This window comes from Dermacoccus sp. BD5, assembly GCF_044878485.1.
GTDB lineage: Bacteria > Actinomycetota > Actinomycetes > Actinomycetales > Dermatophilaceae > Dermacoccus > Dermacoccus nishinomiyaensis.
In genome coordinates this window covers 114604-170167 of the sequence record NZ_JANJER010000002.1, presented here as the reverse complement: position 1 = coordinate 170167, position 55564 = coordinate 114604, and the positions used below count along the sequence as shown (strand labels likewise).

The following is a 55564-nucleotide window of genomic DNA, read 5'->3' as shown; positions in this document are numbered from 1 at the left end:
CTACCAGGCCAAGCTCGAAGCCAAGCTGCGCTGAGCATCATTGCCCGCAATCGCGTCACCTCTGACGCGATTCCGGGCGACGATCATCTACCGAAGGCGAGCCTCAGCGCGGCAGGCGCGATTCGGCCCAACTGCGCGGACGGGCGTGGCGGACGTGCGCGGGGCGTCCCCACATGGAACGCGCCGGGGCGGGTGATTCAGTGCCCGACGCCGCAGCCGCTCGCGCCAGGACGACAGCAGTGACGGCGGCGATCTCCTCGTCGGTCGGCGCGCCGCTGACGAACCGGATCGTCGGGCGCGGGCTCTCGGTTGCCTCGCTCACAGCGGGATGTTTCCGTGCTTCTTGGGCGGCAGGTCCTCGCGCTTGTGACGCAGCGCCCGCAGCGCCTTGACGACCTGGACGCGCGTCTCGTGCGGCGGGATGACCGCGTCGACGTAGCCGCGGTCGGCTGAGATGTACGGGTTGGCGAGCGTGTCCTCGTACTCGGCGATGAGCTGCGCGCGACGCTTCTCGACGTCCTCGGCGCTGCCGTTCTCGGCGACCGCCCTCAGCTCCTTGCGGTACACGATGTTGGCCGCGCCCTGCGCACCCATGACGGCGATCTGCGCCGTCGGCCACGCGAGGTTGACGTCGGCGCCGAGGTGCTTGGACCCCATGACGTCGTACGCACCGCCGTACGCCTTGCGCGTGATGACGGTGACGAGCGGCACCGTCGCCTCCGCGTAGGCGTAGAGCAGCTTCGCGCCACGGCGGATGATGCCGCCCCACTCCTGGTCGGTACCGGGCAGGAAGCCGGGCACGTCGACGAGCGTGAGGATCGGGATGTTGAACGAGTCACAGAAGCGGATGAAACGCGCCGCCTTCTCGCTCGCGTTGATGTCGAGCGTGCCGGCGAGCTGAGCCGGCTGGTTTGCGACGATGCCGACGCTGTGCCCCTCGACGCGCGCGAGCCCGCAGATGATGTTGGGTGCGAACAGCGGCTGCACCTCGAGGAAGTCGGGGCCGGAGCCCGCATCGTCAGGATCCGCGGGGTCGACGACGGCGGCGATGACGTCGTTCATGTCGTAGGCGAGGTTCGCCGAATCGGGCACGAGCGTGTCGAGCGCGCGGTCGGCGTCGGTGATCTCGAGGTCGGCGGTGACCTCGAACGAGGGCCCCGCGTCCATGTTGTTGCTCGGCAGGTAGCCGAGCATCGCCTTGACGTACTCGATCGCGTCGTCCTCGTCGCTCGCCATGTAGTGCGAGACGCCGGAGCGCGAGTTGTGCGTGTGCGCGCCGCCGAGCTCTTCGAAGCCGACGTCCTCACCCGTCACCGTCTTGATGACGTCAGGGCCGGTGATGAACATGTGCGACGTCTGATCGACCATGACGGTGAAGTCGGTGATCGCGGGGGAGTAGACGGCGCCACCGGCGCAGGGGCCCATGACGAGCGAGATCTGCGGGATGACACCGCTCGCGTGCACGTTGCGACGGAAGATCTCGGCGTAGAGACCGAGCGCGACGACGCCCTCCTGGATGCGCGCGCCGCCCGAGTCGTTGATGCCGATGACGGGTGCGCCGAGCTTCATCGCGAGATCCATGACCTTGCAGATCTTCTCGCCGAAGACCTCACCGAGGGAGCCGCCGAAGACCGTGAAGTCCTGACTGAACACGCAGACCGTGCGCCCGTCGACCGTGCCGTAGCCGGTGACGACGCCGTCACCGTAGGGGCGGTTCTTGTCCTGCCCGAACTGCGTCGAGCGGTGACGCGCGAGGGCGTCGAGTTCGACGAACGAGCCCTCGTCGAGCAGCCGTTCGACGCGCTCACGAGCCGTCAGCTTGCCCTTGGCGTGCTGCTTCTCCACCGCGCGGGCCGAACCGGCGTGCACCGCCTCCTCCGTGCGGTTCGCCAGATCCTTCAACCTTCCGGCCGTGGTGTGCAGATCGAGGGAGGTGTCCGGGGGCACGTCGTCGAGCGTCATGGGCGACAGCCTAACCTTGTCACGTGACCTCGAACACGAACTCGTCAGTAGCCTTTTCGCCAGGGATGGCGCGGGATCTGCGTGCCGACGGGTGGGCTCGCGTCGACCTGTTCGACGAGGTCGATTCGACGAATGTGGTCGCCCTCGACGCCGCCGAGCGCTGGCACCTCGTGGCCGCCCATCGCCAGCGCGCCGGGCGCGGACGCCTCGATCGGGCCTGGGTGACGCCCGCGGGCGCCGCCGTCACCGTCTCGATGACGCTGCCGCTGCCACGGGACGCGGCGACGTGGGGTTGGGTGCCGTTGTTCGTCGGTGACGCCGTGCGCGCCGCCCTCGCGCAGCTGGCCGACGAGCGCGGGGCGGACGTCGAGTTCGTCACGAAGTGGCCCAACGACGTCCTGGTGTGGGATGACGACGGCGTCGAGAGCGGCGCCGACGCCGACGCCGGCCCGGGCACCGGCGGGGCGAGCGGCGACTGGCGCAAGGTCGCCGGCGTCCTGTGTCAGGTGGCGTCGGGCAACCTCGTCGTCGCGGGCGTCGGGGTGAACGTGGCTCAGCAGCGCGGCGAGTTGCCCGTCGACACGGCGACGTCGACGTCACTCGTCGGGTTGGACGCCGCGCGTGACGAGGTGCTCGCGGCCGTCGCTGCGCACGTCGCCCGAGCCGCGCGTGACTGGTGCGAACCCGCGGCGCTCGCGGCCGCCCGCGAGAGCGTGCGTCGACACTGTCGCACGATCGGCAGCCTCGTCGACGTGCACACCCCCGACGGCAAGGTGGCGCGGCGGCGAGGCGTCGGCATCGACGACGGCGGGCGGCTCGTGACGACCGATTCCGGCGAGCGTCCAGGCTCAGCGCCTACGATGGCGTACTCGGTGGCGGACGTCGTGCATGCCCGCCTGGGCGGCCGCGCGGAGGCCGGCGAGCGACGCGGGCGGAACGCCGACGAGTGATCGGTACGAGGCAGAAGGCGAGACGTGATGGCTGACCCGGTGTCCCACCTCGATTCCGACGATTCGATGTTCATCGACGCGGTCGAGCGACGCCTCATGGGCGCGCCGCGCCGCTACAAGCGCCGTGACCTGTCGACGCACGCCGGGGTCGACGCCGACGACACCCGTCGCGTGTGGCGCGCTCTCGGTTTCGCCAACTCGCGTGAGGCGGACGTCGCGTTCTCCGACACCGACCTCGACGCCCTGCGCGCGGTGTCCGCGATGACGGCCGCGCACGATCTCGACGTCGACACCCTCCTCGGGCTGGCGCGTGCGCTGGGGCGCACGACCGACCGACTCGCGATGTGGCAGGTGCAACTCGTCGTCGACATGCTCGCGCAGCGTGACGGCGGCCCGCGCGGCGGCAAGCCCCTCGCCCGCGCCGCAGCGGACGAGATGGCGAGCCTCGTCGACGACCTCGAGCCATTGCTCCTCTACGTGTGGCGCCGCAACGTCGGCGTCGCCCTCGCGCGCCTGCTGGCAGACGCGCAGCCCGAGACGCACCTCGGTGTCGTGCGCACCGTCGGTTTCGCCGACCTCGTCTCCTTCACACGCCTCGCGCGTCAGCTCAGCGAGAGTGATCTCGCGGCGCTCGTCACGCGGTTCGAGGCGGTCGCCTCGGACATCGTCAGCGAGCACGGGGGCGCCGTCGTCAAGACGGTCGGTGACGAGATCCTCTTCTCGCACCAGGACCCGGAGGGCGCCTCGCGCATCGCGCGTGCGCTCAAGGAGATGTCGGAGGTCGACGACCTGCTGCCGCAGATGCGCGTGGGTCTGTCGACGGGTCGTGTGCTCGCGCGTCTCGGCGACATCTACGGCACGACGGTCAACCGCGCCGCACGCCTGACGAACGCCGCCGCGGCGAGTCAGATCCTCGTCGACGAGGCAACGGCCGACGCGCTGCGTCACGACCCGGAGTCGACGCTGCGCGCGCACGAACCGTTGGAACTCGCGGGTATCGGCCTCAGCGCGGCCTGGATCCTGCTCTGACGGACCTTTCTGAAGCACTCTGCTCAGGACGAATCCTGCTGGACGGATCGGGCGTCGGACGCCTGCGGGTGAACGCCAGGTGACGATTCGGCGACAAAGCCCTGCTGTATACATTTCTGTCAAGTCGGCTGGATGGGCAACTGACAATTCGTCGGTCCGCAAGGCACCGCAGGGTATGCCGGGCTGCCTATAGTCGTGCTCATGAACGACGTCCTGGTCGCCCGCGGGGGTTTCGGCGACGACACGGCTCTCATGCGCATGAGCCACGCAGCACACCTCTCGGTCCGCACCGTGGAGGGCACGCTCGAAACCGTGACGCCCGAATCCGTCGGAACGGCGACCGCGTGCATCGTCTTCGCGGCGAACTGCCGCCGCGTCGACGGCGACGCCGACCTGGGCGGCGGCGCCACGGCCGCGCCCGACGGGGTGCGCGAGAGCGCCGCCGCCGTGCGCACCTCTTCCCGCCGGCATCCGGGTGTGGCGTTCGTCGCTGTGCTCGACGACGCGGCGCTCGTCGGGGACGTCGAACGCGCGGCCGCGACCGTCGCGCTGCTCGACGCGGGGGCCGACGACGTCATCTCGTGCGCGATCACGCCGGCGGAGCTCGAAGCGCGGGTCAGCGCCGCGGTGCGCCGGGTCAACCGGGCGCAGGGCGGACCGCGGCTGGTGGCGAACGCCGCCGAGGGGAGCCCACCCCACGTGGACGCGGCGCGGCGCGAGCTCGTCGGCGCCGGCGGGCGGGCGGTGATGACCGCGAAGGAAGCCATCGTCATGGGGGTGCTCGTCGGGCGGGATGACGTCGTCAGTCGCGCAGAGTTCGAGGCGGCGCTGTGGACGGGCCAGTGGCGTGGCACACCCAAGGCGGTCGACATTCATAAGCGCATCATTCCAGGTTCGCGCGTCGCCGCTCAAATCCTCGATTTCCCGCTTGATTCCGCAGCCTAGCCTACGTGTGATCGGGACACAAGAACCCATGTGCGTACACTGAGGTTGCACGGTTCCGGCGCGTCACCTGGCACGCAGAACCGGCAGACCTTGCACACGAGAGACGGGGGCGCGACGTGCCGAACAAGGGGGGCACTCGACGCGGGTTCGGTGCTGTGCGAAAGCTCCCATCCGGGCGCTTCCAGGCGTCCTACATCGGCCCCGACCTACAGCGCCACAACGCGCCCACGACATTCGAGACGAAGGGCGACGCCGAGGGGTGGCTCGCGGGGGAGCGGCGCCTACGGGATCGCGACGACTGGACGCCGCCGAGCGTGCGCGCGAACCGACCGCGCAAGGGCGACCCCACCCTCGCCGAGTGGTGGCCCGAGTTCGTCGAACGCCGGCGCGTCGACGGCGAGCCGCTGCGGCCAACTACTCGCGCTTGGTATGACCAGCTCTACCGCCACTACCTCAAGCCGACGCTCGGCGATATCCCGCTCAAGGGCATCACCGCGGCGCGCGTCAAAGCGTGGTGGGACGACTTCCCGACCGACCGAGGCTCGAGCGTGCGCCCCAACGCTTACATGGCGCTGCGCGCCGCCATGTCGCAAGCCCTCGAGGAAGCCCTCATCATCGCGAACCCCTGCACGATCAAGGTGCAGCGCAAGAAGAAGCGCGAGCTTGAGGTCGCCACTCGTGAGCAGGTGGCGACGATCCACTCGCATATGCCAGAGGCGTTCGCGCCCATCGTCACTATCGCCGCATGGTGTGGCCTACGGTTCGGCGAGATTATCGAGCTACGCCGGGGCGACATCGACCTCACCCGCCGCACGATCCGCGTCGAGCGCGCCGTCTCTCGCGTGCACGGAGAGTTCATCGTCGGCCCACCCAAGTCGGACGCCGGCATCCGAACCGTGAGCATGCCGAGCGCCGTCGCCGACGAGCTCGAGCAGCACCTCGAACGGCACGTGCGGCCCGAGCCTGACGCGCTCGTGTTCGAGTATTGCGGCCACCACCTGCAGCAACCCCAGTTCTCGATCTGGTGGCGCTACGCCCGCGGCATGGCCGGCCGACCCGACCTGCGACTGCACGACCTGCGGCACACGTCGGCGGTCTGGTACGCCCAGCAGGGCGCGACGCTCGCCGACCTCATGGCGCGCCTGGGGCACTCGTCGCCGACGATGGCTCTCCACTACCAACACGCGGCCGCCGAGCGGGATCGTGACCTCACCGACCGTATGGCCGCACCATCCGTTCAGGAACCGTCACCCGAGCCCGTTACGCCTGCGGACACGTCTGAGCCTGACCGTGGGGGCGAACTACTGGCCGCCCTCACCGCACTGCAGAAACTCAGTCCCGAGCAGCGCGCCGCGCTGCAAACTCTGCTCAAGGAGACCCCGTGACCCGAACCCCCGGCAGCCTCGCCGCCTACTTGCTCGCCGACGTTGGAGGGGAGAGTGAGGGGCCGTCGTTTGAATGCCCCACCTGCCCCGGTTCAGTCGTCCTACGGTTGTTTGGTACCGCGCGCGGCACGTACCTCGTAGGAATGGGCACCAGCCTCACGCCTGCGGCGCCCCAGCCTTGCAGCCCGATGGCCTACGCACTCGACAGCCTGGAGCAGGGGCAGGTCTGGACGACGTGTGGCGGCTGTGGCCGGACGATTTGGGCATGGACGACCCCCGACCATCAGATCGGCGTCACGAGTTCCACGGCGACGGGATTGGACGGCCGTCTCGAGGTGCCTAAGGTCATGGCATTCGAGGATGGTGGTTTCACGTTCACGATGGCCGCCCGCCCTGAGACTGTCGCGAGCCTGCTCGTCGTCTGTCCCAATCACCCGGAGGAGCACCTCGCCATGTGGGAGCGTGACGCCGAGGGGGACACGTCCTGGACGCATGCGGACGGTGTGCGAGTGGAGAACATCGCCCCGCCGGTGGAGGGCCAAGCGTCCGGCCTGTTCACCCCGCCCGACGCCGCACCCGCTGCGGGCGACCCTGCGCACACGCGATACGTCTTCAGGTGCAACAAGCCGAGCTGCAACTACAACGGGCAGGTTGTGAGCGGCAAGCTTGCCCCCAAGGTGGAGGCGGCCCTCGACGGGATGGTGGCGGCCGGGCTTCCCCTCTTGCGTGTCACCAGTCCTGAGGCGCCGGGAGCCCTCAAGCCCGCCCGCTGAATATCCCCCGCGGTGCCGCAGGTTGACGCCGTGGCACCGCGTGGTGTTCAATGTCCACGTATGCACCTCTGATCGGAGGGCGCGATCTGCGCTCCCATCGGAGGTTTTTTCATGCTGGATACTCGCCCAGCCAAGCGCATGCAGCTTGCCAGCCTGGCGGACGCGGCCGAGCAGCTCGGCTGTTCCCCCAAGACGATACGCCGCTACATCGCGGCCGGCACCCTCACCGGCTACCGCGTCGGCCCGCGTAACCTGCGCGTTGACGCCGCCGAGGTCGAAGCCCTCGCCCGCCCCATCCCCGCCGCGAGCGGTGATGCCGCATGAGGCACACACCCGCACCCCAGCCCCACGGCGCGCCGCAAGATAAAGGGCGAGCACAAGAGCTCAGTGTCGAGACGCTGATCCGCCATGCGCACGCGTCCCTCGAGTCGTGCCGCGTGCCCGTGAGCACGACGAAGGTCACGCGCCTTTGCCGGCTGTACATGCGCACGGTCGCCCCGCACGGCGTCGCGTTCGTGCCGTGGCTCGTCGCGCAGATCGGTTCCATCGGCGCCCCCGCCCGCGAGACGCTGACCGCCGATCTGTACAGGCGCATTTCGTACCGCGACGAGACGGGCGAGACGGCCGCGAGCAACGTCGACAAGGCGCGTCAGGCGGTGAACGCGTGATGACCTCGCAGACACACGAAAAACGCCGCCCCGCTGTGAACGAGACGGCGATTCCGACACCCGCCAAGGTGAATGAGTACGGCGCCAGTCTACCTGCTCCCAGCGGCCCGCTGTTGGCCGTCGTCGTGACGCGCGAGCTCACGAACGGCGGCATCCGTCGCACGGTCGTGCGCAGCCTCGCGACGGCCGAGCGGCAGGTCGAGCGCGCCCTCGCGGCAGGCTGCGCGGCATCGCTCGACCTCGTGCGCCTCGAGCCCGTCGACGTCGTGACGCCGGCCGACCTCGCCACCCTCGAGGACGACGGCGCACGCGTCGAGCGTGAGATCGCTCGAGCGTCGCTGACGATGCTCGCCGACCCGCAGACCAGCGCCGCGAACCGTGAGCACGCGCTCGACACGTTGCGTGCCCACATCGGCGGGGGTGGCTGCGAATGACGATGTTCACCCTCAAGCAGATGCTCGACCTCGCCGAGGCTGAGGGCCGCGCCCGCTACGCGGAGGGATACCGCGCTGGCCTCGAGGCAGGCGAACAGCACCAGGCCGCCGAGTGGGCCGAGCTCACCGCCGACGCCCTCGAGGAACAGACGCACGCCGCGGCGCGTGCCGTCGTCGCCGGCCTTATCGGCGCGCCCGTCTCGCGCACGTTCGCGTCCATCGGTGTCGACCCGGTGACTGCCGACGCCGAGACGCTGCGTCAGGTCGCGTCGTTCTGGCGCGATCAGGAAACGCAGCGTGTCCGCGCGCACGTCGCGGGGGAGGTGATCGCATGAAGCGCCACGTCTACATCTACGACCTTCGCAGTTCGACGCGTTACGTGCTCGTGCGTGGCCGCGTCGGTGACACGCTGCGCGCGGCAGGGATCCCCGCACAGTGGGCACCCCTGCGTCGAGGCTGGCAGGTCAGGAAGGAACGCGCCGCCGACGTGAGCGCGATCCTCGAGGCCGCTGGGATGCTCGTGCATCACGTCGGGGGCGATCCTCGATGACGGCCGAGAGCATGCCCGCCGACGCGTACGACGAGAACGGTGTCCTCGTCTCCCAGGATGGGGAGAAGCACTCCGGACAGGTCCGCATCGCCTACCGCCTCGCTCGCGCGGCGCGCGGCCGCCTCATGCACGTGCACGGCGTCGGGTGGCTGCACTACGACGGCGCCCGGTGGTGTGAGGACGTGCGCGGCATCGCCCGGCGCGAGGTGCTCGAGGTGCTGCGCGACGCGCTGGCCGAGTCGCTCGGCGGTGATGCTGCGCTGCGTCGTGACGTCGCCAAGTGTGAGAGCGCGGCCGGCATCGCCGGGGTGCTCGACATCGCTGCGAGTCTTGTCGAGTTCGCTGCGACCGTCGAAGACCTCGACGCAGACCCCTACCTGGTCAACACGCCTGCCGGCACGCTCGATCTGCAGACGGGCACGGTGCGCGCGCACGACGCCGACGACCGCCTGACGAAGGTCACGCGGGGCAACTACGTCCCCGGCCATGAGCCGGGCGCGTGGGCGACGTTCCTCGAGCAGGTGCTCCCCGACGCGGACGAGCGCGCGTATCTGGCACGCCTCGTCGGTCAAGCCCTCTATGGGCGCGTGACCGAAAATGTTTTTCCGGTGTTGACCGGGACGGGTGCCAACGGCAAGTCGACCGCGACAACGGCGCTGGCGTTCGCGCTTGGGGATTACGTGACGGCGATCGACCCGGCGTTGCTCATGGTGCAGGATCGCGCCCGCAGCGGCTCGACCGAGCTCATGCAGTTGCTCGGCACGCGCCTCGTCATCGGGCAAGAGACCGACGAGGGCCGCAAGCTCGACGAGGCGACGATGAAGCGGCTCACGGGTGGCGACGTGTTGACCGCGCGCCGGCTGTACCGCGATCCGGTGTCGTGGGTTCCGACGCACACGCTCGTCTACGTCTCGAATCATCTGCCGGCGGTCAAGGGCAATGATCCGGCGACGTGGCGGCGCATGCGCGTCGTGCCGTTCAACATCGTCGTACCGCCCGATAAGCGCGACGGCCGACTCGGTGAACGCCTCGAGCTCGCCGCCGACGAGGTGGTCTCGTGGGCCGTCGATGGCTACCGCGACTACCTCGAAGGTGGGATGCGCGAACCGGCGTCGGTTCTTCGAGCAACGGACGCGTACAAGGCCGAATCGGATCACGTGCGCCAGTTCATCGACGACGCGTGCGAGGCAGGCCCGAACGCCGTCGCGACGTCGCGGCAGCTTTACGGCGCGTGGCAGGCGTGGGCGATGCGCAACGGCGCCGAGGCAAAGACCGAGAAGGCGTTCGGCGCCGAGCTCGACCGACTCGGCTACCCGGCCAGGCGCACGAAGAACGGCGCACTTCGCGACGGTCTGGCGCCGCTCGATCTGGCCGGTTTCTGACCAGCGGGTGACGGGTTGTGACGGGTTCCCCACACTTTTCCCACGCGTATAGGGATAGCAAAAGTTCGGGAAGTGCGTCACCACCCGTCACCCTCACCCAACATTCCCCGTCATTCCGGGGTTTTTGCAGATCGCAGACAAGCCCCGCAGACCTCACAGAAGGCAACATGACCACACAGAATCAAACACTCGAGGCGCTCACCCTCGAGCTCACCCACCGCGCCCAGCGCGGCGAACGCGAACCTCCCTGCGCGGGTGATCCGAGGTTCACGAGCGAGAGCGCAGACGAGCGGCGCGAGGTCGTCGGACTGTGCTCGCCGTGCCCCATCCATGCCGCGTGCGCAGCCGCGTCGCGGCGCATGACGTGGGGCGTATGGGCTGGCGTCGATAAGAGCACCCCATCCGTGACGAAGGGCGTGACGGCTCGACGAACAGATGGTGCCGCCGCGTGATGCGCGCCGCCTCGCTGTTGCTGCTCGAGCTCACGACGACGAGCGTGCGCGCCGTCGTCACCTACCCGAACGGCCACGACGTGCACGTGACGTTCACCGAATCTTGCGGGCCGAGCACTTGGTCGTGTTCGACGTGCGGACCGTCCTACGGCCCCACCTGCCCGCACACGAGCGCCACCGAATACGCGGTGCGCGCTCACGATCTGCTCAACCCCGATGGAAGGAACACCCCATGACCCCCGACGAGCTCAAGAACATCGCCGCCGCCGCCGGCCTGCCCGAGGCCCTGGCCGACCGCCTGCGCGGCGCCACCCCAGGAGAGGTCGCAGCCGACGCCGAGGCGCTGGCTGAGGCGCTGCCCGCCGCGTGCCGCCTCGACCCCGAGGTCGCCGCGAAGGCCGCCGAAGACGCCGAGTACGCACGCTTCTTCCCCAACCACTGACCGACCGAAAGAGAGAACGCACTATGACTGTTTCTGCTGCGGAGTACCGCGCACGCAAGACGAGCAAGATCGACCTGGCGCCCCGAACCATTCCGGGCGGGACCCTCACCGAGATCGACACCCTCGTGGTGCAGCTGCGCGACGCAGGGCTGCCCGTGGGCGCTGGCATCGAGAAGTCGCTCGCGATCCGCAACGCCACGATGGGCGTGGCATCCTCGCCCGAGGATTACTACCCGGCCGACGTGCTGAGTCTCACGCCGGCCAAGGCCGTCGAGGCGATGCGAGCCTATGCCGTGGACCTGGCGACCGAGGCCGTCGACGTGGAAACGGTCCGCCCCATTGAGACGGCGCGCCGCCACCTCGAAGGGCGGCTGCAAGAGGCCGCGCAGCGTGAGCTGACGGCGAACTCCGGTGAGACCATCGCGGCCATGCAGGAGAAGGTCGAGGCCGCTTGGCAGGTCGTGACCAAGGCCGCGAGTCTGGGCATCACGCCCGAGACGACGGCCGAGCAGATCGCGACCGAGGGCACCGACGAAGAGCTCGCCGCCTATCGCGCCCTTCTCGAGGCGGTGCCGACGCTCACCCGGATGGCGCGCCTTCGAGTGCAGCTCGCCACCGTTGGCGGTGTTGGTGTCACGTCCGTGCCCGCGCTCAACATCATGGGCAAGGTCACGCGCCCCGAGCAGGTGCAGGGCTGGCAGAACATCTACCGCGGCGAGAGCGAGGTCGTGAGCATCGAGGAAGATTGGCAGGCATACAGCGTCGGCACGGCGCCCGTCGCCCGCCTCGGTGCTGGCTGGCTCGACCTGGCCCTCGCCGGCTACTCGGTGAAGATCAACACCGCCGAGGAGGCCAAGGCCCTCGCCGACCTGATCTGAACCACCCGCACCATGGCCCGCGCCTCAACCTTCGAGGCGCGGGCCATGGTGCGCGCGTCGACCCCCCACCCCCCCCACGGGGGAGTTCCCCGATTCGGCGCAATCGTCACCGTCGGTGAGGCTAACGGGGGTCTGTACGGGTCCCCAGCTTTTTGACACGTGACCATATCCACGTTTTCGCCCGGAATGGCGCGGTTTCTGCCCGTGGTGGGCGATTCTGACCACCTCAACACTTAGGAGTGTCATGTCTCGCGGCCCTGGCCGGTGGCAGCGCGCCATTCTCGACAACCTCGCCGGCGCCGACTCGCTCGTGCTCGTGCATCGTGCCCGCTCGCATTCGGAGCGTGTGGCGATCCTGCGCGCGGCTCACGCCCTCGAGCAGCGGGGCATGATCCAGTTGGCGAGCGAAGTCGTGTGGGGCCGCCCGCACCTCGTCGCGTGGGCCGTCGGTGCGACGCCGCCCGAGTCGGTGCTCGTCGTCGGCAGGGACGGGAAAACGTACCGACGTCCGAGTAGCCTGCCAGCATGACGAAGTATGCGGGGCTGCCCGTGGACGTTGCCGAAATCTTCGAGTACCTCGCCGACAAGGTGAGCGGTTACGGCTACTTGAAGTGGAACGAGGTCGCCATGCTCAAGGCGGACATGATGAACGTTCGCCATCGTTGGCTCTCGGTGGACCGCGCTGCGTTCAAGCAAGCATGTCGCGATGCCGGAATGACCCCGAAGGAGGTTGCCGAGTGCGTCGACTACCTGGACCGCACCAAGGCTGGGCGCCGTCTCGTACCCGAAGCGACCTACCGCGACTTCCGATTCAAGCCCGAGCCCGAGGCGCCCCACCCGAAGAGCGTCGTTTCGCGTGACTGGCTGAACTAGTCCATTCCCTCGGATGCCACGATGAACGCTGAGAGCTTGTAACCGTGCACGGCTGCGATCTGCTGCAACTGTTCTAGAGTCGGTTCTCGCCGCCCGTCCTCGAACGCACGCAACTCGTCGGCGGGGATCTCGGCGAGCACCTCGAGCGTCTCGAAGGGCATGCGCGCCTCGACACGTTCGGCACGGAGTTGAGCAGCGACGGCGGCTGAGAGGTTCATGCACGCCACGGTAGGGCTCATCCAGGTCAAGACTCGGTCCGAAGCGGTGCGTTGGCTGGCTTTACGGTCCCCGGCGGCGCAGTGATTGCATCCATCACATCTAGGGCGAAGAAGCGACGGTTGTAGCTCCCGATTGGCCCCATCAGAATGCCCGCCTTCACGAGACGCAGCAGTGCCGTGTTGACTGCCTGGCTGGTTCGCCCCGTGGTCCTGCTGAGACTGGGTACCGTCACCACCGGAGTCCCTATCAGCATGTCAGCAATGTCGCGGGCTACTCCCGTGATTTTCTCGTCGCGGAGTTTTTCCACGTACCGCGCATTTATGCCCAGTAGGCGGTCCACACGCGCCGCCGTGTCTGTCGCGGACGCCTCGATGCCGGCGCAGAAAAAGCGTACCCACGCATCCCAATCTCCGGTCTCCGAGACTGCGGCCAGCGCATCCTGGTAAGCAATGCGGCGCGCTTCGAACCACGGCGACACGCTCAAGAGCGGCTCCGTGAGGAGGCCATCGCCGAGAAATTGCAGAACGATGAGCAGACGGCCCAGCCGGCCATTGCCGTCGTTGAAAGGGTGCAGCGTTTCGAATTGGTAGTGGGCCATGGCAGCCGCAACGAGGGGGTCGCGCGGTGAGGCAGGGGTCCTGATCCAATCGACAAGGTCGCGAGCTGCGCTCTCAAGGTCCGCCCCCGGGGGCATGGGCACGAAGCGTGCATCCTCCACTAGACCTGTCGGGCTGCCAATCGCCACGGGGATGCGCCGCACCCGGCCCTTGTCGGGGGTGTCAGATTCGGTCTGATCCACGAGTAGGTGGTGGGCCGTTTGAAGGAGCGCCACCGTCAGCGTCTCTTGGACGGCGTCGAACGCATAGTTCGCGGCGGCGATGTAGTTCATCACCTCCTTCATCTCCCTGGACAGGGCGTCCTCATCTGCATCGACGGCCAGCACGTCTTCAAGCGGTGCGAACGTCCCTTCTAGGGCAGAGGTGCTTTGAGCCTCTCGCCTAAGCGTGGGCTGACGCAGGATGTCCGGGTTGGGGACGAGCCTCGCCGCCTGATCGAGGCGGGCCAGCGCGCGGTTGGCCGAGTTAACCTCGCGCCAGGTTTGGGCGCTCAGTTCTGGTTCGTCTTCGAGCCGGTGCGCAACGTAGGCCATCACGTCGTAGTTGAGGCCGTTCCGGCCGTCGATCCCCGTCATGCGTACGAGGTCGCCGATGGGACTGTTCGCGAAGCGCTCCATCGGGCAAATGTAACTGAGATGCGCAGTTGGTTGAACTTCGTGAGGCGAATGTCAGTCCACTTGAGGTTGCTCGATGAATACCAAGTCAGGGCGCTTCTACTTGCATTCGGGGCCTGCCGGCGGAGTTGAGACAGAAGCCGAGACCCTGCCCAGCGACCCTGCCCGTTGACCGAAACACGCGTCTCGCCCACGCCGAGTAGGCCCACCCCGTTTCGGGAGTGTGCCTGATCGCGAACCCGCGTGACGCGTCTGCAGCTACGTCGGCGGGCGACTCAACCCGGTTGTTGAGTCTCGGTTTCCATCACCGGGGGCGTTCGTGTTGTGGTGCGGCTGATGCCCTGTCAGCGCCGCGTGTTGGTCAGGTGTTCCGGTTGAAACACCTGCTGGGGGTGGGCGTGTGGTACCTACCCTCACCGCACGGCCAACTCCTGCTGGTGCAGCAAAGGTTGACCGCCCGGTGAAGGCCCGTCGACGTGCCGACGTCGACGGGTGCGGGGTCATCGCCCGGATGCGCCCTCCCAGACGACGCCTCGCCACGGTTCCCCGCGGTGCGACGTCAGCCAGGTGGAGAACTCGCCGGTATCGGCTGCGAAGTCGTCGAGGATGTCCTCAACGTGCTTGACCAGGCGCAGCAGCTGGGGCGCGGGCATCGTGTCCTCGTACTCGAGGCGCGTTACGACGTCGGCGCCGTTGCGCCACTGCTTCAGGCGCGCCGCTACCTCGCCGCGCCGGATCGTGCCCGGATCGCGCGGTTCGATCTGCACCCCGGCGGCGCGTAGGCGTCCGAGTCGTGCCTCGAGGCGTCGCTCGTCCTCGCGTCGGCGCCGTTCGTCGCGTTCGAGCAGGACGAGCTGACGGTCGAGGTCGCGCTGATCCCACGGGATTTCGCTTAAGGGCTGCGAGTCGGCGGGCCGCTCGAGCAGCACGAGCCCATCGGTGCGCCTGTACTCGCATGCTCGTTTTTTGGCTGAGGCCGTCAGCGCGACCACGGGCCGCAGCGACGCACATGCGTATGTCGAGGTGCGTTCGACCTTCTCGATGGTGAACGTCAGTTGCCCGTGCTTGAGGCGCACCACGTCGCCGGGACGAATGTCAGGCAGCTGCTCGTCAGGAACGAATGTCTCGCGCGTCATGCCGCCCACCCCTCAAGGGTGTCGGTAGTAGTGACACCCTTTTCCGTGGCGCCGGGGGAAAGGTCGATTACGTCACCCGCGGTTACGTCATCCGCTGGCGGCATCGTCTCGAAGTGGTAAATCCACAGCAGCAGCGGCACGATGGCCATAGCGGCGAAGGGTGCGAGGTGGTCGCACAGCACGCACCACACGTCTAGAATCGTGTTCACGTCAGACTCCTCGTGTCTGTCGTCACGACCCCGGAGGTTGCCGCCTCGCGGGGTCATTCTCTTGTCTAAGACGGTGCGGGGTTGCACGATAGCCGCAAACGCGGCTGGCGTCTCAGCGAATGTCGTTGCGTTGCAGTCGGTTACGTTCGATTGCTCTGCATACGGTCGACATGCACATCGCCAAGCTGCGCCCCAAGCTGCGGGTCGCGACGGGCGGGCAGTGGCAGATCGAGACGGTGCGCGGCGCGGGCTTCGTCCTGACGCGGCGCGAGGGCGAGGCCCTCGAGTCGGTGGGGGTGGGCCTCGCCCACCCGGCGACGCCCGCCTGACGACCGCGCCACGCGCGTGACGAATCCGCCGGATAATCTTGGCGCGTGAACCAACCCCAGCCCCATGCGCGCAACGCCACCGAGCCGGACGCTGCGACGCCCGACACCCAGCCCGCCCGCGAGGCGCGCCGCGCGCCGGGCGGATTTCCCGTCGTCGGCATCATCGGCGGCGGCCAGCTCGCCCGCATGTGTGCCGCCCCCGCGGCCGAGCTCGCGCTGACGTTGTCCGTCTTCGCCGAGTCCGACGACGCCGCAGCGGCGCTCGTCGTGCCGCATGCGCCTGTCGGTGACTACCGCGACGCCGAGCAGGTGCGCGAGTGGGCACGCGGGTGCGACGTCGTGACGTTCGATCACGAGCACGTGCCCGCCGACGTGCTCGCTGCGCTCGAGGCCGACGGCGTTGCGCTGCACCCGCGCCCGAGTGCGCTGCGCTTCGCCCAGGACAAGCTCGCGATGCGTCAGCGCCTCAGCGACCTCGACGTGCCGTGCCCCGCCTGGGCTCCCGTTTCCACGAGCGACGAGTTGAGCGCGTTCGGCGAACAGCATGGCTGGCCGCTCGTGCTCAAGACCCCGACGGGCGGGTACGACGGCAAGGGCGTCATGCTCGTGCGCACCCCCGACGACGCGGACGCCTGGTTCGCGCAGGCTGACGGCGCGCCGCTGCTCGCGGAGGAGGCCGTCGCGTTCGAGCGGGAGATCGCCGTCATGATCGCGCGCAGCCCGAGCGGCCAGGTCGCCGTGTGGCCCGTCGTCGAGACCGTTCAGGTCGACGGCATCTGCACCGAGGTCCTCGCCCCCGCCCCGGACCTGAGCGACGACGCTGCCGAACGCATCACCTCCGCCGCCATCACGATCGCGCGCGAACTCGACGTCACGGGCGTCATGGCCGTCGAGCTGTTCGACGTCGGCGGCGGCGAGTTCGTCGTCAACGAGCTCGCGATGCGCCCGCACAACTCGGGACACTGGTCGATGGACGGCTCCGTCACCGGTCAGTTCGAGCAGCACCTACGCGCCGTCCTCGACCTGCCCCTCGGCGACACGCGCGCGCGGGCACCGTGGACGGTCATGGGCAACGTGCTCGGCGGCGAGTACGAGGAGTTGTACCCCACCTACAAGCACCTCATGGCACGTGATCCCGGCCTCAAGATCCACCTCTACGGCAAGGGTGTGCGCCCCGGCCGCAAGATCGGGCACGTCAACGTCTTCGGCGACGACCTCGTCGGCCTGCGCGCACGAGCCCGCCACGCCTGTGACTACCTCCAAGGAACGGTGACCGAATGAGCGACGCGACCACCCCCGACGTGACGACGAACGCTGCGGGTTCGGCGACCCCGGCCACGAGCTCGACGACCCCCACGAGCGCGACGCAGCCGGCGAAGGCGCCCGTCGTCGGGCTCGTCATGGGCAGCAACTCGGACTGGCCGACGATGTCCGCGGCCGCCGATGTCCTCGACGAGTTCGGCATCGGCTACGAGGCCGACGTCGTCTCGGCGCACCGCATGGCGCACGAGATGGTCGAGTACGGCACCCGCGCCGCGGAGCGCGGCCTGCGCGTCATCATCGCCGGCGCCGGGGGAGCGGCGCACCTGCCGGGCATGCTCGCGTCGGTCACGACGCTGCCCGTCATCGGGGTGCCCGTGCCGCTGAAACACCTCGACGGCATGGACTCGCTGCTGTCGATCGTCCAGATGCCCGCCGGCGTGCCGGTCGCGACGGTCTCGATCGGTGGTGCGCGCAACGCGGGCCTGCTCGCGGCGCGCATCCTCGGCGTCGGTGACTCGGACGAGGCGTGTCGCATCGCCGCCCAGATGATGCAGTTCCAGGCGAGCCTGCGCGACGAGGCCCACGCCAAGGGCGAGGCGCTGCGGCGCGAGGTCGCCGGACGTCAGGCCTGAGGGCCCCGATGTTGCCCGGGCCTGGCTGCGCCGGCGCCCCAAAAACCCGGGCAACATCGACGGAGAGGGGCTGCCGCCGCGACGTACTGGCGGGTAGCATGCCGGTATGGCTGCTAACCCTGACTTCGACCTCTACAAGATCTCCGAGGAGCACGAGGCGCTCCGCGAGGCCATCCGCCCCGTCTGCGAGAACAAGATCGCGCCGCACGCGGCCGACGTCGACGACAAGTCGCGCTTCCCGCAGGAGGCCCTCGACGCCCTGATAGAGGCCGGCATGCAGGCGCCGCACGTGGACGAGCAGTACGGCGGCATGGGCATCGACGCCCTCGGCACGTGCATCGTCATCGAGGAGGTGGCCCGCGTCTGCGCGAGCTCCTCGCTCATCCCAGCCGTCAACAAGCTCGGCTCCATGCCCGTCATCCTCGGCGGCGGCGAGGAGATCAAGGCGAAATACCTACCGAAGCTCGCCTCCGGTGAGGCGATGTTCTCCTACGGTCTGTCCGAGCGCGAGGCCGGTTCCGACACCGCGTCGATGAAAACGAAGGCCAAGCGCGACGGCGACCACTACGTCCTCAACGGCCAGAAGTCGTGGATCACGAACGCCGGCGAATCCGAGTTCTACACGGTCCTCGCCGTCACCGACCCCGACGGTGAGCGCGGGCGCAACATCTCCGCGTTCGTCGTCGAGAAGAGCGACGAGGGCTTCAGCTTCGGTGAGCCCGAGCGCAAGCTCGGCATCAAGGGTTCGCCGACGCGTGAGCTGCACTTCGACAACTGCCGCATCCCCGCCGACCGCATCGTCGGCGCCGAGGGCGAGGGCCTCAAGATCGCGCTGCGCACCCTTGACCACACGCGTGTGACGATCGGTGCGCAGGCCGTCGGCATCGCGCAGGGCGCGCTCGACTACGCCGTCGGCTACGTCAAGGAGCGTCAGCAGTTCGGCAAGGCCATCGCCGAGTTCCAGGCCATCCAGTTCATGCTCGCCGACATGGCGATGAAGGTCGAGACGGCCCGTCAGATGGTCTACGTCGCGGCCGCGAAGTCGGAGCGTCAGGACGCCGACCTGTCGTTCTTCGGCGCCGCCGCGAAGTGCTTCGCCTCCGACGTCGCGATGGAGGTGACGACCGACGCCGTCCAGCTGCTCGGCGGCGCCGGCTACGTCAAGGACTTCCCCGTCGAGCGCATGATGCGCGACGCGAAGATCACGCAGATCTACGAAGGCACCAACCAGATCCAGCGTCTCGTCATGGGCCGTGCGGTCCTCAAGGGCTACTGAACCCAGCCCTGACGACGAGTGCGGGCCGCAGCTGACCTCAGCTGCGGCCCGCACTCGTCCTCCGTTCCTCGCGCTGCGGCGACGCACCGGTATTCGTGCGGACGGGGCGACCCGGCGTCCTGCCGGCCGCGTCACGGAGACGAGTGGCGTCAGTTGGAGACGACGAACCGCTTGTTCGAATGCCGGGGGTTCTCGAGCTCGTCGATGATCGCGACGGCCAGATCCTGGCTCGAGACGCTCACGCCGATCATGTGGTCGTCGGACGTCTCATAGTGGCCCGTGCGCTCGCCGGGGGCGAGGACGGGAGCGGGGGAGACAATCGTCCAGGTCGGTTCGGGCGAACCGTCCCGGAACATCGCGAGGGCCGTGCTCGCGGCCTCCGCCTCGGGACGGAAGTCGGCGGGGAAATCCTCGCCCTCCAGCAGCGGACGGCCGTTCGCGTCGAGCGAGCTACCGGCGCCGCCGACCATGAACAGGCGGGCCTCGAGCGGGGTCGCCGCAAGACGCTCGTGCGCCGCGAGCCACGCCTCGGCGCTCGTCGAGCGTGCGGGCGGCACCGAGACGACGACGGCGTCGACGTCCTTCGCGAGGCGGACGACGGCGTCCGTTTCCTCGATCGAGGCGACGACGTCACCCGCACCGGGCCGCGTCGACACGCTGACGATCTCGTGGCCCCGCGAGCGACCCTCACTGACGATGGCCGAGCCGAGCATGCCCGTGGCGCCGAACACTGCGATCTTCATGGTGATCTCCTTCGTGGGGATGAATGACAGCACCAACCACCAGTCGGGATGGATTGTTCCCCGCCGGCCGACGACGCGCCTCGTCGTCCCACCGCTCTCAGGGCGACACCGACAGACGAGGGTGGCCCCACCCCGAGCGGGGTGAGGCCACCGTCACGAGGTTCAGTTCGCCGTCGTCTTCTTGACGAAGGAGGAGGTGTCGCCGTTCTCCTTGATGGCCTTGAACAGCTCGGCCGAACGCGTCGCGTCCCATTCGACGGCCTCGCCGGCGGGGGTGGGCAGCGCCGCGTTGCCGATGGGCACGACGACAGAGTTGCCGCCGTCTCCGGAGAACTTCTTGAGGTTCCACATCGTCCGCAGGCCCTGCATCATCGACATGCCCTTGTCGACCGTGAGCCCCTGCGCGCCCGATTCGCCGAGGCCCTTGAGCCTCCACGGCACGAGCAGGTTGGAGGGCGAGCTGATCTCCTTCATGAGCGCCGCGAGGAACTGACGCTGACGCTTGGCGCGCCCGAGGTCGCCCTCCGGGTCGGAATAACGGGCTCGCACGTACCCCAGGGCCGTCGGCCCGTCCATCTGCTGGCACCCCTTCTTGAGGTTGATGTGGGCCTTGGGGTCGTCCATGTCGCGGGCGACACAGATGTTGACACCGCCGACGGCGTCGACGACGGAGGCGAACCCGCCGAAACCGATCTCCATGTAGTTGTCGATGTGGATGCCGGTGTTCGTCTCGATCGTCTTGACGAGCAGCTGCGGGCCGCCGATCGAGAACGACGCGTTGATCTTGTTCTTCGCGTGCCCCGGAATGGAGACGTAGCTGTCGCGCGGGATCGACATGAGGGTCGGCTTGTCGCCGCCCGTGTGCAGGATCATGATCGAGTCGGTGCGCTGGCCCTCCGCGTCACCCGTGCCGAGCTTCTTCTTCTGCTCGGTCGTGAGGCCACTGCGCCCGTCTGATCCGACGATGAGCGTATTGTGGCCCGCGCCCGAATCGGCGAGGTGCTCCGAGGGGATCGCGTCGACCTTCTGCACCTTGCCCCACGCGGACATGCCGGCCCAGACGAGGCCGCCGACCCACAGCAGGAGCAGCACGAGCACCCCTGCGACGATCTTCTTGCCGCGCCCGAACCGGCCGCGTGGACGAGGCGGTTCCTCGCCCGAGTCGCCCGGCCCGCCGGGGCCACCCTGTGCGCCGGGGCCGCCCTGTCCGACGGGGCCGCCCTGTCCGACGGGGCCGCTGGCTCCGGCGGGTCCGTGAGGGCCGCCAGGACGGAGGTCGCGGTGGGGGCCGCGCTGGGCGTCGACGTCACGGACATCGGGCCTCACGCCGGCGGCGCGAGCGTGCCCGGACGCGGCGGCGCCCGCGGCCCCGGCCGCCGCACCACCTCCGATGACGCGACGTCGCACGCCCTGGCGGGGGGCATCCTCCTGCGGCATGGCGCGCGTGGAGTCGCGGCCCGGGGCATCTTCCTGCGGCATGGCACGGGTCGAGTCGCGGTCCGGGGCGTCGGGTGAGGTGCGGCGGCGCTCGTCGGCGGAGGCCGCCGAACCTGCGGCTGCAGCACCTGCGCCCGCCGAACCCGCGGCTGCAGCACCTGCGCCCGCCGAACCTGCGGCTGCAGCACCTGCGCCCGCCGAACCTGCGGCTGCAGCACCTGCGCCCGCCGAACCTGCGGCTGCAGCACCTGCGTCCGCCGCGGCAGCGCCTGCAGCACCTGCGCCCGCCGCGGCAGCGCCACCGGGACGCCTCGGAAGACGCCCCGCCGGGCGGCCGTCACCGGTGCGGGCGTCGCCGTCACGGCGCTCGCCGATGCGAGCCTCGGTCGGGCGGGCGTTCGAGGCGCGGGGATCGCTCCAACGGCCTGCGGGGCCCGCGTTGTCGCGCCGCGCGCTGCGCACGGGGATCGCCTGGGCTCCTGCGACGTCCTGGTTTCGGGGCGTGCCGCCGGGCGTCGGGCGTTCCTGCGGCGGAAGCTGCTCCTGTGGGTGGGGACGTCGGGCGACGGCGTCACGGGGTGCGGCCGGCCCACGGTCGGCATCGGGCGCGCGACGGGATGCGTCGGGCCGCCGCTGAGGTTGTTCGGCCCCGCGGCGGGGACCTTCGGCGTCGCGCGGTGTGTCAGCGCGCTTCGGCATCGCGCGTCGATTGCCCTTCGAACGGCGCGTGTCGACGACGAACGCGTCGTGCTCGCGAGGGCCGCCATGCCCGTCGGGGCGGGGGCGGGGCTGACGAGGGTCACGGGGATCATTCGGCTGCGGCACCCCTCGAGGTTAGACAACTGCGCTGTGATTTTCGGGGCAGCGCCACGCGGGGCGAGCAGGTCGGGGCCCCGCCGCCCGCGCCCTGGCCCCCGGTAGGCTGACGAACGCATCCGCGCCGCCGTGGGCCCAGGACGGGGCCGCCGACGGCGCACCGAGCTCGATCAGGAGACGTCGTTCCGTGTCAGATGAGCATTCGCCCGCCGCACAACCGGCCGGAGCCGACGACGGGGAACGTCGCGGCATCTCCGTCTTCATGCCGATCCTCGACGAGGAGAAGCACCTCGCCGAGTCGGTGCGCGCCATCCTCGCGCAGGAATACGACGGCCCGCTCGAGGTCGTCCTCGCCATCGGGCCGTGCCACGACCGAACGTGGGACGTCGCGCGCGAGCTCGCAGACGCCGACGATCGCATCACCCTCGTCGAGAACCCCACGGGCCGCACGCCGGACGGCCTCAACGCCGCGCTCGCTGCGACGCGCCACGACATCCTCGTACGCGTCGACGGCCACGGCATCCTCTCGCCGGGCTACCTGCGCACGGTCGAGCGGCTGCTCGCCGAGACGGGCGCCGCGAACGTCGGCGGCATCATGGACGCTGAGGGAACGACCGACTTCGAGCAGGCCGTCGAGTGCGCGATGAAGTCGAAGATCGGCGTCGGGGGCGTGAAGTTCAAGCAAGGCGGTGACGCCGGCGCGGTCGAGACGGTCTACCTCGGCAACTTCGCGCGCGAGTGGATCGAGCGCGTCGGGATGTACGACCCGCGCTACACGCGGGCACAGGACTGGGAGATGAACTACCGCATCCGCCGCGCGGGCGGCACCGTCTGGTTCACCCCCGAACTGCGCGTCACCTATCGTCCGCGGGCGAGCTTCAAGGCGCTCGCCAAGCAGTACTTCGAGTACGGCATGTGGCGTCGCGTCGTCGCGCGTCAGCACAAGGGGTCGATCAACCTGCGCTATCTCGCGCCGCCCGTCGCGGTCGTCGGTGTCGTCGGGGGTGCTGCGCTCGGCGCGTTCTGGCGCCCGGCGCTCGCAGCGCCGCTCGGGTACGCGGCCCTCGTCACCGCCGGAGGCGTGCACGCGGCGCGCGGGCGCGACGCGGCCGTCGTCGTCCGCATGCCGGCCGTGCTCGCGACGATGCACCTGGCCTGGGGCCTGGGCTTCCTCACCTCCCGCGTCGAGCTCGAACCCGCCGAACCGGGGCAGGCCCCGCGAGCCTGAGCGAACTCCCAGCGCGTGCTCGGTAGGCTGAGATGCCTGCGTCGTGGCACCGCCAGGTGCCGCTGCCCTCGAGCCGGTGGGCGAAGCAGCTGGTCAGCATGAAGGAAGACATGAACTCATCGAACCGCTTGGCGCGGATCTGGGACCATCGAGCGACGCTCGACACCCTCGTCCGACGTGACCTTCGCGTGCGTTATTCGCGCTCGGCGTTGGGTTACCTCTGGACCCTGATCGACCCCCTCGCCATGGCGCTGGTCTACTCGTTCGTCTTCGGCGTCATCTGGGCGAGCGACCCCTCACCGGGTGAGCCGATGGCTCAGCGGTTCAAGAACACCGACGGTGTGCCGATCGTGCTCTTCATCGTCGCCGGCATGCTCGCCTGGAACTGGTTCAACAACGTCATCAACGAGAGCGCGCGAGCGCTCTACGCGGAGCGGTTGCTCGTCCGCTCGACGAACCTTCCGCGCGAGTTGTGGGTGGCGCGCGTGGTCATCTCCAAGGGCATCGAGCACCTGCTGTCACTGCCGATCCTCATCGGATTCATGCTCTACTACTGGGCCAACGGGGAGGTGCAGCTCAGCTGGGAGCTGGTGTACTGGATCCCGGCGCTGCTCATCCAGTTCATCCTGCTCATGGGCATGGGCCTCGTCATCGCCCCGGTGGCAGCGCTCGTCGACGACTTCATCCGGATCGTCCGCATCATCCTGCGCGTGCTGTTCTACCTGACACCCATCATCTACTCGATCCATCTGCTCGCCGAGAAGGCCTCGCAGCACGGGTTCGGCTGGGCGACGACGCTCATGCAGATCAACCCGCTCACCGGCATCATCGACATGTACCGGGCGGGCTTCGTCAGCGAGCACGGACCCGACTGGCACAGCTGGATCTTCGCCTTCGTCCTCTCGCTCGGGTGGCTCGCCTTCGGCTCCTGGGTGTTCCGCAAGCTCGAGCCCGCGATCCTCAAGGAGATCTGAGATGCCCGTCGAATGGCAGACCCCCGAGGGCAAGCCGGTCATCGAGGTCGACGACCTGGGCGTCGAGTTCCTCAAGGGCCGCAAGCGCAACCTGTCGCTGCGCGAGATCATCTACAAGCGCAAGACCTCCTACGACAAGGAGACGTTCTGGGCGCTGCGCAACGTCTCGTTCGACGTCGGCCGTGGGGAGGCCGTCGGTCTCGTCGGGGCCAACGGTGGCGGCAAGTCGACGCTGCTCAAGATGATCGCCGGCACCTTGCTTCCCGACGAGGGCTCAGCGCGCATCCACGAGGGCGTCGCCCCAATGATCGAACTCACCGGTGGCTTCATCGGCGAGTTGTCGGCTCGCGAGAACATCTACCTCATGGCCGGCCTGCACGGCATGAAGAAGGAGACGGTCGACGAGCGATTCGACGACATCGTCAAGTTCGCCGGGCCGCAGGTGCAGCGGGGGCTCGACCTGCCGTTCCGCCACTTCAGCTCCGGCATGCAGGTGCGGCTAGGCTTCTCCGTCATCACGCAGCTCGACGAGCCCATCCTCCTCGTCGACGAGGTGCTCGCCGTCGGCGACCGTGCCTTCCGCGAGCAGTGCTACGAGCGGATGGAAGGGCTTCTCGCCGAGGGACGCACGCTGTTCCTCGTCAGCCACTCCGAAGGTGACCTCACGCGCTTCTGCACGCGCGGCATCTACCTGCAGGGCGGCACCCTCGTCGGCGACGGGCCGATGAAGGAGATCATCGACCGTTACAACAAGGATCTCGACGCCGGCGTCAGCTGACCCACCTGCGATTCCCGTCCCCATCGGCGATCTTCGTCCACATTCGCGAATCGCGTCCACCTTCGCGATTTCCGTGCACCTCGGCGAATTTCGTCCACCTTCGTGCACGCCTGGCGACGACGCCTCATCGAGGCTGCGCGGACTCCTGCTCCAGTAGGCGCGCCAGGTCAGCGGCCTCCATGTCGCCTCGCACGAGCACGACGCTGCCGCCGCCCGCCAGGACGCCGGCGAGAAGCTCCGGTGACGGCGAGGCCAGGAAGTGCCGGCCGGCGTCGGTGAGTGGCGTCGTGAGGTCGGCGTACGACGTCTGACGCTCGTCGCCGGCGCCCGTCACCACGGTCAGCGCGGCGGCCGTCGGCGCCGGGACATCGAACGGGGTGAACACGTCGCCGAAGGTGCTGAGCTCCTGCGCCTCATCGATCGCATCGGTTGGCAGGGGAGCGGACGATCGACGCGCAAGCATCGCGAGCGTGACGACGACGATGTCGATGTCGACCTCGTCCGCAGGGTTCGAGGTGACGAGCACGTCGGCCTCCCGCACGATGGGGGCAGACGGCAGGGCGCCATCGTCGTCGTCGGCGTCGACGAAGACGACCTGCGCCCCGAGCGACCACACGGCCAGGCACCAGTAGGCCGTGCGCCAGTGAGCAGCGGGCAGGTGCACGATGACGCTCGAGGACGCGTCGACGTCGAGCTCCTCGCTCAAGAGGTTGGCGGCCTTGCTCACCCAGTTCGTCAGCACCTTGGCGGACAACTCGATGCGTTCACCCTGCGTGGGGCCGGGTGTGCGTTCGTAGAACGTCACCCGTGGTGCCGTCTGATCCGTCGCGACGAGGTGTTCGAGCACCTGCCACGGGGTGCGGGTCGTCATCAGGACACCACCGCGTCGAGGCGTTCCTCGACGGCGTCGCGCTCGTCGGCCGTCAGCGGGGCGTTGAGGCAGTAGGCGAGGTCGTCGATCATCTGCTGGTTGCTGCGGGTGCCGATCGCGAGGGAGTCGACGAACTGGTGCGACAAGCTGTAGGCGACGCACAGGTCGGCGACGTTGGCGCGTCCCAGTTCGTGTGCAAGAAGCACGAGCTGACGGTTGAGTTCGCTCGGGTCGAACACGGTGCCGCCGGCGAACGTCGCGTGCGTCGTGACGACGACGTCGCGCCCTCCGAGCAGCTCTCCCGCCGCGCGCAGTTGCCGGTCGGCGACACCGAGCGGGAACTGCACGTAGCCGAGCCCGGTGAGGTCGAGGGCGCGTTCGAGTTCTTCGAGCGATTCGACGTTGACGCCGATGCGGCCGACCTCGCCGCTGTCCTGGTAGTCGCGCAGGCGGTGCCAGCCGGCGCCGTCGGCGTCGTGCGCCTCGTCGACGTTCGCCATGAGCACGGCGGACGCCCGACGCCGGCCGAGTTCGGCGAAGGAACGTTCGAGCTGGGCCTCGATGACGGCGGCCGCGAGTCGAGGGTCGTTGGTGCGCATCTCACGCAGGCGGGAGATGAAGTGCAGCCGCTGTGTCAGCTGCGGCTCGCCGCACTTGTGGAGGATCTCCTCGGCGTTGTGGTCGCCTCGACCGACCTCGACGTGGTTGACGCCGCGGTTGACGGCCGTCGCGAGCATCGCGCGGATCTCCGCGGCCGACGGCGCGTTGGGGCCGGCGAACGCCTGGCCGCCGAGGATCATGACGGACTGATCGAGTTCGCTGTCGTCGCGGCGCGGCACGCTGGGACCGGCGGTGAAGGCGGGCCCGCCGATCTCTGCGATGAGGTCCGTCCATGGGACGGCGACCGGGTCCGGCTTGTTGGCGAACAGGCGGCACACCCGGTCGTAGTCGGAGAGGACATCGACGGTGCAGCGGAAGCGCTCGGGGTCGCCGGGGTTCGCGGCCGGGACGAAGTCGAGGGTCTTGACGTTGCGGCGCAACCACGGGGTCACGTGCTCGCGGTCGTACGGGTCGCTCGTCGATGCGGCGGCGCGCCGCAGATCGCGTACGCGGAAGACCTCGCATCCGAGCCCCTCGGGCATGTGTGAGACGTCGTTGCGACCGTATTCGTAACCGCCCGCATCCATGGCCTCGACGAGTTCGTCGATGAGGCTCGAATCGCCGACGGGGTTGTCGCCGGTCAGGCGGACGACGCGGTCGTCGTCGTCCATGTCCTTCGTCGCCTCGACGAAGCGGCCGAGCACGTCGTCGAGTGAGCCACGCATCGCCGGGATGTCGACGCGGGCGAGGTGGTCGAAGATGCGGGTGTCGTACTGTTCCTCACTGGTGGCGACGACGACCTCGTGGCCATCACGCGAGGCCCGGCGCGCGACGAGCTCGATCAGCGGCATCCCGCCGATCGTCATGAGCGCCTTGCCGGGCAGCCGGCTCGAGTTCAGGCGGGATTGGATGACGACGCGGGTGCGGGTCACGGTGAGCCTCCGGAGCTGCTGGGACGGTGCTGTTCGAAACAGTGCCGATTCGACGAGGGTGCGTTCGCCAGCCTAGCGAGCCAGGCTGACAAGAGCCTCCGCCACGCGGGCGCGACCCCGACCGTCGAGCAACTCCTGAGCCCGTGCGGCCCGCTCGACGCGCACGTCGCGGTCGGTGAACGCCTCGCGCAGCGCGCTCACGGCCGCGGCGCGCGCGTCATCGTCGCGTCGCAGCATCTCGAGGTCGCCGAGCCCGAGCGCCAGATCTGCATCGGCCACCATGTCGTAACCCGGGCGCTGGTTGTCGATGACGCAGACGACGCCGAGCGGGACACCGAGGCACATGAGTTCCCACACGGACGACCCGCTCGCGGTCACGACGAGGTCGCAGGCCGCGGCGCGCGCGGCGAGGTCGCTCACCGGTCCGCTCGCTCGCAGTTCGACACCGGGGGGTGCATCCGCGGCGAGGGGGGCGACCCACGTCCGGTCAGGCGTGACGACGGTGATGTCGGCGGCCAGGCCGCTGCATGCCTGCAGTACGAGAGGTGTGACGACGGGCGCCGCGCCGCACGGGTCGGTGCCGCCGAACACCTCGAGCACGCGCAGAGGGCGCTGCTCCTCGTCGGCGACGTCATCGACGGCGACGTCACCGACGGGGCGGCGCAGCGCGAGCACGTCGTCACGAAAGAGGGTGTAGTCCGCCCCTGCGAGGGCGAGCTGTCCCGCGCCGACGGCACGAGGCGTCGCACCGGGATTCTGGTCGACGTAGAGGTCGGCGTCTTGATCAGCCGAGAACGGCCCGTCCACCATCGCCATGACGACGACGCCGGCTCGCCGCAGCCACACGCCCCAGCGCGGACCCAGGTCGTAGCGATCCAGTACGCACCACCGCGCGTCGAGATCGAGCACGAGCGTGACGAGGTCGTCGGGGTCGGTGGGGCAGGGGTGCACGAGAACGCCGGCCTCGGCGTAGGCCGACGCCACCCATGCCACATCGAGATCGCCCGCGAGGTGCACCTCGATGCCTCGTCCGCGCAACTCCTGGGCGAGCGCAAGCAATCGCATCGCGTGCCCGACGCCGATGGTCGGTGTGGCATCGGCGCGCAGCACGACGCGACGGGTGGGGGAGGAAGGCGTCGTCGCGGCGGGCTCGCCGGGCCACGCAGCGGGAGACGGGGAACGAGAAGCGTCCATGCGTCGATGCTCTCACCCCGCCTGCACGGTCGGGGGGCGCCTACGGGCCGGGTGCTAGCCTTGACCTGATATCGAGCAGAACGGTGAGGCGCCACGTCGCGTGGCGTTTGCTCCGGCGTCACCGACGTACGACATGATTTGGGAGCCCGCGTGAGCATTCTTGACGGTTCGTCCATCCTGGTCACCGGTGGTACCGGTTCCTTCGGCAAGGCCTTCATCACGAAGCTGCTCGCCGAGCACAACCCCAAGCGCGTCGTCATCTACTCGCGTGACGAGTTGAAGCAGTGGGAGTGCCGCGCGCTGTTCAAGGACGACCCGCGCCTGCGCTGGTTCATCGGTGACATCCGTGACCTCGACCGCCTCAAGCGCGCCATGCACGGCGTCGACTACGTCGTGCACGCCGCGGCGCTCAAGCAGGTCGACACGGCCGAGTACAACCCGTACGAGTTCGTCAAGACGAACGTCATCGGTTCGCAGAACGTCATCGAGGCGTGCATCGACGCGGGCGTCAAGAAGGTCGTCGCACTGTCGACCGACAAGGCCTCGAGCCCGATCAACCTCTATGGCGCGACGAAGCTGACGGCCGACAAGCTGTTCATCCTCGGCAACCACTACGCCGCCGCCTACCCGACGCGCTTCGCCGTCGTGCGCTACGGCAACGTCATGGGCTCGCGTGGTTCGATCATCCCGAAGTTCAAGGCGATGCACGAGGCCGGCGAGTCGCTGCCGATCACCGATCTGCGCTGCACCCGCTTCTTCATCACCCTCGACGACGCCGTGCAGATGGTGCTCGACACCTTCGACCTCATGCAGGGCGGCGAGTTGCTCGTGCCGCGCATCCCGTCGATGAAGGTCACCGACCTCGCGCAGGCCATCGCCCCCGGCGCGCAGATGCACGACGTCGGCCTGCGCCCCGGCGAGAAGCTGCACGAGGAGATGATCTCCCCGGAGGAGGGCCGCCGCGCGGTGATCGTCAAGGACGGCAAGTACTTCGTCCTGCAGCCCGACTTCGCGACGTGGGGCTACGAGGCACCGAAGGACGGCAAGCCCGTCGAGGACGGCTTCCACTACTCCTCGGGCGACAACGACCAGTGGTACACGATCGAGCAGCTGCAGCAGATGCTCGCCTCGGGCATCTGAGGGCGCGCGGATGCTGCCCTACGGCCGTCAGTCCATCAACGACGCCGACATCGCCGCCGTGCAGGAGGTGCTGTCGGGTGACTGGCTGACCACCGGCCCGTACGTCGAGACGTTCGAGAAGCAGATCGGCGAACTGGCCGCCGTCGCAGAACCGGCGGTCTCCGTCACCTCCGGCACGGCTGCGCTGCACGTCGCGTACGCCGCGGCCGAGGTCGGCCCGGGCGACGAGGTCATCACGACCCCGCTGACGTTCCTCGCAACGGCGACCGCGGCGGCGCTGCTGGGCGCTAAGATCGTCTTCGCCGACATCAGCGAGGACACGGGCAACCTCGACCCCGAGGCCGCCGCCGCCGAGGTCACCGCCTCGACGAAGGTGATCGCGGGCGTCGACTACGGCGGCCACCCCGTCGACGCCCCCGCGCTGTCGAAGGTCGCGAAGGATGCGGGCGCGTACCTGCTCGAGGACGCGGCGCACTCCGTCGGCGGCTCCCTGAACGGTGTGCCGGTCGGTTCCCTCGCGGACATCACGACGTTCTCCTTCTTCCCGACGAAGAACCTCACGACGGGTGAGGGCGGCGCCGTCGTCGCGAAGGACGCCGACGTCCTCGAGCGCGCGCGCCGGTTCAAGGGCATCGGCATGGTGCGCGAGGCCGACCAGCTGCGTCATCCCGACGAGGGCGCGTGGTGGTACGAGATGCCCGAACTGGGCCTCAACTACCGGCTCAACGACCTGCAGGCCGCGCTCGGCTCGAGCCAGCTGACGCGACTGGAGCAGTTCAAGACGCGCCGTCAGGAGCTGACGGACCGCTACAACGAGGGCCTCGCGGGCATCGAGCAGCTGACGTTGCCCGGCCACCGCGCGGGCGCGGAACCGGTCTGGCACCTCTATCCGCTGCGCATCACCGACGGCCGACGCCGCGAGCTGTTCGACCATCTGCGTGCGCAGGGCATCGGTGTGCAGGTCAACTACATCCCGGTCTACTGGCAGCCGTACTTCGCCGATCTCGGCTACAAGCGCGGCATGTGCCCGAAGGCCGAGGCCTACTACGAGCAGGAGATCAGTCTGCCGATGTTTCCCGACCTCGCCGACTCGGACGTCGATCGGGTCATCGAGATCATTCGGACGTTCTGCGGGGCGTGACTCACATCGTCGATTCGTGAAGAAGGCGTTCGCCCCGGCATCGGGGTGAGCGCCTTCTTCGTGGGCGTCGCCCTTCGCTCGCGTCGTCGCAGGCGGGGCTCCAGCTGTGCTGGCCGGGCCTGGTCAGACGTCGCCGAACGCCGCCGGGAGCTTGCGCAGCAGCGCGCGCCCGCGGCCGTCGCGCGCGAGCTGCACCCGGGCGCCGTCGGGCAAAGACACCTCGAGCGGGCCCGCCGAACCGGAGATGAGCAACGGGCGGCGCTCCCCGTCCTCGATTCCCAGCAGTGCGGCCTCGTGGATACCGTCGACGGGGTTGATGGGCGCGTCCCCGGCGAACATCTCAGCAGGGTCGAGGCGGACGGCGCCCGCCGTCACCACCACATCGAGCGGATCGATCGGTGCGCGACGATGCACCTGAAGGGCCGAGACGCCGGCCGGAAGGGCGAGGACGAAGGCGTCGCTGACGAGCCGAGCGCCGGCGAGCACGACCTCGTCGCCCGCGAGGACCGCCAGGCCTGCTCGCGGCTGCGTGACGGGCTGCACCCAGCCTGCTCGTGGAATCGATGCGCGCGTGGCGCGAGGTGGGGCGGTCGCGGTCCTCGTGGGGCCGGCGAGCACATCGGGGGAGCCTTCCACCTGGCCGCGCCAGCGCTGCAGACCGCCGGGCAGGCTCAAGCGCAGGTCGAGGGCGTAGTGGCCCAGATCGACGCGCGTGCCCAGCGCGGCGCTCAGGTGCAGTCGAACACCCCACGGCATCGACTCACGGGTCGTCACCTGCAGCGCCACGGCGCCCACATCGCTCGGCGAGTGTGTCATGCCGGGGGAGGCCGCCTGGCCGTGCGAGGGCCCTTCGACATGTGACGACCGCTCGTCACGCACTGACGTCGAAGGGATGAGCTGTGCACTGACGGTGGCATGGCGCGCGAGCGCCGGATTGAGGCGCGTGTCGATGACGACGTCGATCCGCGCAGCGTTCGTCGAGACGGCGTGCAGGCTGGAGCGCAGTCGGCGCTCCTTGAGTGGGTGCTGGGGTGTGCGCGAGGCGATGAGCGCGACCGCGACTTCGCTTGCGGCGCGCGGGTCGCGCAACCGGGCGACGTCCCGCACGAGCGTCTTTTTCGAGCCGCCATTGCGCCAGCGCGCCAGCGCGCGGGCGAACGGCAGGTCGCAACGGCGCAGGGCGGTGTGGATCAACTTCGAGACCTGCGTCTGATCGCTTGCTTCGCGTGGGTCGATCATCGCCGCGAGCTCGCACGCCATGCGCTCCAACCCCGGGCGATCGGCCTCGGGTGCGCTCACCATCGTGCCGGCGAGAGAGACGAGGTCGACACGGGCGAAGTAGCTCGCGACGCGACGCGTCACCTCGGCCGGGGCATCGTGGGCGTGCAGAACATCCATCACCAGGCGGGCTGACTCGAAGCGTTCGGCGGCGTTGCGCGCATCACCCGTCTGCTGGGTGATCGACGTGCCCGACTCGCGATCGCGCCACAGGTAGACGTGCTCGTCGACGATGTCGACACTGCGTGCTTCGAGGTAGGCGCGCAGGGTGACGGGGTAGTCCTCGTACCGGATCGGTGGAAAGGCGAAGTCACCGCGCTCCCAGAACGAACGCCGGTACACCTTGTTCCACACCATCCGGTCGCGGATCAGGTCGGGGCGTTCGGCGAGAGTGGTGCGGCGGGCCGGTGTCGCGAACGGCAGGGCGTGCGTCCACGACTGGTAGGTGCCGGCCGCGTCGGTGAACCGCAGCGCATTGCCGGCGGCGAAGTCGGAACCGGTGGCTTCGAGCGTGGTCACGAGCGTCCAGTACCCGCGTGCGGTCAGGAGGTCGTCGCTGTCGAGGAAGGTCAGGTACTCACCTGTCGCGTGTGCGGCCCCGGCGTTGCGTGCGGGCCCGAGGCCGGCGTTCTCCTGCGTGACGAGCAGGAAGCGCGCGTCCTCGTCGACGAAGCCTTGGGCGATGGCGCGAGAACCGTCCCGCGAGCCGTCGTCGACGAGGATGACCTCGACGTCGTGCAGGAGCTGGTCGCGCACGGAGACGAGGCACGCCTCGAGGTAGTCCTCAACTCCGTAGAAGGGGATGACGACGCTGAGCTTGGGCACGGGGCCTCCTGATGGCGTGGGCGGACGGGGCGAGTCTAGTCAGCGAGCGGGGGAGCGGCCGGTGCCCACGCACGTGGGCGGCGATCTGCGTTCGATGTTGCCTGCCCCGCTGTGGCACCATGGTGTGTCGCCGTCTAGCCTCGGGACTGCCCGGTGGCGACGCGCGGCAAGCCGCCACGAGACGAATCCGGAGGAGCCGCCACCGTGGACTCCAGCAACCACTGGTACGGGCACGCCCACCTGCTCGCCGAGTACTGCGGGCTCGACCGCGAGCACCCCCCACGGATCAACGGCGTGATCCAGCACGGCTGGACGTTCGTTCACGGATTCGGCTACGGCCACCGCCCCCCGCACGGCTTCGCCAAGTACGTGTGGGGTGACGTCAACCGCCGACGGGGCCAGGCCATCGGCTGGCGTGACTACGTGACGATCGGCGCGCCTTTCCTTTATCTCGACCGCATGCGCCCGCAGACCGGAACCGATATGGGCGCGCGCGAAGGCACCATCTGGTTTCCGTTCCACGGAACTGTGGATTACGAGGCCGTCGACGGAGACCATGATCGCCTCATTGCACAGATCAAGGACGTCGAGGGTGACGGTCCTGTGACGATGTGCCTGTACTACGTCGAGTACGAACAGGAGGAGGTTCGCCGGCGTTACGAGGACGCGGGTTTCCGCGTCATCACGCTCGGCAAGCGCGGCACGTTCTATCAGGGCGGTACCTCGAACTTTCTAGAACGACAGCTCGTCGAGCTGCGACGGCACGAGCGCGTCGCCTCGAACCGCTTGTCGACCGCGATCTTCTACGGCATTGCCGCCGGTCTCGACCCGGCTGTGTACGGCGATCCCATGGACATCCCGGGCATCAAGCAGGGCTTCGACGGCACGCACCTACTAGAGAAGACCTTTCCAGAACTGCACGGAGAGCACCTCGACCTCGACCTCGCTCGTCAGGTCGCGGACGAGGAACTTGGCCGTGACTTCCTCATGACACCCGAAGAACTCGGCCTCGTTCTGGGCTGGGGCGAAGAGATGGAACTGCTGCGATGACGATCGACCTGGAGAACACCGGCCTCATGCGCCTCGAGCGCGGCGCGATGCAGAACTGGTCGGACGTGGCACGGATGGGGGCACCTGCCTCCGCCGCGGTGCGTGAGGTCGTCGCCAACCTCGTCGACGCCGGAGACCGTGTCCTCGTCGTCGGCCCGACGGCCCTCGACCTCGTGACCGAGTTGGCCGACCTCGCCGGCGCGTTGACCGTGCTCACCCGATCGATCCCCGACGGCGCGACATACGCCGAAGCGCTCGTCGACCGCCCCACCGCACAGGTCGTGTGCGGCGACATCCTGAACGTCGAGCAGAAGCTCGGTGAGTACGACGTCGTTCTCGTTCTCGACGACCTGGCCAGGGTGCCCTCGCTCGAGGACGTGACACCCACGTGGACCGCGGTGTTCGAAGCGGTCGTCGCGTGCGTCGCACCCGGTGGCCGCCTCGCGCTCGCGGTGGAGAACGAGCTCGGCCTGCATCGCATCACGAGCCTGCGCTCGCGCTACACCCAGAACGATGATGCTGCGTGGGATGTCCTCGCGACGTTCGATGCCTCGCGCCCGCGTCATCGAGATGCCCTCGACGCGGCACTCGCCACCACGGAGCTACGCGAGGTGAGCGTCGCCGACTTGCTGCCCACCTGGGACGAGCACACCCTGCTCGCCTGGAACACCATGTCGATCGATGATGAGGGTCGAACCCTGCTCGATGCCCTCACTCTCGCGTCCCCAGCGCTGCGGCGCATCGGCGCGGACCCGACCCGGGTCACACGCGCCGCCGTGCTGGGCGGACGCCTCGCGCAGATGCCGTCGGGCTGGTTCGTCGTGGCAGGTCGCCCGGTCGCGGCGAGCGGGGAACTCGAGGTGCTCGCCTCGACCCTCGATGGTGGCGTCATCCGCTTCGAGTGCGCGGCCGGGACGATCCGCCAGGGTGATCGGCAGATCGCCATCGCGGCGCGGGCACGCCCGTTCGCAGAAGAGGCGCTCGACGCCTGCGCGAGCGGCGACGCCTCTCGACTTCGCACCCTCCTGGCACGATGGGTGGGGTGGGCCCGTGGGCAAGCGCGTGAGGGCCGTCTCGATGCGGAGGTCGGCGACCTGCGCTTCGACAACCTGCTCGTTGCCTTGGCTCGCGATGACGACCACGCGTTCACCACCGTTGCCCCGGCGCCGGCCTCGAGCCGGCTGGATGACGCACTGTGGGCGGCGGTCGTCGACTTCGTCGCTGTCATCCGAGCACGTGGCTCGCTCCACCTGTGGCCGGCAGCCACCGATGATCGGACGATGGCCGCGACGATCGGCGCGATGGCGGGCCTCGCAGCCCCGGATGACCTGGACGCATTGCTCGCCCAACGCGCCAGCATGCTCGACCTACCCGCGCACGACGTCTCCGGCTTGCTCGCCGTCATCGAGCGCCTGGAAGAGAAGAACAAAGCCCTCGCCTCGCGCGCGAACTGGTTCGAGAGCCGCCTCAACCTGCGTGAGCGTGAGCTGCGAAGCCGGGCGCAGCGACAGTCGGCCGAGCTGGCCCTCGCCCGCCAGCAGCAGGAGGCCTTGCGCAAGTCCGCCGAGGACCTGCGACGTTCGATGACGTATCGCCTCGGCAACGTCGCCATGGGTCCGCTCAAGCAGGCCAAGAGACGCTTTCTCGACTGAGATACGCGCGAGAGCGCACCGCTCACCCCTCAGAGGAGCGGCCGTGCGCTCTTGCACGTATCCGGTCTGTCGGCCCCACTCAGCCCGCGCGTCGCAGGGCACGAACTCGCGTGTCAGCAGCCTTGCCGACTTCGCGCACGAGGAGCTTGGGACGGGTGATCAGCGCAGCCTTGCGGAACTGAGACGCGAGTTTGAACGCGGCCGAGCCCTTGATGTCGGCGTTGGCCTTGGCCATGAGGTCGCGGTTCTTCGACGCACTCAACACCTGGCCGCGAAGTGAGCGAATCGCCCGGGCGCGCACGGCCATCTCGGTGTCGCGTAGGCGCAAGGTGGCTTGGAGCGCCGCAATCTCATCCTCCAGTGCGGCGATGCGTCGCGTCGCTGCCGCTGCAGCATGCCGAGCAGCCCACAGTCCGTCGTCGTCCGTCGTGGCGCGCGCGCGCCCCTCGACCAACTCACGCACGCGCTCCTCGCCGACGCCGCTCATGGACAGCCACAGGTGCACGAGTTCGTCGTCCGTCAGCGCGTCAGGCCAGGGCAGTTCGGGTTGATCGATGCGAGCGGCAGCGACGAAATGGGACCAGCAGCGACAGAGCAACTCGTCGCGGGGGAGCGGGTCAACCGCGTGGCCACCACTCGGCGCCCCCAGCGTGAGACTGACCGTGTCGCCCTCGACGACTACGTCGCGCCAAGTGAGATCACGGCGCGAGTCGAGCGAGGACGAGGTGGCCACCCACTGTGAGAGGCGTGTGGCAAGGTCACGGAAGGCACCGGTGTCGCTCGCAGCCGCAGCCGTGAGCAAGAGACGGTGCGCGGTTGGCGCGAGTGCCACGGTGCTGGGACGATCCGGGTCGTCACTCGAACCGCCGACAACCCACCGACGATCCGCCGCAGAGCCATCGAGCCATTGCACGTCTTGACCGGCGCCCCCGAGGTAGATGCTGCGGCCGCGGCCGCCGACGACAGCGACGAACGCGTCGGCTGCAGTGAACAGAGCGTTCGCTGCCGCCAGAGCCTCCGTGAACTGCTCGGCCGGCAGCACCGGGGCCCGATCCACGGCCGAGCAGGCCGAGGCTACGAGACCGGAGAGCGAATCGGCCGTCCGTGCGGCCTCGAGAGCGTACTCGTCTAGGACGCACCAGCGCTCGTTCGTACCGAAGAGGCTGTGGATGCTCGCCGCAGCGAACCCGACCTGGCGCAGCGCCTCGGTGAACGCTCGCGGCGACGCGGGCCGAGTTTCATCCTGGGCGCTGGCGTCCACGTCGTGCGACGCCAGTGCACGCGGCGTGGCCGTGAGCAGACGAGCTGTCGAATGGGGATTGTCGAGCGCCACGACCATCGTGGCGCCGGACCGCACCTGGCCGGCGAGGCGGGCCAGCCGTTCGACGAAGGTGCGCTCATCCGTCTCCGAGAATGCGGCCTCCCAACCGGGCCCGGCGAGAAGCGTCTCGGTGTCCGCAGGTAGGTCGGCGATCCGGTCCACGAATAACACCGTGCCCGGGGCGCTGTGGGCCCGCATGGCCGCGCGAGCGTCGTCTTCGAATCCCAGCACGACGACATCTACGCCGCTGGGCACAGCGTCAGCGAGGAGGGTGAACAGGGCCTCAGACATGAGTGCTCCAATCGAAGATCGCACGAAGTTCTTGGGCGGGCATGACGCATGACGGGCCGAGTTCGCGCTCGACCAGGGCATCGAGGCGCTCACGTGGTACATGCGCCTCGACGATGGCGCCGGCGCTGTGGGCGAAGAGCGCATACGTGCCCACGACATCGGTGCGCACGGAACGATGAACTCGTATGAGTTGGAGAATTCGCTGCAGGAAGAAAGGGGCGACGCTGCCCACCTCCTGGCGCGCCGGCCCGAGATCCACGACGCGCGCACCGACATCCTCGTAAGCCCGGCGCGTCGCCTCGGACGCAGCCTGTTCGTGGGTCAGTGCGATTGTTGTCTCAGGGGCCTGCGACCCCAGTGCTATGGCTGTTCTTCGGGCGGCAAGCTCGCCCTGCAGCCCGTGGTGCGGGAAATAGAGCAACCGGTTCGGCTCTGGTTCGGGCGGCAGCAGTGCCTTGCGAACCGGAGGCACCGGGATGGCCGAATTCGCCTCGAGCGCCAACAGGTACAGCCATGGTGCGCCGATGGGAGTGTGATTGCGATAGCCGGCACGGTGGCGCCGTTCCCTTGCGGCTGGGCCCCACACGAATGCAGGAACGCCACGAGGATGATCGGAAGTGCTGGACTCCTGACCGAGCCATGGCTGGACGTAGCCGGGGATCGTCGGCGGGAACAGCGGCTGAGGCAGACGTGCTGCCGCAGCCAGGACGACGGAATTTCCGAAGGATTGGTTGGTCGGGAACATCAGCGCACCTGCACTCGAGTACTACCGGCGATGGAGGTGACGAGCACGTTGCGCCCGGCCACGAGGCGTTCGATCGGCAAGGCACCGAGGGCCGAGGGCACGATCGGCGCCGGGGTGTCATACCCCTGCGTCTGGAAGAAGAGGCTGTAGTCCGCTGCGGGAGCGCCCGGCTGGGTCGGGCGATCGACGTCGGGCAGCAGGGAGCTCAGGGTGGTGCGCGACGACCAGCGGGAACCGTCGACGTCCACGGCCACGGGGATGTCGAGATGTTCGTCCGAATCCGGCAGATACAGGCGCCACATGAGACCTTCCTGGACCGGCAGACCCAGGTGGGTACCTTCGAGCAGCAGGTCGTCGCCGACCTGACGGGCGGAGTCCACGTGTGGCACGAGGGGGCCGAAGGTCAGGGTGGCGTTCCCGAAGCGGCTGCGCGTGAGTGCGACGCGGCGACCGTCCTGGGTGATCTCGACGTCTGCGTCGTAGCCGGGCCAGGTGAGGTCGACGTCGCCGAACTCCGTACGCATTGCGACGCGTCGCGTTGCCGTATGCAGGAACGGGTCGTCGCTCGAATCGCCGTCGAGCACGACGGCGGGGTCAAGGCGGGCCGTGAAGTGCTGGATGCCGTCGAGGCCGGATTCCAGCGTGGCGGGAAAGGTCAGAGCACCGTCGGGGCGGACGACGACGACGGCCGCGTTGCGGGCCGGTTCGGCGATGGTGCCACGCACGACGAACGCGCCGTCCGAGGCCTCCAGCACCTCGACGACCGTGGGGAAGGCAACCCGATGGATGCAGTACACGTTGCCCGAGGTGAGGCCCGGCTGGAGGAACTGGCTTGGGCCGAAGAAGGCTCCCTGCGGGTACTGGGCGGACCCTGCGCCCGCGCCCGTCAGCGGGCTCGTGCGGGTGACGCCAGCGCTCGTGCGGGTCACCTCGAAGCGGAGGGGCCAGACGAGGTCGTGGCGGCCACGCAACGACTCGAGATCGACGCCGAAGCGAAGGCCGACGCGGCTGCGGCCGCGGAAGGCGTCGATCGTGTCGAAGGTCTCGACCTCCAGCGGGATGCGGGTGATGCCGTTGACGAGGTTCACCGCGACGGCGTCGTCGTCGCCCGCCTGGAGATGGCCGATCTGAGCAGTCGCCTCGATGTCGAGGCGCTCGCTCGTCGCTCGCGCGGACGTGACCAAGGTCTGCAACTTCAAGGCGGTGAAGGGCAGTTCGTACAGGTTGTTCGGCGTCGCCCGATGGGTGCGGCCGGGGTAGTTGAGGTTCCACCGCCAGGGCTTGAGACGGGATCGGCTCACACTCGTGCCGCCGGCCAGCCCGCCGGCGTCACGGAAGATAGCGAGTTCGCGCAAGAGATCGGCGTCACCGGCCTTCAGCGCGTGATACTGCAGGGTATTGTACCGCGATTCACCCGAGTGCGGCGGTTCGAGGCGCTCGACGAAGCGCAACGAGAGCTCCAGCAGACGGGGAACATCGGACGCCTCGGCGACGGCGAACGCCTGCGCGACAGCCACCATGTCGATCTCCAACAGGTGTCGGTGCGCCATCGAACGCACCACGGGGGAGGCCTGGCGATCCAGGACGTCGAAGACCTGCTCGGCGCTGATGACGCGATCAAGCAGGTTCTCGTACTTGAACACCTGCTGCGTGATCGAGTCGCCGGACTCGCGCTCACGCCAGTAGTACGTAGGCGTCTTGAGCACGTCGACCGTGAGCGCATCGAGGTGGGCCCGCATCGTCACCGGCCAGTCCTCGTACTTGATCGGCGGGAAGGCGTACCTGTACTCCTCGTAGAAGTCGCGCCGGTATATCTTGTTCCACACCATGCGGTCGTACGCGAGGGTAGGCCGCTCCAGGATGTGGGTCGCGATGGCGTCCTTCGCGCACGGTCGTGCGTGGGCCCACGACTGGCGGACGCCCGACGTGCGCGAGAAGCGGCGCGCGTTGCCCACCGCAAAGCTCGAACCGGACGAGCGCAGCGACGCGACCATCTGCTCGTACGCGCGGTGCGGCACGATGTCGTCGGAGTCGACGAACGTGAGAAACTCGCCGACCGCGTGGGCCTGGCCCGTGTTGCGGGCCGGGCCGAGGCCTGCATTCGCCTGGCGCACGACCTGAAAACGCTCGTCGGAGGCCGCGACGGCCTCGGCGATCTCGATGCTGTCGTCGGGTGAGCCGTCGTCGACGAGCACGACCTGGATGTCTCGCAGCGTCTGGGCCTGCAACGACTGAAGGCATTCGAGCAGGTAGTCCTCGACCCCATAGAACGGGACGACAACCGACAGCAGGGGCGTATCACTCACGGCGATGCGTTTCCTTCGTTAGGCGCGTATCAGACCAGGTCCCAGGACATGGGGGTGCCCTTGGGAGCGTCCTGAGTGAAGGTGCGACCCGCGAGCGTGTCGAAGGTGTCGGTGGGCAGGCCGTTCGCGGGGCGGATGGAGCGCACGTTCTGCGCCGTCACGACGTCGCCGGCCTTGACGTCCTCGACGACGTAAAGGCTGCGGCGGAAGCGCAGGCCCTCCTTCTCCTGCGCGCGGGCGCCGATGCGCGGCTCGCCGAGGCACTGCCACGCGATCTTCGTCTGCGTGACGAGCTGGTTCAGCTCCTCCGGTTCGGAGGAGAACGCCGAGTCCACGCCGCCGTCCTCGCGGTTCAGCGTCACGTGCTTCTCGACGAGAACCGCGCCGAGCGCGACGGAGGCGACAGCCGCGCCGATGCCCATCGTGTGGTCGGAGTAGCCGATGAGCGTGCCGAGGGCGTCGCGCATCACGGGGATGCCGCGCAGGTTCGACTCGCTCGGGTCGGCCGGGTAGTTGGCCGTGCAGGCGAGCACGATGATCTGCTCGTTGCCCGTGCTGCGCGCCGCCTCGACGGCCGCGTTGATCTCACCGAGCGAGGCCATCCCCGTCGAGATGATGATCGGCTTGCCCTTGCTTGCCGCATACCGGATGAGCGGCAGGTCGACGATCTCGCTGCTCGCGATCTTGTACGCGGGCACGTCGAGGTTCTCGAGGTAGTCGACGGCCGTCGGGTCGAAGGGGGAGGAGAAGGCGTGGATGCCGAGCTCCTTCGCGAGCGCGAAGATCGGCTCGTGCCACTCCCACGGGGTGTGCGCCTCCGTGTAGAGGTCGTAGAGGTAGCGATCGCCCCACAGCTCGTGCCCGCCGGAGATCTTGAACTCGTCGGTGCGAACGTCGATCGTGATCGTGTCGGCCGTGTACGTCTGCAGCTTGATGGCGTGCGCGCCCTGTGCTGCGGCCATGCGGACGATGTCGAGCGCGGTCTCGAGGCTGCCGTTGTGGTTGCCCGACATCTCCGCGATGATGTACGGCTCGGCGCCTGGGCCGACCTCGACGTCACCGATGCGGATGTTCTGGTTCGGGTTCTGCGTCATGATGTCGGCTCCTGGCGGTCGGTGCGGGGGCGCTCGCGGCGCACGTGGATGACGGCGACGTTCTCGCCGCCGATCTCTCGGTTCTGCGTCTCCAGCTCGGTGAAGCCGTTGCGCTTGTTGAACCGGCGCACGCCCTCGTTGATCTCGAGCACCTCGGCGTCGAGAGAGTCCAGACCGAGTTCGGCGTCGGCGTACTTGACGGCCTCGCGCTGGATCTGGATCCACGCCGGCAGCAGCTCACCGCGCGCGGTGAGGCCGTCGTTGTCGAGGTAGTAACCCCACCACGACGTCTTCGCGTCGACGTCGAGGTCGAAGAAGGTGACGACGCCCGACGGCACGCCACCGCGTTCGTAGATGAGCACGTGACGCGACGGGTTGTCCTTCGTGTTCGCCCACCACGCGGCATGCTCGTCAGCGCTGATGACGTGCTGCGTCAGCGACACGGCTCGCACCTCGTCATGGTTGCGCCAGGTGCGCACGTTCTCCTGGTCGGCGTCGGTGGCGGGACGAAGCATCGTCGATCTCCCTCGAATACGGCTGGGCCGGGTGCCGAAACGCACGAAATGGCGCAGACAGCCGGAATGTCTAGACTACCCCGTAAGGAAACAGGCCACGGCAGGCATGCTGCGCCCCCAGCGGCGCGCAGAGTGAGCGCCGGGCCGTCACAGCATCGAGCAAAGGTGAAGTCATGAGCACGCTCAGCCGCGATCAGGTCCGCACGATGATGGGCGAGGTCCTCGCCGCCCAGGGCAAGGAACTGCCCGCCGACGACGGTGCGCGCCTCGACACCATCGGCTTCCGCTCGCTCGACTTCTCCGAACTGGCCCTGCAGGTCGAGGACGAGCTCGACACCGAACTCAACTTCGACGCGCCCGGCCTGCGCTCCATCGAGACCGTCGGAGACGTCCTCGACTTCATCGACGAGCTTCAGAAGGCCGAATGACGGGGGTGCTCGACTCGCGTCCTGCGGGCGCGGGCAACCGCGTCGTCGTCGGCGAATTCGACGGCACGTGGGCCGAGTTGGCGCAGGCGCCGTACGGCGCATCGTCTGACACACCGGCGCTGCCGCCCGCCGCGGCCTGCCTGGTCTCGGGGCACCGCGCGGCGGCTCAGGCCGCCTGGAACGCAGCGCTCGACCCAGGCCGTGAGACGCTCATCGCGACCGCTTCGCGCATCGGGGACGAGCAGGCGGCGCAGCTGCGTGACGCGGGGCTGACTCTCGTGCGCGACAGCGCCGGCGGCGTCACGCTCGAGGCCGCGACGGCGCCGCGCGAGCCCGAGGCGGGCCGCATCTGGTTGCTGACGTCCGGTTCGACCGGGCGTCCGAAGCAGGTGGCACACACCCTGGAGTCGTTGACGACCGTCGGGGGGCAGCAGCCTGCGCGCACCTGGTTGTGCCCCTACACCCCGGGCGCCTACGCCTGGTGGCAGGTCGTCACCCTCTCGCTCACGATGCCCGGGCAGGACGTCGTCTTCGTCGAACCCTCGCAGCTCGACGAGTGGCCGCAGCAGGCGCTCGCGGCGGGCGTGACGGCGGCATCCGGCACGCCGACGTTCTGGCGTCAGGCGCTGTGGCGCAACGGTGACGTGCTCGCCCAGCTGAAGCTCGAACAGATCACGCTCGGCGGCGAACCCGTCGACCAGGGCATCCTCGACCGACTGCGTGAGGTCTTCCCCGACGCACGTATCTCATGGATCTACGCGAGCTCCGAGGCCGGTGCGGCGATCGCCGTCCACGACGGGCTCGCCGGATTCCCCGAGACCTGGCTGGAGCGCGAGGTCGCCGGGCGCCCGCGCCTGAGCGTCGAGGACGGTGAGTTGCTCATCGCTTCGCCGAAGGCCGCCGAGGGCATGGACGCCGTCATCCACACCGGCGACCACGTCGAGATCGCCGACGGACGCGTCGTCATCACCGGCCGCATCGCGAGCGACGAGATCAACGTCGGCGGGTCGAAGGCGTCCGCGGGCGCCGTGCGGGCAGTGCTGCTCGAGCACCCCGACGTCGCCTGGGCCGCCGTGCGCGGGCGCAAGGCGCCGCTCGTCGGCAACGTCGTCGCAGCGGACGTCGTCCTGCGCGACGGCCTCGCCAAGGGTGACCCCGGTGCGCCCGACCAGGCTGCGCTGCAGGCGTGGTGCGCCGAGCGACTGCCCGAATACGCGGTGCCACGCCGCGTCAAGTACCTGAGTGAGATCCCGATCAAGGAGAGCCTGAAGAGCGATGTCTGAGACCACGAACGAGCCGAACGTCATCCCCGCAGCCTCCTGCGTCCTCATCTCCGGAGGCTCGCGCGGCCTCGGCCTCGCGTTCGTCGAGGAGGTGCTCGCGAACGGCGCGAAGGTCGCGGCGTTCGCCCGCACCGTCACGCCCGAACTGCAGCAGCTCATGGACGCCAACCCGGAGCGCGTGTACGTCGGCTCGGTCGACATCACGGATTCGAAGGCCGTCACGTCGTTCATCAAGGACGCCGCGAAGGTGCTCGGCCCGATCGACGCGCTCGTCAACAACGCGGCGATCGGTCAGGACTCGCTGCACCTGCACACGACGCCGGAGCGCATCGAGGACATCATCTCGACCAACCTGACGGCGACGCTGCTCGTCACGCGCGCGTTCATGCGTCACGCCATGGCGAAGGTCGGCAAGGGCCGCATCGTCAACGTGACGAGCGTCTGCGCGCAGCGCGGTTACTCCGGCCTCGTCGCGTACTCGGCGACGAAGGGTGGCCTCGACGCCGCGACGCGCTCGCTCGCGCGGGAGATGCACGGGCGATTCCTCGTCAACTCGATCGCGCCCGGCTTCTTCGCCTCGGAGATGAGCTCCGTGCTCGGCACCGAGCAGCTGTCGACGATCACCCGCCGGACGCCGACGAACCGTCTCGTCGAGCCGGAGAACATCACGCCGACGCTGCGCATGCTGCTGTTCGAAGACACGAACATCAACGGCATGGTGCTGACGATCGACGGCGGCGGCTCGATCTGAGCGACCCCACGACGCGGCCACCGGCCTCGAACACCTCACCCGCATGTGTGGTGCTCGAGGCCGCCGTGCGTGACGGCGACGTCGTGCGCGCCGCCGACGTCAACGCGACGACGTTTCCCGACGCCGCGCGCAGCTACCTCGCCGACGGCACCGGGCTCGCCTGGCACGTGCCCGAGCGGCTCCGGGAGGGCGCGCGTTTCGTCATCGACGCCGAGATCGTCGCGCCGGTGCGGGCGTCCTTGGTACGGCGGTTCGGGGTGGACGACCCGGTCGAGTTCGCCGGGGCCTGGACGCGCGCCGAAGCGTTGGCCAAGCTCGCCGACGTCCCGATCATCACGTGGCTCTCGCGCCATGGGCTCGCCGTGCCGGCCGACGTGCTGGAGGATGCCGCGGTGGGTCGGGTGGCGTGGCGCACGGAGGTTCGAGGTGACGTCGTCATGACGCGCGCGGCGGCGTTGAGCGGCGCAAAACTCCGAGATTCCGGGGTTGTCGGCGGCGCACTCTAGCCTGGCAGCAGAGTCGAGGTGCGGTGAGCGCCACGGTTTCCCACGACGGAGGAAAGACATGACGATGACACAACCGGATGCGGAACCGGGCTCGTCCGAGGGCAGGGCGCTGCCGAGGGTCGGCGTCGTCCTCATGACGATGGGCAACCGCCCCGACGATCTGCGGGCGGCGCTTGACTCGCTCATCGCCCAGCGCGACGTCGAACTCGACGTCGTGCTGCTCGGCAACGGGTGGGATCCGGCCGAGAACCCGTGGCCGTTCCCCGATGTCGTGCGCCCCCTGTACTCGCCGGAGAACCTCGGCATCCCGGGCGGGCGTAACGTCGGGGCAGCCAAGGCGCGCGGCGACTACCTCTTCTTCTTCGACGACGACGCGACCCTGCCGAACGATCACGTCCTCGCCGACATGGTGCGTGAGATGGAACGCGACCCGAAGAACGCCGTCATCGGCCCGCTGGGACAGGATCCGACGGGAAAGCCGACGCCGCGGCGATGGATTCCGCGCCTGCGTGTCGAAGGCGGCGGCAAGCCCGGGCCCGCGACGTGGTTCCTCGAAGGCATCCACCTGTCCCGGCGTACCGCGTTCGAGGAAGTCGGCGGCTGGCCAGGGGAGTTCTTCTACGGCCACGAGGGCATCGACCTCGCCTGGCGCCTCATCGACGCCGGCTGGGTCATCCAGTACGTCCCGAGCATCACCGTCCATCACCCCGCGACGAGCCCCGCGCGTCACGCCGTGTACTACCGGATGAACGCGCGCAACCGCGTGTGGGTCGCCAAGCGAAACCTACCGGCGCCGCTGGTGCCCCTCTACCTCGGCAACTGGGCCGCCATCACGGTGCTGCGCGTCAAGGACAAGGAGGCACTCAAGACGTGGTTCGCCGGTTTCGTCGAGGGCGTGCGGACCGACGCGGGGGAGCGGCGCGTCATGTCGTGGTCGACCGTCGCCCGGCTGACGCGTCTCGGCCGGCCCCCGGTGCTGTGATGGGGGCCGCAACCTCGCTGCGTCGCAGACTCACTCGTTCGAGCGGCCGCCCAGCGTCGCTCGACGCGCAGGGCACGCGGGGCATCCACGTCGCCATCACCGGGGTGAAGAACCGCAGTCACCTCGTCTACATCGCCTCCTACGTGCGCACCCTCGTCGACGGGGTCACGCCGATCCGCGTCTCGTTCGTCGCCGCGCCCGCGTTCCTCGCCTCCGCCGCCGTCACCGTCGACGACGCGCGCGAGCTGCTGCCTCAGGGCGGGAGCGTCACCGTCGAAGACGGGATGCCCGGATGGCGATTCGACGACGCGGCCCGCTGCCTCTACGTCGCCGTGGGCGCGCCGGGGCTCAAGGCCGTCGCCCGGCTGCGACGAGCCAACCCGACGCGGCGCATCGATGTCGTCGTCACGGACGAGGGCATCGGCTCCTACGCTTCGCGTGACTCGCGGCGGGCGGCGCTGGAGCGTCACGGCACCCCGGCGGCGAAGGCCGCAGCGCGCACGCTCGTCACCGCGGCCATCGCGCGCGCCTGCACGACGCTGCGGTGGCCGACGTTCCGTTCGGTCGGATCATCGTGGGAGGTGTTGCCGGCCGTCGCCGCCGAGTTCGGACGCGAGCTGGGCGACGCGCGCCCCGGCAGCGACGCGAGCGCCGTCATCCTCACCCAGCCGGTCGTCGACCTCGGCTGGTGCTCGCCGGAGGCCTACCTCGCGTACGTGCGACGCCTCGCGGACGCCGCGGCCGCGGCCGGGCTGCGACCGCTCGTGCGTCCGCACCCCGCCGAAGATCGCGCCCGGTACGCGGAGTTCGACATCATGCTCTCGCGGGGCACCGCCGAGCTCGACCCGGACGTCGTGCGTGCGAGCCTGGCGCTCGGCGGGCCGAGCACGGCCCTCATCAACCTGTCGGCCATGGTCGGCATGCCCGTCGTGTGGGTGAGTGAGCCGAGCGTGGCGCACCTCGACACCGACGTCTCGCCCGAGCAAGCCGGGATCTTCGAGGCGTTCCTCGGTGAGCGGGTTCCACTCGACGAGGTGGAGCGCGAGGTGAGTGCTGTGGTCTCCCGCGGCCTCGAGGAGCGTGGGTCTGATGGACGTCGCTGACGCGGCCGAGGGGGCCGGCGGGGGCGACACAGTCCACGGGGCCGACGGGGCGGGCGCGCCCGGCGCCATGTCGGCCGACCTGTTCGAGGTGTGGGAACCCGGCCGGCCGGTGCCGCTAGCGCAGATCCTCGGCGCCCTGCGCCGCGGCGTGGGCGACCCGAGCATGGTCATCGGCGAACGGCAGTTGTGGTGGGCGGTGACGACGCCCCTCGGGCCGGCGTTGACGTGGTGGCGCTCGATGCCCGTGCGTGGCGGTGCACCCGTAGCGACGCCCGGAGCCGCACGAGCGGATAGGCCGGGCCTCGGTGGGATGGCGGGCTGTGAGCCGCGAACCGCCGCCATGCCCGATGGCAGCGCGCGCGCCGAGCGTCCCGACCGCGTCGAGCTGCGGGCCTACGGCCCGGGTGCGGCGTGGTTCCAGGGTCGGGTGCCTCGCATCCTGGGCGGTGACGACGACCCGTCCGGGTTCGTGGCCCGTCACGACCGGGTGACGGCGGCACTGCGCCAGCCGCACCATCGTCACTGGCGCGCCCCGCGCACGGGACTCGTCATCACCTCGCTCGTGCCGAGCATCCTCGAGCAGAAGGTCACCGGCAAGCAGGCGTTCGGCGGGTTTCGGGTGCTCGTACGCCGCTACGGCACGCCCATCCCGACGCCCGCGGAGGTCGTGCGCGCAGCCGGCCCGCAGGCGCATGCCGTCGCCCGCATGCACGCCGCGCCGGACGCACGGGGGTGGCGACGCATCCCGTCCTGGGCGTGGTTGCAGGCCGGCGTCGAGCCACCGCAGTCGCGCACGATCATGCGAGCGCTCGACCACGCCGACGCGCTCGAGCGGACGGCGGACCTGCCGCACGCCGAGGCCCACGCTCGCCTGCGGTCCGTGCCCGGGCTCGGAGTGTGGACGAGTGCCAAGGTCGCGCAGACGGCCTGGGGTGACGCCGATGCGCCGACGTTCAGGGATTACCACGTCGCGAAGCAGATCGGGCACGCGCTGATCGGCCAGGACACCGATGACGCCGGCATGGCGCGCCTGCTGGAGCCATACCGTGGGCACCGGTTTCGCGCCGAGCGCCTCATCCTCGCCGGCGGCCCGCCGCGCCCACGCCACGGCGCACGCATGACGTTGCCGTCGCACCTGCCGACGCGCACCTGGTGAAACGCATACGCCGCGGGGGAGCTGACTACGACAACAGGGCAGCGTCACCCAGGACGACGGCGCGCAGCCGGGCGGCGGCGTCGACGTCACCCGCGAGGGCGGCCCGCATGGGCGCTCGCGTCACGGTGAGTGACGACGGGTAGCGCGTCGGCGCCTCGGCGTCGTCGATGACGAGGGCGTCGACGAAGTCGGCGTACAGGCGGGCGAGGGTTGCTGATGACGCAGTCGCCCCGGTGAGTCGCCAGCTCGCGGCGTCGACGCCGGCGGGGCGGTGCCCGTCGAGGCCGATGGGGCTGAGCGCCACGACGCGCGCCGACGTGCCGCGCAGAGCGTCGCGGATCCCGCGCACCGCGAGGAATCCGGCCATGTCGAGGATCGGCGACATCGGCGGCAGGACGACGACGTCGGCGCTGCGCACGGCGTCGAGCACGCCGGGCGCGGCGTCGGCGTGATCGACGCCGGCGACGACGAACCCCTCGGGCTCGCGGCGGTCGGTGTCCTCGATCCAGCGCAGCGCGTGACGGCTGACCTGCCCACCGTCGCCGTCGGGTTCGAGCACGTGCAGTTCGATGGGTTCTTCGGTGAGCGGCAGGACGGCAGCCGTCTCGCTCTGCGCGCCGCGGCACTGCGTCCACTGCTGCTGAGCTGCGGCGACGGCGCCGGTGCCCCGCGCGTGGCGATAGGTGCGGGCCACGGCCTGGGCGAGGGCCTCATCGTCGAGCCAGCCCCACGCGCCGGTCGGAATGAGACCGGCGTCCCGCAGAGAGACGACCGCTGTGCGCGTCCCCGGCACCGCATCGTCCGCAATTCGGCACACCGCGTCGAGGTTGGGGCAGAACCTGAGACCTGCGAGACTGATGTCATGCGACGTGTTGGTGACGTAGATCACATCGAGCAAAGGCGTGTTGGTGATGGACTCTCGCCCGAACAGCGCATCTAGTGCCGGGCGGGAGAGGGGGCCACTAGATAGGACGCTCACATGCATTGTGTCAGTGTGACACAGGGGCGCAGCAGGGCCTCGACCACCCCCGCCGAGGGCTGATCGGGGTCACCCGTTCGGCTTGACTCACTCGAATGACACCGATGTAATAACACCGTTGGTTCTCGCCACCGCTTCGCTCTCGCTGCCACCTGCCCGCTGCGCACGACGCCCTTCGTCCGGGCGTCACCGTCGACCTTCTCGACGGCTCGCCATCGGCGGATCATCGGCTGGATCGTCGCGTCACCAGGGGGTTGTCACCGCTCGGTGATATGGCCGCCGCGAGCGGCGGATCACGATGACCACACGACCGACGTGCCGATGATCGGGACGTACCGCAGAGCCCGGCCCACCCGCCGCGACCGCCGACCACGAAAGGACGGACATGCAGGAATTCATGCAGTTGATCAGCCTGCACGACGCCCTGGACGACACGGAAGAGCTGTCGTGGCAGGAGCGCGCCCTGTGCGCGCAGACCGACCCCGAGGCCTTCTTCCCCGAGAAGGGCGGCTCGACCCGTGAGGCGAAGCGCGTCTGCGTCGGGTGCGAGGTGCGCTCCGAATGCCTCGAGTACGCCCTCGAGAACGACGAGCGATTCGGCATCTGGGGCGGGCTGTCCGAGCGCGAACGCCGCAAGCTGAAGAAGCGCGCGGTCTGAGCGAAGTGTCGGCGACCCAGGTCAACGGCGTCGACGAGTTGCACGACGGCTCCCCAGCACACCCCTTCGTCACCGCTGTCCTCATCGCGCGGGACGCCCATCAGCCCTGGCTCGACGCCACCGTCACCGCCGTCTGCGCGCAGACGCGCCGCCCCGACCGCCTCGTCATCGTCGACGGCAGCGCCGCCGGACGCGTGCGCGGCACCCTCGACGCGATGACCCGCGAGCGCGCCGACCTGCGGGCGCTCGACGTCACCGTCGTCACCGCCTCGCACGACGAGGCGTTCGCCGCGCTCGTCGACCGCGCCGTCCAGGCGCTGCCCGTACGCTCCAGCGACCACGTCGTCGCGCTACGCACCCGACGCCGTGCACGTCGCCGCGAGAGCCACCCGAACGACCGGTACAACTGGCTCTGGTTGCTCCACGAGGATTCGGCGCCGCTGCCGAAGGCCCTCGCCGCCCAGCTGAGGGCGGCCGGACGCAGCGAACGACTCGGCATCCTCGGCTGCAAGATCCACGAACTCGACCGCCCAGACCGGCTCGTCAACGTGGGCATCGACGTCACGACGAGCGGCCGGCACGTCGCGCGCACGCATGACGGCGAACTCGACCAGGGCCAGCACGATCTTCGCCGCGACGTGCTCGCCGTCGCGAGCTCCGGCATGCTCGTGCGCCAGGACGTCTATCTCGAACTCGGCGGATTCGACCCCGCCTTCGACGGTGACGGCGACGGGCTCGACCTGTGTTGGCGCGCCCACCTCGCCGGGCACGCGGTGGCCGTCATCCCCGACGCCGTCGCCCATCAGGATCTCGACGCGGCGCACCTGCTGCGCTCCGTCGACGGGGGTGGCTCGCGCCCTACCCGCCGCGAGCGACGTGCGCTGTCGCGCCGTGCGGGTGACCCCGATCGTCCTGCGTCGCACTCGGCTGCGACGCTGCGTCGTCACCGTCAGGTGGCCCTCGCGCGCACACCGGCGTGGCGCCTGCCGTTCGCGATGGTCTGGACGACGCTGACGTCGCTGCTGCTCGCGCTCGCGCTGCTGCTCGTCAAGCGGCCGCGGCGTGCCGCGGCCGAGTTGGGGCAGGCGAGCGCATCCTTCGGCCTGGCCCGCATCTTCGGCGCGCGCCGGCGCTTCCGCGGCCGCGCCGTCGTCAGCACTGCGCAGTTGCGGTCGTTGTTCGTGCCCGCCTCCGTCGGCCGCGCCCGCGCGTGGGAGGCGTTCGTCGAGGCCGTCACGCCTAGCGGTTCGCGGACGGCCGGTGCGAGCCCGGCGTCGTCGGAGACCGGGCCCACGTCCTCGGACACCGAGGACCTGACGGCTCCGCGCGGCATCGTCGCGCGCGGCCTGCGTCACCCCGGCCTGTGGTTGTTCCTGGCTCTCGTCGCACTGAGCGCCGTGCTCGCGCGTCGCACGTTCGACACCGACCTGCTGAGTGGCGGAGCGGGCCTGGCGGGCGGCGCTCTCGAGCCGAGCTTCACTTCCGCGAGCGCGTGGTGGCACGCGTGGCGCGACGCCTGGCAGGGCGACGGGTACGGGCATCCCGCCTCGTCGGCGCCGTATCTGCCGTTCCTCGCGGCGGGCGCGTGGCTCGTCTCGGTGTTCCCGTGGACGGATGACGCCGCGAGCGCCCAGGCCGCGCTCACGTGGTTGTTCCTCGCCGCGCCCGTCCTGGCCGGCCTCGCCGCCTATTGGGCCGGCCGCGTCGTGACGCGGCGTCCCTGGCCGCGTGCCGTCGTCGCGTTGCTGTGGGGCAGCGCCGCGCCGCTGACGGGGGCCATGGCGGACGGGCGTCTGGGCGCCCTCGTCGCCGCGATCATGGTGCCGTTGACGCTGGCCGGGTTGGCCGCGATCGCGCGTCGCTCGGGCGGCGCCGGTGCGGTGGCCGCATGCGCTCTCGCCGCGACCGTGCTCGTCGCGTTCGCCCCGCCCTTCCTGCCGACGCTCACTGTCCTCCTGCTCGTCATCGTCGTGTTCGGTCGCCGCGCGGCGAAATGGCGGGCGCTTGCCGTCGCCGTCCTCGTGCCGCTGCTGCTGGGGCACTGGAGCGTCGAGGTGTGGCGTCACCCCGCCCGGCTCGTCGCCGGCCCCGGCACCCTCACGCAGGAGGCGGCCACCGACCCCGTCGCGATGCTGTTCGCCCACCCCGGCGGGCCCGGGTCGACGCCGCTCGTCCTCGGCATCCCCGTGCTGCTCGCGGGGCTGTTCGGCGCCGTGCGCGGACGCTCGTTCGCCGCCGCGCGGTGGGTGCTCGTCGTCGGTGCCCTCGCGTCGCTGGGGGCGGCCATGATCGTGCCGCGCCACTCCTTCGGCGCGAACCCCGGTTGGCACGTGTGGGCCGGCCTGCCGCTGCTGGCCTTCGTCGCCTGCCTGCTCGCCCTCGCGCTCGTCGCGGCCGGCGAGACCACCGCTCCGCGTACCCGCCGCGCAGCGCGCGGCACCCCGCTGCGCTGGGCCACCGCGGGCACCGTCCTCGTCACCGTCGGGACGGCGGCCTGCGCGGCCTGGACGTCGCCGACGACCACGCGGTTGATGCGCGTCGAGGACCCGTTGCCGGCCATCGCCGCCCACGAGGCACACAGCGCCCGCGCGGCTCTCGTGCTCGAACTTCACGCGCGTGCGGACGCCGCCGACTTCACCGTCCGCAGCCGCGAGGCCGGGCTGCCGGCTGCCGACGCCGGCGTCCCGACGATGCGGACCCCCGCCGCCGTCACGCGGGCGATCGGGTCGCTGACGGACGCCGCGGCCGATCGATCCGACGCGGCGCGCGCGCTGCGCGAAGCCGGCGTCGCGTACGTGAGCGCAACCCAGGAGCCCGGGGCACGCTCGCTCGAACTCGACGGCGTGGACGGCCTCACGCCCATGGCGAGCACCGCCGGCACCTCGCTCTACCACGTCGACGGAGAGGGCGCCGAGCGCGCCGCCCGCGTCGTCGTCACGGACGGCGAGAATCGCACGATCGTGCCCGTGAGCGGCGACCATGCGCGCGTCTCGACGACGCTGCCCGCGGGCGCTGCCGCGCGACGCGTGGCCGTCGCGGCTGGGCCGGGCTTCGCCGAGCACGCGAGCGTGACGCTCGACGGCCGCCCCCTGCGGCACGTCGCAGGCGACCTGCCGACCTACGAACTGGGCGCTGCGGGCGGTCGTCTGGAGATCCATCCCGGGACGGCGTGGCGCGGCTGGCGCTGGGCGCAGCTCGGCCTGTTCGGTGTCGTCGCGTTCCTCGCGCTGCCGTTCGGAACGCGGAAGAAGGAGCGCGCATGAGCCGTTCGCGCACGAGTCGGCCACGCACGTGGGGCGCTCAGGGGTGGATCCGCGCCGGCGTCCTTGCCGCCGGGACGGGCGCCGTCGTCCTGGCAGCGCAGGCCGCGCCCGTCCACCCGCCGAAGGCAGCGGCGCCGACGGCCCGCGCCGCCGCGATGCCCGTCGACGCGGCGTCGCTCGTGTGCCCGGGCGGCGAGGGCAAGGACGCGGCGACGCTGGCGCTCGCGTCGGCGCCGATGCAGCTGTCGTCGATGCTCGGCGGCGGGGGGCAGCTGCAGGTGAACGAGGCGGGTCACAGCTCAGCCGTGACGCTCGCGCGCGGCCACAGCATGACCCGCACCTGGAAGAACGGGCCCCTCGACGTCGTCGCGCGAGGCGCCTCGGCGCCCGGCATCACGGCAACGCAGTTCCACGAGGCGAACGGCGCCATGAGCGCGCAGGCCTGCACCCAGGCCACGGCCGAGGCGTGGATTCCGGTGGGGGACAAGCAACCCGGCAGGCTGCTCACCGTCACCCTCGTCAACCCGGGCGCACGCGCGGTGTCCGTCGACGTCGACGTCCGCGCGGCTGACGGCGCGCTCGACTCCGCCGCGATCGCCGACAAGGCCGTGCCCGCGCATGGACGCGTCAGCGTCAACATCCCCGCGGACGCTCTCGCGCACGCTGCGGTCGTCGTTCACGTCCGTAGTGAGGACGGTGCGGTCGTCGCGAGTGTCCGCGACCGCGTCGGCGAAACCGAGCGCAAGGGCGACGACGTCGCCGCCCAGTACGCACCGCCCGCGCCGGTGCAGGAGATGCCCGGCGTGCCGGTCGTCGACCGCTCCGTACGTGTGCGTCTCGCGGCGCCAGGCTCCCGCGCGGCCGTCGTGCGCCTCCAGGCGTCCGGGAAGGACGCCGGTGACGTGAGTGAACGCGTCGTGACGGTGCCCGTCGGGCGCAGCCTCGACGTCACGCTCGACGGCATCGACGACGACGTCGCCGCGGTGCGCGCGAGCTCGCAGGAGAACATCATCGCCTCCGCCTTTGCGTCCTCGGCGTCCAAGAAATCGCGCGACTTCACCTGGGTGCCCGCCGCCCCGGCGCTTGATGCCGCAGCCGGTGCCAGTCTCGACGGGGCGCGCCACGCCGGCCGACTCGTCGTCATGGGCGAAGGGAGGGCGACGTCGGTGACGCTCGTCGTCAGCGATCCGTCCGGGAAAGCGACGCGCCGACGTCTCGACGTCCCGGCGAACGGCTGGGCGAGTGTGGACGTGCCGAAGAACGCCACGGTGTGGCTGCTGCGAGATGACGGATCAGCGGACGCCGCGCCCGTCCACGCCGCGGTGCTCGTCCGCGATGTGGGCGCCGATCAGCCGGTGACGAGCGTGCCGCTCGTGCCGACGCCGTGGCTGCGCGCGCCGGTCGAAGTCACCCAGCGCTGAGGCGCGAACCGCCGAGCCGCAGCAACTCACTCCCGAGCTTCCCCGACACCGAACCACGCCGCCGCCTGAACGCGGCGCGGCGTCCTACCGGTAGGTCAGTGTTCTTCGGCCGAGAGCCACTGCGCGTAGGTGCGTCCACCGATCTGTGTCTGCTCGCTCGGCAGATGCGCGCCGCGGGTGAAGGCGCGCATCGTCGCCCCGATCGTCGGCAGCGGGGCCGTGCGCGGCGCGCGTCGGCGATCGAGGTGTGCGGTGAGCGTCGCGATGTCGGCGAGGGTGAACGTCTCCGGCCCGGCGAGCTCCATCGGCGTGGGCAGGCTCGTGAGCAGCGACGCCACGTCGACGAGTTTCGTCGCCACCCAGCGCGGGTCGACGGGGCTCACCTCGATGTCCTCGACGGCGCCCAGGGCGCGAGCGCCCGCGCCGCGCACGAGCTGCGCGACGAACGGATGGAACTGGGTGGCGCGCACGATGCTCGCGCGACCGTGCCAGGCCTCGACGACGTTCTCGGCGTCGGCCTTCGCCCGGTAGTAGGGGTAGGGGTTCTCGAAGCAGCCGACGATCGAGACATGGACGAGGTGCGCGCTCGGTGCCCACGCGTCGAGCGCGTCGACGAGGCGTCTCGTGCCCTCGACGTCGACGCGGCGCGCGTCCTTCGGGTTGCCTGCGCAGTGGATGACGGCCTCGACGCCGTCGAGCGCCGCGTCGAGCCCGGCGCCGGTGCCGAGGTCGCCGGTGACGTGCTCGAGGCGCGCCGGGATGCCGGCCGCCGCCTCGGGCAGGTCGACGTCGCGTCGGTGCGTCAGCGCGCGTACGGGGATGGAGGAGGTGAGCAGCTCCTCGACGACGCAGCGCCCGAGCACCCCCGACGCGCCCGTCACGAGCACGGGTGCGCGCCCGGCGACGAGGATGTCGGCGGGCAGCAGCGGGGCGGCGGTGGGCGTCAATCTCATTGGTCGTCCTCGTCGAGTTCGCGCCCGAGCAGGGCCGCGATTTGGGTGGTGACGACGTGCTCGACGAGCAGGTCGCGTTCGTACAGGTCGGCGGAGCGCGTCTGGATCGGCAGGCGATAAATCACCATGCGC

At 69.8% G+C, this 55564-nt stretch carries 58 protein-coding genes (2 of these 58 running past the window's edge); 38 read left to right on the top strand and 20 right to left on the bottom strand.

What is annotated here, in order from left to right; all coding sequences use genetic code 11:
• Positions 1 to 34, top strand: partial view of an MOSC domain-containing protein gene (locus tag NQ706_RS02435; RefSeq protein ID WP_235181935.1) — the final stretch only. Its footprint begins 869 nt before the window's first position; the window shows 34 of its 903 coding nt (coding positions 870–903); its start codon lies off the left edge, out of view; it ends in the stop codon at positions 32 to 34.
• A gap of 69 nt (positions 35 to 103) precedes the next feature.
• Here the strand turns inward: NQ706_RS02435 and NQ706_RS02430 are convergent, their stop codons facing one another.
• Positions 104 to 322, bottom strand: coding sequence for an acyl-CoA carboxylase epsilon subunit (locus tag NQ706_RS02430; RefSeq protein WP_038568999.1), 219 nt, complete (start codon positions 320 to 322; stop codon positions 104 to 106).
• Complete coding sequence (locus NQ706_RS02425) at positions 319 to 1962, bottom strand: acyl-CoA carboxylase subunit beta (protein WP_038568997.1); 1644 nt, start codon at positions 1960 to 1962, stop codon at positions 319 to 321. Before NQ706_RS02425 ends, NQ706_RS02430 begins: the two co-directional genes overlap by 4 nt.
• Positions 1963 to 1985: 23 nt before the next feature.
• Between NQ706_RS02425 and NQ706_RS02420 the strand changes: the two genes are divergently transcribed.
• From NQ706_RS02420 to NQ706_RS02345, 16 genes are all read left to right on the top strand, one after another.
• Positions 1986 to 2912 carry a biotin--[acetyl-CoA-carboxylase] ligase gene (locus tag NQ706_RS02420; RefSeq protein ID WP_150112774.1) on the top strand — a complete coding sequence of 309 codons (927 nt, stop codon included), beginning with the start codon at positions 1986 to 1988 and terminating at the stop codon, positions 2910 to 2912.
• 27 nt (positions 2913 to 2939) lie between these two features.
• A complete protein-coding gene (locus tag NQ706_RS02415) occupies positions 2940 to 3941 on the top strand; it encodes an adenylate/guanylate cyclase domain-containing protein (protein ID WP_038568995.1) in 1002 nt (333 codons plus the stop codon).
• Between the two features lie 201 nt (positions 3942 to 4142).
• On the top strand, positions 4143 to 4886 hold the full coding sequence (locus tag NQ706_RS02410; protein ID WP_404360329.1) for a hypothetical protein: 744 nt from the start codon (positions 4143 to 4145) through the stop codon (positions 4884 to 4886).
• A 155-nt stretch (positions 4887 to 5041) separates the two neighbouring features.
• Entirely contained in the window at positions 5042 to 6271 is a 1230-nt protein-coding gene (locus NQ706_RS02405; RefSeq protein WP_404360327.1) for a tyrosine-type recombinase/integrase, read from the top strand.
• A 188-nt stretch (positions 6272 to 6459) separates the two neighbouring features.
• Complete coding sequence (locus NQ706_RS02400) at positions 6460 to 7044, top strand: hypothetical protein (protein ID WP_404360325.1); 585 nt, start codon at positions 6460 to 6462, stop codon at positions 7042 to 7044.
• A 111-nt stretch (positions 7045 to 7155) separates the two neighbouring features.
• Complete coding sequence (locus tag NQ706_RS02395) at positions 7156 to 7368, top strand: helix-turn-helix domain-containing protein (RefSeq protein WP_404360323.1); 213 nt, start codon at positions 7156 to 7158, stop codon at positions 7366 to 7368.
• Between the two features lie 119 nt (positions 7369 to 7487).
• On the top strand, positions 7488 to 7712 hold the full coding sequence (locus NQ706_RS02390) for a hypothetical protein (RefSeq protein ID WP_404360321.1): 225 nt from the start codon (positions 7488 to 7490) through the stop codon (positions 7710 to 7712).
• Positions 7712 to 8146 (top strand): hypothetical protein, encoded by a 435-nt coding sequence (locus NQ706_RS02385; protein WP_404360319.1) that lies wholly within the window; start codon positions 7712 to 7714, stop codon positions 8144 to 8146. The genes NQ706_RS02390 and NQ706_RS02385 overlap by 1 nt, the downstream gene beginning before the upstream one ends.
• Positions 8143 to 8481, top strand: coding sequence for a hypothetical protein (locus tag NQ706_RS02380; protein ID WP_404360317.1), 339 nt, complete (start codon positions 8143 to 8145; stop codon positions 8479 to 8481). Before NQ706_RS02385 ends, NQ706_RS02380 begins: the two co-directional genes overlap by 4 nt.
• Positions 8478 to 8696: a hypothetical protein gene (locus NQ706_RS02375; RefSeq protein WP_144693853.1), complete on the top strand. Its 219-nt coding sequence runs from the start codon at positions 8478 to 8480 to the stop codon at positions 8694 to 8696. Before NQ706_RS02380 ends, NQ706_RS02375 begins: the two co-directional genes overlap by 4 nt.
• Positions 8693 to 10078, top strand: coding sequence for a phage/plasmid primase, P4 family (locus NQ706_RS02370; RefSeq protein WP_404360315.1), 1386 nt, complete (start codon positions 8693 to 8695; stop codon positions 10076 to 10078). The genes NQ706_RS02375 and NQ706_RS02370 overlap by 4 nt, the downstream gene beginning before the upstream one ends.
• Before the next feature lie 448 nt (positions 10079 to 10526).
• A complete protein-coding gene (locus tag NQ706_RS02365) occupies positions 10527 to 10766 on the top strand; it encodes a hypothetical protein (RefSeq protein WP_006943576.1) in 240 nt (79 codons plus the stop codon).
• On the top strand, positions 10763 to 10972 hold the full coding sequence (locus tag NQ706_RS02360; protein WP_404360313.1) for a hypothetical protein: 210 nt from the start codon (positions 10763 to 10765) through the stop codon (positions 10970 to 10972). Before NQ706_RS02365 ends, NQ706_RS02360 begins: the two co-directional genes overlap by 4 nt.
• A gap of 23 nt (positions 10973 to 10995) precedes the next feature.
• Positions 10996 to 11850: a hypothetical protein gene (locus tag NQ706_RS02355; RefSeq protein WP_404360311.1), complete on the top strand. Its 855-nt coding sequence runs from the start codon at positions 10996 to 10998 to the stop codon at positions 11848 to 11850.
• 244 nt (positions 11851 to 12094) lie between these two features.
• Entirely contained in the window at positions 12095 to 12379 is a 285-nt protein-coding gene (locus NQ706_RS02350) for a hypothetical protein (RefSeq protein ID WP_404360309.1), read from the top strand.
• The gene (locus NQ706_RS02345) at positions 12376 to 12723 is read left to right on the top strand and encodes a hypothetical protein (protein WP_404360307.1); all 348 of its coding nucleotides are present in this window, start codon (positions 12376 to 12378) and stop codon (positions 12721 to 12723) included. The genes NQ706_RS02350 and NQ706_RS02345 overlap by 4 nt, the downstream gene beginning before the upstream one ends.
• Here the strand turns inward: NQ706_RS02345 and NQ706_RS02340 are convergent.
• From NQ706_RS02340 to NQ706_RS02325, 4 genes are all read right to left on the bottom strand, one after another.
• Positions 12720 to 12941 (bottom strand): hypothetical protein, encoded by a 222-nt coding sequence (locus NQ706_RS02340; protein ID WP_404360305.1) that lies wholly within the window; start codon positions 12939 to 12941, stop codon positions 12720 to 12722. The two genes, NQ706_RS02345 and NQ706_RS02340, sit on opposite strands and share 4 nt — an antisense overlap.
• A 26-nt stretch (positions 12942 to 12967) precedes the next feature.
• Entirely contained in the window at positions 12968 to 14176 is a 1209-nt protein-coding gene (locus NQ706_RS02335; RefSeq protein ID WP_404360303.1) for a Fic family protein, read from the bottom strand.
• A 497-nt stretch (positions 14177 to 14673) separates the two neighbouring features.
• Positions 14674 to 15309 (bottom strand): hypothetical protein, encoded by a 636-nt coding sequence (locus NQ706_RS02330; protein ID WP_404360301.1) that lies wholly within the window; start codon positions 15307 to 15309, stop codon positions 14674 to 14676.
• Positions 15306 to 15518 carry a hypothetical protein gene (locus NQ706_RS02325; protein WP_404360299.1) on the bottom strand — a complete coding sequence of 71 codons (213 nt, stop codon included), beginning with the start codon at positions 15516 to 15518 and terminating at the stop codon, positions 15306 to 15308. Before NQ706_RS02325 ends, NQ706_RS02330 begins: the two co-directional genes overlap by 4 nt.
• Positions 15519 to 15637: 119 nt before the next feature.
• Between NQ706_RS02325 and NQ706_RS02320 the strand changes: the two genes are divergently transcribed.
• The 4 genes from NQ706_RS02320 to NQ706_RS02305 all read left to right on the top strand — a co-directional run bounded on the left by NQ706_RS02320 (position 15638) and on the right by NQ706_RS02305 (position 19018).
• Positions 15638 to 15847 carry a helix-turn-helix domain-containing protein gene (locus tag NQ706_RS02320; RefSeq protein WP_404360297.1) on the top strand — a complete coding sequence of 70 codons (210 nt, stop codon included), beginning with the start codon at positions 15638 to 15640 and terminating at the stop codon, positions 15845 to 15847.
• 45 nt (positions 15848 to 15892) lie between these two features.
• Complete coding sequence (locus NQ706_RS02315) at positions 15893 to 17128, top strand: 5-(carboxyamino)imidazole ribonucleotide synthase (protein WP_038568993.1); 1236 nt, start codon at positions 15893 to 15895, stop codon at positions 17126 to 17128.
• Positions 17125 to 17742, top strand: coding sequence for a 5-(carboxyamino)imidazole ribonucleotide mutase (gene purE / locus NQ706_RS02310; RefSeq protein WP_038568991.1), 618 nt, complete (start codon positions 17125 to 17127; stop codon positions 17740 to 17742). The genes NQ706_RS02315 and purE overlap by 4 nt, the downstream gene beginning before the upstream one ends.
• Positions 17743 to 17848: 106 nt before the next feature.
• Entirely contained in the window at positions 17849 to 19018 is a 1170-nt protein-coding gene (locus NQ706_RS02305) for an acyl-CoA dehydrogenase family protein (RefSeq protein WP_038568989.1), read from the top strand.
• Between the two features lie 149 nt (positions 19019 to 19167).
• On the opposite strand, the gene NQ706_RS02300 is transcribed toward NQ706_RS02305, so the two are convergent.
• The gene (locus NQ706_RS02300; protein ID WP_038571298.1) at positions 19168 to 19761 is read right to left on the bottom strand and encodes an NAD(P)-dependent oxidoreductase; all 594 of its coding nucleotides are present in this window, start codon (positions 19759 to 19761) and stop codon (positions 19168 to 19170) included.
• Between the two features lie 162 nt (positions 19762 to 19923).
• Positions 19924 to 21660: an LCP family protein gene (locus NQ706_RS02295; protein ID WP_338137502.1), complete on the bottom strand. Its 1737-nt coding sequence runs from the start codon at positions 21658 to 21660 to the stop codon at positions 19924 to 19926.
• Positions 21661 to 22201: 541 nt separating this feature from the next.
• On the opposite strand from NQ706_RS02295, the gene NQ706_RS02290 reads away from it, so the two are divergent.
• The 3 genes from NQ706_RS02290 (at position 22202) to NQ706_RS02280 (ending at position 24994) form a co-directional block, all read left to right on the top strand.
• Positions 22202 to 23242: a glycosyltransferase family 2 protein gene (locus NQ706_RS02290; protein ID WP_006943585.1), complete on the top strand. Its 1041-nt coding sequence runs from the start codon at positions 22202 to 22204 to the stop codon at positions 23240 to 23242.
• Between the two features lie 110 nt (positions 23243 to 23352).
• On the top strand, positions 23353 to 24216 hold the full coding sequence (locus tag NQ706_RS02285; RefSeq protein ID WP_074040692.1) for an ABC transporter permease: 864 nt from the start codon (positions 23353 to 23355) through the stop codon (positions 24214 to 24216).
• 1 nt (position 24217) lies between these two features.
• Positions 24218 to 24994 carry an ABC transporter ATP-binding protein gene (locus NQ706_RS02280; protein WP_006943597.1) on the top strand — a complete coding sequence of 259 codons (777 nt, stop codon included), beginning with the start codon at positions 24218 to 24220 and terminating at the stop codon, positions 24992 to 24994.
• A gap of 124 nt (positions 24995 to 25118) precedes the next feature.
• Here NQ706_RS02280 and NQ706_RS02275 read toward each other — a convergent pair whose 3' ends face one another.
• From NQ706_RS02275 to NQ706_RS02265, 3 genes are all read right to left on the bottom strand, one after another.
• A complete protein-coding gene (locus NQ706_RS02275) occupies positions 25119 to 25865 on the bottom strand; it encodes a TIGR03089 family protein (protein WP_006943587.1) in 747 nt (248 codons plus the stop codon).
• Positions 25865 to 27397, bottom strand: a complete 1533-nt coding sequence (locus NQ706_RS02270) for an aldo/keto reductase (RefSeq protein ID WP_006943605.1) — start codon at positions 27395 to 27397, stop codon at positions 25865 to 25867. Before NQ706_RS02270 ends, NQ706_RS02275 begins: the two co-directional genes overlap by 1 nt.
• 72 nt (positions 27398 to 27469) lie before the next feature.
• On the bottom strand, positions 27470 to 28591 hold the full coding sequence (locus tag NQ706_RS02265) for a PseG/SpsG family protein (RefSeq protein WP_143181489.1): 1122 nt from the start codon (positions 28589 to 28591) through the stop codon (positions 27470 to 27472).
• A 150-nt stretch (positions 28592 to 28741) separates the two neighbouring features.
• On the opposite strand from NQ706_RS02265, the gene pseB reads away from it, so the two are divergent.
• Positions 28742 to 29731 (top strand): UDP-N-acetylglucosamine 4,6-dehydratase (inverting), encoded by a 990-nt coding sequence (gene pseB, locus NQ706_RS02260; protein WP_038568984.1) that lies wholly within the window; start codon positions 28742 to 28744, stop codon positions 29729 to 29731.
• A gap of 10 nt (positions 29732 to 29741) precedes the next feature.
• Positions 29742 to 30872: a DegT/DnrJ/EryC1/StrS aminotransferase family protein gene (locus NQ706_RS02255; protein ID WP_038568982.1), complete on the top strand. Its 1131-nt coding sequence runs from the start codon at positions 29742 to 29744 to the stop codon at positions 30870 to 30872.
• A 123-nt stretch (positions 30873 to 30995) separates the two neighbouring features.
• On the opposite strand, the gene NQ706_RS02250 is transcribed toward NQ706_RS02255, so the two are convergent.
• Positions 30996 to 32975, bottom strand: a complete 1980-nt coding sequence (locus NQ706_RS02250; RefSeq protein ID WP_038568980.1) for a glycosyltransferase — start codon at positions 32973 to 32975, stop codon at positions 30996 to 30998.
• 204 nt (positions 32976 to 33179) lie between these two features.
• Between NQ706_RS02250 and NQ706_RS02245 the strand changes: the two genes are divergently transcribed.
• Together NQ706_RS02245 and NQ706_RS02240 are read left to right on the top strand one after the other, a co-directional pair.
• Positions 33180 to 34025 carry a hypothetical protein gene (locus tag NQ706_RS02245; protein ID WP_038568978.1) on the top strand — a complete coding sequence of 282 codons (846 nt, stop codon included), beginning with the start codon at positions 33180 to 33182 and terminating at the stop codon, positions 34023 to 34025.
• Positions 34022 to 35677, top strand: a complete 1656-nt coding sequence (locus NQ706_RS02240) for a hypothetical protein (RefSeq protein ID WP_038568976.1) — start codon at positions 34022 to 34024, stop codon at positions 35675 to 35677. Before NQ706_RS02245 ends, NQ706_RS02240 begins: the two co-directional genes overlap by 4 nt.
• Before the next feature lie 79 nt (positions 35678 to 35756).
• On the opposite strand, the gene NQ706_RS02235 is transcribed toward NQ706_RS02240, so the two are convergent.
• Genes NQ706_RS02235 through NQ706_RS02215 form a run of 5 tightly spaced genes read right to left on the bottom strand, consistent with a single transcriptional unit; the run spans position 35757 to position 41949 of the window.
• Positions 35757 to 37289: a hypothetical protein gene (locus NQ706_RS02235; RefSeq protein WP_038568968.1), complete on the bottom strand. Its 1533-nt coding sequence runs from the start codon at positions 37287 to 37289 to the stop codon at positions 35757 to 35759.
• Positions 37282 to 38034: a hypothetical protein gene (locus NQ706_RS02230; protein ID WP_131941340.1), complete on the bottom strand. Its 753-nt coding sequence runs from the start codon at positions 38032 to 38034 to the stop codon at positions 37282 to 37284. Before NQ706_RS02230 ends, NQ706_RS02235 begins: the two co-directional genes overlap by 8 nt.
• The gene (locus tag NQ706_RS02225; RefSeq protein ID WP_038568964.1) at positions 38034 to 40340 is read right to left on the bottom strand and encodes a glycosyltransferase; all 2307 of its coding nucleotides are present in this window, start codon (positions 40338 to 40340) and stop codon (positions 38034 to 38036) included. The genes NQ706_RS02230 and NQ706_RS02225 overlap by 1 nt, the downstream gene beginning before the upstream one ends.
• Positions 40341 to 40369: 29 nt before the next feature.
• On the bottom strand, positions 40370 to 41434 hold the full coding sequence (pseI, locus tag NQ706_RS02220) for a pseudaminic acid synthase (protein WP_038568962.1): 1065 nt from the start codon (positions 41432 to 41434) through the stop codon (positions 40370 to 40372).
• Positions 41431 to 41949 carry a GNAT family N-acetyltransferase gene (locus NQ706_RS02215; protein WP_006943601.1) on the bottom strand — a complete coding sequence of 173 codons (519 nt, stop codon included), beginning with the start codon at positions 41947 to 41949 and terminating at the stop codon, positions 41431 to 41433. The genes pseI and NQ706_RS02215 overlap by 4 nt, the downstream gene beginning before the upstream one ends.
• Before the next feature lie 173 nt (positions 41950 to 42122).
• Here NQ706_RS02215 and NQ706_RS02210 point away from each other — a divergent pair, with 173 nt between their 5' ends.
• The 7 genes from NQ706_RS02210 to NQ706_RS02180 are packed head-to-tail and all read left to right on the top strand — an operon-like array spanning position 42123 to position 48158.
• Complete coding sequence (locus NQ706_RS02210) at positions 42123 to 42377, top strand: phosphopantetheine-binding protein (protein WP_006943595.1); 255 nt, start codon at positions 42123 to 42125, stop codon at positions 42375 to 42377.
• On the top strand, positions 42374 to 43660 hold the full coding sequence (locus NQ706_RS02205) for an AMP-binding protein (RefSeq protein WP_038568960.1): 1287 nt from the start codon (positions 42374 to 42376) through the stop codon (positions 43658 to 43660). The genes NQ706_RS02210 and NQ706_RS02205 overlap by 4 nt, the downstream gene beginning before the upstream one ends.
• Positions 43653 to 44411, top strand: coding sequence for an SDR family NAD(P)-dependent oxidoreductase (locus tag NQ706_RS02200; protein WP_038568958.1), 759 nt, complete (start codon positions 43653 to 43655; stop codon positions 44409 to 44411). Before NQ706_RS02205 ends, NQ706_RS02200 begins: the two co-directional genes overlap by 8 nt.
• Positions 44412 to 44458: 47 nt before the next feature.
• Positions 44459 to 44917, top strand: coding sequence for a hypothetical protein (locus NQ706_RS02195; RefSeq protein ID WP_006943590.1), 459 nt, complete (start codon positions 44459 to 44461; stop codon positions 44915 to 44917).
• Positions 44918 to 44975: 58 nt separating this feature from the next.
• Positions 44976 to 45899 (top strand): glycosyltransferase family 2 protein, encoded by a 924-nt coding sequence (locus NQ706_RS02190; protein WP_081873701.1) that lies wholly within the window; start codon positions 44976 to 44978, stop codon positions 45897 to 45899.
• Positions 45899 to 47002, top strand: a complete 1104-nt coding sequence (locus tag NQ706_RS02185; RefSeq protein WP_038568956.1) for a hypothetical protein — start codon at positions 45899 to 45901, stop codon at positions 47000 to 47002. The genes NQ706_RS02190 and NQ706_RS02185 overlap by 1 nt, the downstream gene beginning before the upstream one ends.
• Entirely contained in the window at positions 46989 to 48158 is a 1170-nt protein-coding gene (locus NQ706_RS02180) for a DNA-3-methyladenine glycosylase (RefSeq protein WP_051806028.1), read from the top strand. The genes NQ706_RS02185 and NQ706_RS02180 overlap by 14 nt, the downstream gene beginning before the upstream one ends.
• Before the next feature lie 25 nt (positions 48159 to 48183).
• Here NQ706_RS02180 and NQ706_RS02175 read toward each other — a convergent pair whose 3' ends face one another.
• Complete coding sequence (locus tag NQ706_RS02175) at positions 48184 to 49143, bottom strand: 2-phospho-L-lactate transferase CofD family protein (protein ID WP_081873700.1); 960 nt, start codon at positions 49141 to 49143, stop codon at positions 48184 to 48186.
• 391 nt (positions 49144 to 49534) lie between these two features.
• On the opposite strand from NQ706_RS02175, the gene NQ706_RS02170 reads away from it, so the two are divergent.
• The 3 genes from NQ706_RS02170 to NQ706_RS02160 are packed head-to-tail and all read left to right on the top strand — an operon-like array spanning position 49535 to position 54479.
• The gene (locus NQ706_RS02170) at positions 49535 to 49795 is read left to right on the top strand and encodes a WhiB family transcriptional regulator (RefSeq protein WP_167539850.1); all 261 of its coding nucleotides are present in this window, start codon (positions 49535 to 49537) and stop codon (positions 49793 to 49795) included.
• 5 nt (positions 49796 to 49800) lie between these two features.
• Complete coding sequence (locus tag NQ706_RS02165; RefSeq protein WP_404360288.1) at positions 49801 to 53058, top strand: glycosyltransferase; 3258 nt, start codon at positions 49801 to 49803, stop codon at positions 53056 to 53058.
• The gene (locus tag NQ706_RS02160) at positions 53055 to 54479 is read left to right on the top strand and encodes a DUF5719 family protein (protein ID WP_038568952.1); all 1425 of its coding nucleotides are present in this window, start codon (positions 53055 to 53057) and stop codon (positions 54477 to 54479) included. Before NQ706_RS02165 ends, NQ706_RS02160 begins: the two co-directional genes overlap by 4 nt.
• A gap of 95 nt (positions 54480 to 54574) precedes the next feature.
• Here NQ706_RS02160 and NQ706_RS02155 read toward each other — a convergent pair whose 3' ends face one another.
• On the bottom strand, positions 54575 to 55432 hold the full coding sequence (locus tag NQ706_RS02155) for an SDR family oxidoreductase (RefSeq protein ID WP_081873698.1): 858 nt from the start codon (positions 55430 to 55432) through the stop codon (positions 54575 to 54577).
• Positions 55429 to 55564: the final stretch of a metallopeptidase family protein gene (locus NQ706_RS02150; protein ID WP_006944419.1), read on the bottom strand. It continues 296 nt past the right edge of the window; 136 of the gene's 432 nt are visible here — the last part of the coding sequence; its start codon lies beyond the right edge, outside the window; its stop codon occupies positions 55429 to 55431. The genes NQ706_RS02155 and NQ706_RS02150 overlap by 4 nt, the downstream gene beginning before the upstream one ends.

Coding starts and splice junctions, on each gene's coding strand:
- NQ706_RS02425 (WP_038568997.1), bottom strand. CDS start 1,962: ATGACGCTCGACGACGTGCCCCCGGACACCTCCCTCGATCTGCACACC.
- NQ706_RS02415 (WP_038568995.1), top strand. CDS start 2,940: ATGGCTGACCCGGTGTCCCACCTCGATTCCGACGATTCGATGTTCATC.
- NQ706_RS02410 (WP_404360329.1), top strand. CDS start 4,143: ATGAACGACGTCCTGGTCGCCCGCGGGGGTTTCGGCGACGACACGGCT.
- NQ706_RS02400 (WP_404360325.1), top strand. CDS start 6,460: ATGGCCTACGCACTCGACAGCCTGGAGCAGGGGCAGGTCTGGACGACG.
- NQ706_RS02395 (WP_404360323.1), top strand. CDS start 7,156: ATGCTGGATACTCGCCCAGCCAAGCGCATGCAGCTTGCCAGCCTGGCG.
- NQ706_RS02385 (WP_404360319.1), top strand. CDS start 7,712: ATGACCTCGCAGACACACGAAAAACGCCGCCCCGCTGTGAACGAGACG.
- NQ706_RS02380 (WP_404360317.1), top strand. CDS start 8,143: ATGACGATGTTCACCCTCAAGCAGATGCTCGACCTCGCCGAGGCTGAG.
- NQ706_RS02375 (WP_144693853.1), top strand. CDS start 8,478: ATGAAGCGCCACGTCTACATCTACGACCTTCGCAGTTCGACGCGTTAC.
- NQ706_RS02370 (WP_404360315.1), top strand. CDS start 8,693: ATGACGGCCGAGAGCATGCCCGCCGACGCGTACGACGAGAACGGTGTC.
- NQ706_RS02360 (WP_404360313.1), top strand. CDS start 10,763: ATGACCCCCGACGAGCTCAAGAACATCGCCGCCGCCGCCGGCCTGCCC.
- NQ706_RS02355 (WP_404360311.1), top strand. CDS start 10,996: ATGACTGTTTCTGCTGCGGAGTACCGCGCACGCAAGACGAGCAAGATC.
- NQ706_RS02350 (WP_404360309.1), top strand. CDS start 12,095: ATGTCTCGCGGCCCTGGCCGGTGGCAGCGCGCCATTCTCGACAACCTC.
- NQ706_RS02345 (WP_404360307.1), top strand. CDS start 12,376: ATGACGAAGTATGCGGGGCTGCCCGTGGACGTTGCCGAAATCTTCGAG.
- NQ706_RS02340 (WP_404360305.1), bottom strand. CDS start 12,941: ATGAACCTCTCAGCCGCCGTCGCTGCTCAACTCCGTGCCGAACGTGTC.
- NQ706_RS02335 (WP_404360303.1), bottom strand. CDS start 14,176: ATGGAGCGCTTCGCGAACAGTCCCATCGGCGACCTCGTACGCATGACG.
- NQ706_RS02330 (WP_404360301.1), bottom strand. CDS start 15,309: ATGACGCGCGAGACATTCGTTCCTGACGAGCAGCTGCCTGACATTCGT.
- NQ706_RS02320 (WP_404360297.1), top strand. CDS start 15,638: ATGTCGTTGCGTTGCAGTCGGTTACGTTCGATTGCTCTGCATACGGTC.
- purE (WP_038568991.1), top strand. CDS start 17,125: ATGAGCGACGCGACCACCCCCGACGTGACGACGAACGCTGCGGGTTCG.
- NQ706_RS02305 (WP_038568989.1), top strand. CDS start 17,849: ATGGCTGCTAACCCTGACTTCGACCTCTACAAGATCTCCGAGGAGCAC.
- NQ706_RS02300 (WP_038571298.1), bottom strand. CDS start 19,761: ATGAAGATCGCAGTGTTCGGCGCCACGGGCATGCTCGGCTCGGCCATC.
- NQ706_RS02285 (WP_074040692.1), top strand. CDS start 23,353: ATGAACTCATCGAACCGCTTGGCGCGGATCTGGGACCATCGAGCGACG.
- NQ706_RS02280 (WP_006943597.1), top strand. CDS start 24,218: ATGCCCGTCGAATGGCAGACCCCCGAGGGCAAGCCGGTCATCGAGGTC.
- NQ706_RS02275 (WP_006943587.1), bottom strand. CDS start 25,865: ATGACGACCCGCACCCCGTGGCAGGTGCTCGAACACCTCGTCGCGACG.
- NQ706_RS02265 (WP_143181489.1), bottom strand. CDS start 28,591: ATGGACGCTTCTCGTTCCCCGTCTCCCGCTGCGTGGCCCGGCGAGCCC.
- NQ706_RS02255 (WP_038568982.1), top strand. CDS start 29,742: ATGCTGCCCTACGGCCGTCAGTCCATCAACGACGCCGACATCGCCGCC.
- NQ706_RS02240 (WP_038568976.1), top strand. CDS start 34,022: ATGACGATCGACCTGGAGAACACCGGCCTCATGCGCCTCGAGCGCGGC.
- NQ706_RS02235 (WP_038568968.1), bottom strand. CDS start 37,289: ATGTCTGAGGCCCTGTTCACCCTCCTCGCTGACGCTGTGCCCAGCGGC.
- NQ706_RS02230 (WP_131941340.1), bottom strand. CDS start 38,034: ATGTTCCCGACCAACCAATCCTTCGGAAATTCCGTCGTCCTGGCTGCG.
- pseI (WP_038568962.1), bottom strand. CDS start 41,434: ATGACGCAGAACCCGAACCAGAACATCCGCATCGGTGACGTCGAGGTC.
- NQ706_RS02215 (WP_006943601.1), bottom strand. CDS start 41,949: ATGCTTCGTCCCGCCACCGACGCCGACCAGGAGAACGTGCGCACCTGG.
- NQ706_RS02210 (WP_006943595.1), top strand. CDS start 42,123: ATGAGCACGCTCAGCCGCGATCAGGTCCGCACGATGATGGGCGAGGTC.
- NQ706_RS02205 (WP_038568960.1), top strand. CDS start 42,374: ATGACGGGGGTGCTCGACTCGCGTCCTGCGGGCGCGGGCAACCGCGTC.
- NQ706_RS02200 (WP_038568958.1), top strand. CDS start 43,653: ATGTCTGAGACCACGAACGAGCCGAACGTCATCCCCGCAGCCTCCTGC.
- NQ706_RS02190 (WP_081873701.1), top strand. CDS start 44,976: ATGACGATGACACAACCGGATGCGGAACCGGGCTCGTCCGAGGGCAGG.
- NQ706_RS02185 (WP_038568956.1), top strand. CDS start 45,899: ATGGGGGCCGCAACCTCGCTGCGTCGCAGACTCACTCGTTCGAGCGGC.
- NQ706_RS02180 (WP_051806028.1), top strand. CDS start 46,989: ATGGACGTCGCTGACGCGGCCGAGGGGGCCGGCGGGGGCGACACAGTC.
- NQ706_RS02175 (WP_081873700.1), bottom strand. CDS start 49,143: ATGCATGTGAGCGTCCTATCTAGTGGCCCCCTCTCCCGCCCGGCACTA.
- NQ706_RS02170 (WP_167539850.1), top strand. CDS start 49,535: ATGCAGTTGATCAGCCTGCACGACGCCCTGGACGACACGGAAGAGCTG.
- NQ706_RS02160 (WP_038568952.1), top strand. CDS start 53,055: ATGAGCCGTTCGCGCACGAGTCGGCCACGCACGTGGGGCGCTCAGGGG.
- NQ706_RS02155 (WP_081873698.1), bottom strand. CDS start 55,432: ATGAGATTGACGCCCACCGCCGCCCCGCTGCTGCCCGCCGACATCCTC.